This window comes from Wenzhouxiangella sp. AB-CW3, from assembly GCF_014725735.1.
GTDB lineage: Bacteria > Pseudomonadota > Gammaproteobacteria > Xanthomonadales > Wenzhouxiangellaceae > Wenzhouxiangella.
Genome location: NZ_CP061368.1, coordinates 3,769,212 through 3,826,053, shown reverse-complemented (window position 1 = coordinate 3,826,053; position 56,842 = coordinate 3,769,212). Strand labels below are relative to the sequence as shown.

Annotated in this window: 54 protein-coding genes (2 of these 54 only partly in view); 37 read left to right on the top strand and 17 right to left on the bottom strand. The window is 59.0% G+C overall.

Annotated features, from left to right (window positions below; genetic code table 11):
• The 4 genes from IC757_RS16535 to IC757_RS16520 all read left to right on the top strand — a co-directional run.
• Nucleotides 1-517, top strand: the 3' portion of a protein-coding gene (locus tag IC757_RS16535) for a GNAT family N-acetyltransferase (RefSeq protein WP_190975367.1). 35 nt of this gene lie to the left of the window's left edge; only the last 517 of its 552 coding nucleotides appear in the window; its start codon lies beyond the left edge, outside the window; its stop codon occupies nt 515-517.
• A gap of 199 nt (nt 518-716) precedes the next feature.
• The gene (locus IC757_RS16530; RefSeq protein ID WP_190975366.1) at nt 717-1,199 is read left to right on the top strand and encodes a hypothetical protein; all 483 of its coding nucleotides are present in this window, start codon (nt 717-719) and stop codon (nt 1,197-1,199) included.
• Between the two features lie 118 nt (nt 1,200-1,317).
• Entirely contained in the window at nt 1,318-1,929 is a 612-nt protein-coding gene (locus tag IC757_RS16525; RefSeq protein ID WP_190975365.1) for a hypothetical protein, read from the top strand.
• Entirely contained in the window at nt 1,926-3,089 is a 1,164-nt protein-coding gene (locus tag IC757_RS16520) for an HNH endonuclease signature motif containing protein (RefSeq protein ID WP_190975364.1), read from the top strand. Before IC757_RS16525 ends, IC757_RS16520 begins: the two co-directional genes overlap by 4 nt.
• Here the strand turns inward: IC757_RS16520 and dcm are convergent.
• The gene (gene dcm / locus IC757_RS16515) at nt 3,075-4,286 is read right to left on the bottom strand and encodes a DNA (cytosine-5-)-methyltransferase (RefSeq protein ID WP_190975363.1); all 1,212 of its coding nucleotides are present in this window, start codon (nt 4,284-4,286) and stop codon (nt 3,075-3,077) included. The genes IC757_RS16520 and dcm overlap by 15 nt on opposite strands.
• 474 nt (nt 4,287-4,760) lie before the next feature.
• On the opposite strand from dcm, the gene IC757_RS16510 reads away from it, so the two are divergent.
• A complete protein-coding gene (locus IC757_RS16510) occupies nt 4,761-5,372 on the top strand; it encodes a reverse transcriptase domain-containing protein (RefSeq protein ID WP_190975362.1) in 612 nt (203 codons plus the stop codon).
• Here IC757_RS16510 and istB read toward each other — a convergent pair.
• Both istB and istA read right to left on the bottom strand, forming a co-directional pair.
• A complete protein-coding gene (gene istB / locus IC757_RS16505; protein ID WP_190974355.1) occupies nt 5,369-6,109 on the bottom strand; it encodes an IS21-like element helper ATPase IstB in 741 nt (246 codons plus the stop codon). The genes IC757_RS16510 and istB overlap by 4 nt on opposite strands.
• Complete coding sequence (gene istA / locus IC757_RS16500; RefSeq protein WP_190975361.1) at nt 6,096-7,622, bottom strand: IS21 family transposase; 1,527 nt, start codon at nt 7,620-7,622, stop codon at nt 6,096-6,098. Before istA ends, istB begins: the two co-directional genes overlap by 14 nt.
• A 145-nt stretch (nt 7,623-7,767) precedes the next feature.
• Between istA and IC757_RS16495 the strand changes: the two genes are divergently transcribed.
• The 5 genes from IC757_RS16495 (at nt 7,768) to IC757_RS16475 (ending at nt 11,957) form a co-directional block, all read left to right on the top strand.
• Nucleotides 7,768-8,667, top strand: a complete 900-nt coding sequence (locus IC757_RS16495) for a reverse transcriptase domain-containing protein (protein ID WP_263405575.1) — start codon at nt 7,768-7,770, stop codon at nt 8,665-8,667.
• Nucleotides 8,603-10,155, top strand: a protein-coding gene (locus IC757_RS16490) for an IS3 family transposase (protein WP_411913475.1) whose coding sequence is annotated in 2 segments (ribosomal slippage) — nt 8,603-9,077 and nt 9,077-10,155 — 1,554 coding nt in all. Because the reading frame shifts where the segments join, the coding sequence is not laid out codon by codon here. Before IC757_RS16495 ends, IC757_RS16490 begins: the two co-directional genes overlap by 65 nt.
• A 70-nt stretch (nt 10,156-10,225) precedes the next feature.
• A complete protein-coding gene (locus IC757_RS16485; RefSeq protein ID WP_411913462.1) occupies nt 10,226-10,555 on the top strand; it encodes a DUF4160 domain-containing protein in 330 nt (109 codons plus the stop codon).
• Nucleotides 10,536-10,829 (top strand): DUF2442 domain-containing protein, encoded by a 294-nt coding sequence (locus IC757_RS16480; RefSeq protein WP_190975359.1) that lies wholly within the window; start codon nt 10,536-10,538, stop codon nt 10,827-10,829. The genes IC757_RS16485 and IC757_RS16480 overlap by 20 nt, the downstream gene beginning before the upstream one ends.
• Nucleotides 10,830-11,327: 498 nt before the next feature.
• On the top strand, nt 11,328-11,957 hold the full coding sequence (locus IC757_RS16475) for a hypothetical protein (RefSeq protein ID WP_190975358.1): 630 nt from the start codon (nt 11,328-11,330) through the stop codon (nt 11,955-11,957).
• 222 nt (nt 11,958-12,179) lie between these two features.
• On the opposite strand, the gene IC757_RS16470 is transcribed toward IC757_RS16475, so the two are convergent.
• Nucleotides 12,180-13,732 (bottom strand): IS3 family transposase gene (locus IC757_RS16470; RefSeq protein WP_411913483.1). Its coding sequence is split into 2 segments (ribosomal slippage): nt 12,180-13,258 and nt 13,258-13,732, totalling 1,554 coding nucleotides; the frame shifts between segments, so codons are not numbered across the junction.
• A 408-nt stretch (nt 13,733-14,140) separates the two neighbouring features.
• On the opposite strand from IC757_RS16470, the gene ltrA (IC757_RS16465) reads away from it, so the two are divergent.
• Both ltrA (IC757_RS16465) and IC757_RS16460 read left to right on the top strand, forming a co-directional pair.
• Nucleotides 14,141-15,436, top strand: coding sequence for a group II intron reverse transcriptase/maturase (ltrA, locus tag IC757_RS16465; RefSeq protein WP_223846173.1), 1,296 nt, complete (start codon nt 14,141-14,143; stop codon nt 15,434-15,436).
• 97 nt (nt 15,437-15,533) lie between these two features.
• Nucleotides 15,534-15,974: a GNAT family N-acetyltransferase gene (locus IC757_RS16460; RefSeq protein WP_190975356.1), complete on the top strand. Its 441-nt coding sequence runs from the start codon at nt 15,534-15,536 to the stop codon at nt 15,972-15,974.
• Nucleotides 15,975-16,380: 406 nt separating this feature from the next.
• Here IC757_RS16460 and IC757_RS16455 read toward each other — a convergent pair whose 3' ends face one another.
• From IC757_RS16455 to IC757_RS16445, 3 genes are all read right to left on the bottom strand, one after another.
• On the bottom strand, nt 16,381-16,620 hold the full coding sequence (locus IC757_RS16455; protein WP_190975355.1) for an addiction module protein: 240 nt from the start codon (nt 16,618-16,620) through the stop codon (nt 16,381-16,383).
• Between the two features lie 244 nt (nt 16,621-16,864).
• Nucleotides 16,865-18,118, bottom strand: coding sequence for an ISL3 family transposase (locus IC757_RS16450; RefSeq protein WP_190975354.1), 1,254 nt, complete (start codon nt 18,116-18,118; stop codon nt 16,865-16,867).
• Nucleotides 18,119-19,150: 1,032 nt separating this feature from the next.
• Complete coding sequence (locus IC757_RS16445; protein WP_190975343.1) at nt 19,151-20,101, bottom strand: IS5 family transposase; 951 nt, start codon at nt 20,099-20,101, stop codon at nt 19,151-19,153.
• A 607-nt stretch (nt 20,102-20,708) separates the two neighbouring features.
• Here IC757_RS16445 and IC757_RS16815 point away from each other — a divergent pair.
• The 13 genes from IC757_RS16815 to IC757_RS16900 all read left to right on the top strand — a co-directional run bounded on the left by IC757_RS16815 (nt 20,709) and on the right by IC757_RS16900 (nt 34,074).
• A complete protein-coding gene (locus IC757_RS16815; RefSeq protein ID WP_223846172.1) occupies nt 20,709-20,942 on the top strand; it encodes a hypothetical protein in 234 nt (77 codons plus the stop codon).
• Nucleotides 20,939-22,078: a group II intron reverse transcriptase/maturase gene (gene ltrA, locus IC757_RS16440; RefSeq protein WP_263405574.1), complete on the top strand. Its 1,140-nt coding sequence runs from the start codon at nt 20,939-20,941 to the stop codon at nt 22,076-22,078. The genes IC757_RS16815 and ltrA (IC757_RS16440) overlap by 4 nt, the downstream gene beginning before the upstream one ends.
• 328 nt (nt 22,079-22,406) lie before the next feature.
• On the top strand, nt 22,407-23,576 hold the full coding sequence (locus IC757_RS16435; protein WP_190974041.1) for an IS4 family transposase: 1,170 nt from the start codon (nt 22,407-22,409) through the stop codon (nt 23,574-23,576).
• Nucleotides 23,577-24,073: 497 nt separating this feature from the next.
• Complete coding sequence (locus IC757_RS16430) at nt 24,074-24,262, top strand: type II toxin-antitoxin system HicA family toxin (protein WP_190975353.1); 189 nt, start codon at nt 24,074-24,076, stop codon at nt 24,260-24,262.
• Nucleotides 24,263-24,270: 8 nt separating this feature from the next.
• Entirely contained in the window at nt 24,271-24,486 is a 216-nt protein-coding gene (locus IC757_RS16425; RefSeq protein WP_190975352.1) for a type II toxin-antitoxin system HicB family antitoxin, read from the top strand.
• Between the two features lie 536 nt (nt 24,487-25,022).
• Complete coding sequence (gene ltrA, locus IC757_RS16420; protein ID WP_223846171.1) at nt 25,023-26,318, top strand: group II intron reverse transcriptase/maturase; 1,296 nt, start codon at nt 25,023-25,025, stop codon at nt 26,316-26,318.
• Nucleotides 26,319-26,808: 490 nt separating this feature from the next.
• Complete coding sequence (gene blaOXA, locus IC757_RS16415; protein WP_190975350.1) at nt 26,809-27,591, top strand: class D beta-lactamase; 783 nt, start codon at nt 26,809-26,811, stop codon at nt 27,589-27,591.
• 480 nt (nt 27,592-28,071) lie between these two features.
• A complete protein-coding gene (gene ltrA / locus IC757_RS16410; protein WP_190975349.1) occupies nt 28,072-29,409 on the top strand; it encodes a group II intron reverse transcriptase/maturase in 1,338 nt (445 codons plus the stop codon).
• 111 nt (nt 29,410-29,520) lie between these two features.
• Nucleotides 29,521-29,898, top strand: coding sequence for a hypothetical protein (locus tag IC757_RS16405; RefSeq protein WP_190975347.1), 378 nt, complete (start codon nt 29,521-29,523; stop codon nt 29,896-29,898).
• 505 nt (nt 29,899-30,403) lie between these two features.
• On the top strand, nt 30,404-31,741 hold the full coding sequence (ltrA, locus tag IC757_RS16400; RefSeq protein WP_190975348.1) for a group II intron reverse transcriptase/maturase: 1,338 nt from the start codon (nt 30,404-30,406) through the stop codon (nt 31,739-31,741).
• 111 nt (nt 31,742-31,852) lie between these two features.
• A complete protein-coding gene (locus IC757_RS16395; protein ID WP_190975347.1) occupies nt 31,853-32,230 on the top strand; it encodes a hypothetical protein in 378 nt (125 codons plus the stop codon).
• Between the two features lie 571 nt (nt 32,231-32,801).
• Entirely contained in the window at nt 32,802-33,458 is a 657-nt protein-coding gene (locus IC757_RS16810) for a reverse transcriptase domain-containing protein (protein WP_263405573.1), read from the top strand.
• Nucleotides 33,397-34,074, top strand: a complete 678-nt coding sequence (locus tag IC757_RS16900; protein WP_263405572.1) for a group II intron maturase-specific domain-containing protein — start codon at nt 33,397-33,399, stop codon at nt 34,072-34,074. The genes IC757_RS16810 and IC757_RS16900 overlap by 62 nt, the downstream gene beginning before the upstream one ends.
• Before the next feature lie 511 nt (nt 34,075-34,585).
• Here IC757_RS16900 and IC757_RS16385 read toward each other — a convergent pair.
• Nucleotides 34,586-34,900: a hypothetical protein gene (locus IC757_RS16385; protein WP_190975346.1), complete on the bottom strand. Its 315-nt coding sequence runs from the start codon at nt 34,898-34,900 to the stop codon at nt 34,586-34,588.
• Between the two features lie 861 nt (nt 34,901-35,761).
• Here IC757_RS16385 and IC757_RS16380 point away from each other — a divergent pair.
• Both IC757_RS16380 and IC757_RS16375 read left to right on the top strand, forming a co-directional pair.
• Nucleotides 35,762-36,121, top strand: coding sequence for a VOC family protein (locus tag IC757_RS16380; RefSeq protein ID WP_190975345.1), 360 nt, complete (start codon nt 35,762-35,764; stop codon nt 36,119-36,121).
• 153 nt (nt 36,122-36,274) lie between these two features.
• The gene (locus IC757_RS16375; RefSeq protein WP_190975344.1) at nt 36,275-36,739 is read left to right on the top strand and encodes a putative signal transducing protein; all 465 of its coding nucleotides are present in this window, start codon (nt 36,275-36,277) and stop codon (nt 36,737-36,739) included.
• Between the two features lie 372 nt (nt 36,740-37,111).
• Here the strand turns inward: IC757_RS16375 and IC757_RS16370 are convergent, their stop codons facing one another.
• Nucleotides 37,112-38,062 (bottom strand): IS5 family transposase, encoded by a 951-nt coding sequence (locus tag IC757_RS16370; protein WP_190975343.1) that lies wholly within the window; start codon nt 38,060-38,062, stop codon nt 37,112-37,114.
• Nucleotides 38,063-38,908: 846 nt separating this feature from the next.
• On the opposite strand from IC757_RS16370, the gene IC757_RS16365 reads away from it, so the two are divergent.
• The 5 genes from IC757_RS16365 to IC757_RS16345 all read left to right on the top strand — a co-directional run bounded on the left by IC757_RS16365 (nt 38,909) and on the right by IC757_RS16345 (nt 43,704).
• Complete coding sequence (locus IC757_RS16365; RefSeq protein WP_190975342.1) at nt 38,909-39,397, top strand: hypothetical protein; 489 nt, start codon at nt 38,909-38,911, stop codon at nt 39,395-39,397.
• 175 nt (nt 39,398-39,572) lie between these two features.
• Complete coding sequence (locus tag IC757_RS16360) at nt 39,573-40,490, top strand: DMT family transporter (RefSeq protein WP_190975341.1); 918 nt, start codon at nt 39,573-39,575, stop codon at nt 40,488-40,490.
• Nucleotides 40,487-40,792, top strand: coding sequence for a hypothetical protein (locus tag IC757_RS16355; protein WP_190975340.1), 306 nt, complete (start codon nt 40,487-40,489; stop codon nt 40,790-40,792). Before IC757_RS16360 ends, IC757_RS16355 begins: the two co-directional genes overlap by 4 nt.
• A gap of 58 nt (nt 40,793-40,850) precedes the next feature.
• Nucleotides 40,851-42,401: a glutamate synthase-related protein gene (locus IC757_RS16350; protein WP_190975339.1), complete on the top strand. Its 1,551-nt coding sequence runs from the start codon at nt 40,851-40,853 to the stop codon at nt 42,399-42,401.
• Nucleotides 42,402-42,528: 127 nt separating this feature from the next.
• Nucleotides 42,529-43,704 carry an amino acid ABC transporter substrate-binding protein gene (locus tag IC757_RS16345; protein WP_190975338.1) on the top strand — a complete coding sequence of 392 codons (1,176 nt, stop codon included), beginning with the start codon at nt 42,529-42,531 and terminating at the stop codon, nt 43,702-43,704.
• A 17-nt stretch (nt 43,705-43,721) separates the two neighbouring features.
• Here IC757_RS16345 and IC757_RS16340 read toward each other — a convergent pair whose 3' ends face one another.
• Nucleotides 43,722-45,233, bottom strand: coding sequence for an ectonucleotide pyrophosphatase/phosphodiesterase (locus tag IC757_RS16340; RefSeq protein ID WP_190975337.1), 1,512 nt, complete (start codon nt 45,231-45,233; stop codon nt 43,722-43,724).
• 201 nt (nt 45,234-45,434) lie between these two features.
• Between IC757_RS16340 and IC757_RS16335 the strand changes: the two genes are divergently transcribed.
• The 3 genes from IC757_RS16335 (at nt 45,435) to IC757_RS16325 (ending at nt 48,660) form a co-directional block, all read left to right on the top strand.
• On the top strand, nt 45,435-46,052 hold the full coding sequence (locus IC757_RS16335) for a hypothetical protein (RefSeq protein WP_190975336.1): 618 nt from the start codon (nt 45,435-45,437) through the stop codon (nt 46,050-46,052).
• Nucleotides 46,053-46,137: 85 nt separating this feature from the next.
• A complete protein-coding gene (locus IC757_RS16330; protein ID WP_190975335.1) occupies nt 46,138-48,213 on the top strand; it encodes an AsmA family protein in 2,076 nt (691 codons plus the stop codon).
• Between the two features lie 153 nt (nt 48,214-48,366).
• Complete coding sequence (locus IC757_RS16325; RefSeq protein WP_190975334.1) at nt 48,367-48,660, top strand: Lpp/OprI family alanine-zipper lipoprotein; 294 nt, start codon at nt 48,367-48,369, stop codon at nt 48,658-48,660.
• Between the two features lie 58 nt (nt 48,661-48,718).
• Here the strand turns inward: IC757_RS16325 and IC757_RS16320 are convergent, their stop codons facing one another.
• Both IC757_RS16320 and IC757_RS16315 read right to left on the bottom strand, forming a co-directional pair.
• The gene (locus IC757_RS16320) at nt 48,719-49,690 is read right to left on the bottom strand and encodes a L,D-transpeptidase family protein (protein ID WP_190975333.1); all 972 of its coding nucleotides are present in this window, start codon (nt 49,688-49,690) and stop codon (nt 48,719-48,721) included.
• 80 nt (nt 49,691-49,770) lie between these two features.
• Entirely contained in the window at nt 49,771-51,906 is a 2,136-nt protein-coding gene (locus tag IC757_RS16315) for a putative bifunctional diguanylate cyclase/phosphodiesterase (RefSeq protein WP_190975332.1), read from the bottom strand.
• 210 nt (nt 51,907-52,116) lie between these two features.
• Between IC757_RS16315 and IC757_RS16310 the strand changes: the two genes are divergently transcribed.
• Together IC757_RS16310 and IC757_RS16305 are read left to right on the top strand one after the other, a co-directional pair.
• Nucleotides 52,117-53,238 (top strand): pteridine-dependent deoxygenase, encoded by a 1,122-nt coding sequence (locus IC757_RS16310; RefSeq protein ID WP_190975331.1) that lies wholly within the window; start codon nt 52,117-52,119, stop codon nt 53,236-53,238.
• Nucleotides 53,239-53,982, top strand: a complete 744-nt coding sequence (locus tag IC757_RS16305; RefSeq protein ID WP_190975330.1) for a creatininase family protein — start codon at nt 53,239-53,241, stop codon at nt 53,980-53,982. It abuts the gene before it with no gap.
• 54 nt (nt 53,983-54,036) lie between these two features.
• Here IC757_RS16305 and hisIE read toward each other — a convergent pair whose 3' ends face one another.
• From hisIE to hisB, 5 genes are all read right to left on the bottom strand, one after another.
• Nucleotides 54,037-54,654 (bottom strand): bifunctional phosphoribosyl-AMP cyclohydrolase/phosphoribosyl-ATP diphosphatase HisIE, encoded by a 618-nt coding sequence (gene hisIE, locus IC757_RS16300; protein WP_190975329.1) that lies wholly within the window; start codon nt 54,652-54,654, stop codon nt 54,037-54,039.
• A 61-nt stretch (nt 54,655-54,715) separates the two neighbouring features.
• Nucleotides 54,716-55,483 (bottom strand): imidazole glycerol phosphate synthase subunit HisF, encoded by a 768-nt coding sequence (gene hisF, locus IC757_RS16295; RefSeq protein WP_190975328.1) that lies wholly within the window; start codon nt 55,481-55,483, stop codon nt 54,716-54,718.
• Nucleotides 55,471-56,205: a HisA/HisF-related TIM barrel protein gene (locus IC757_RS16290; protein ID WP_190975327.1), complete on the bottom strand. Its 735-nt coding sequence runs from the start codon at nt 56,203-56,205 to the stop codon at nt 55,471-55,473. The genes hisF and IC757_RS16290 overlap by 13 nt, the downstream gene beginning before the upstream one ends.
• Nucleotides 56,202-56,831: an imidazole glycerol phosphate synthase subunit HisH gene (gene hisH, locus IC757_RS16285; RefSeq protein ID WP_190975326.1), complete on the bottom strand. Its 630-nt coding sequence runs from the start codon at nt 56,829-56,831 to the stop codon at nt 56,202-56,204. Before hisH ends, IC757_RS16290 begins: the two co-directional genes overlap by 4 nt.
• On the bottom strand, nt 56,828-56,842 hold the end of the coding sequence (gene hisB / locus IC757_RS16280) for a bifunctional histidinol-phosphatase/imidazoleglycerol-phosphate dehydratase HisB (protein WP_190975325.1). The gene runs 1,053 nt beyond the window's last position; 15 of the gene's 1,068 nt are visible here — the last part of the coding sequence; the start codon falls outside the window, past its right edge; it ends in the stop codon at nt 56,828-56,830. The genes hisH and hisB overlap by 4 nt, the downstream gene beginning before the upstream one ends.

The following is a 56,842-nucleotide window of genomic DNA, read 5'->3' as shown; positions in this document are numbered from 1 at the left end:
GGCGCGCCGCAAAGCCAAGGCGTTGGGCGTCATGACAGTCAACATCATCAACCTTGCTGATCAAATTCATCACGTTGAAGAACTGTCCAGGCTTCATCACAGTGAATGGGGGCACCTTTCACCGCATGTTGACCTGGCTACAAGAACGACTCGGCTGACCGAAGCGTCGGGAAGGTCCGAGATCCCGACTGTCTTTGTTGCCGTTGACGGTTCATTTCTTATTGGATCAGTGGCATTAGTAGATAATGATATGAAAAACCGGCCAGAGTTGTCGCCTTGGCTCGCTGCTGTCTATGTCAAGCCGGAGTGTAGGAGAAGCGGCATTGCTTCCATGCTTATTTCATATGCTGAGGAGGTGGCAATCTCTCTTTGCGTAGAAACGCTCTATCTCTTCACAGAGAGTCAGGAGGAATTCTATACTCGCAAAGGCTGGAAGCTCATTGAGCGTGCGGACTATTTTGGCTTTCCAGTCTCGGTGATGAAAAAACGGCTATTTGCCGGGGATGGTCATGGTTAGAAGCGCGTCAGTCGGTCACCGGCACAAGCCGCCCAACAAAGGGTTCAACCGGACGCCGGTAAGCTCCGGGCCGGCAATGCCGGGCAAGCGCAGTGGCGGCGCCGGTTAACCCAAACGTTATGTTTCACAACCCGACATTATGAAGATTCGAGTTACGAAAACAGAAGCGGCACAGCGCCAAGCGGATACGGCGGTTCGCATGCTTTTTTCTGGAGAAGACCCGGTTTCAATTCATACACTCGCGATGGCAAGCTTTAGGATCCTTCGGGACTTAGCCGAACACCAAGGAGACAATTCATTTTTAATGGACACGAGGTCTCTAATAAGGCCAGGCGAAGAGCGCAGATTCTGGGGAGGGCTTCAGTCTTTTTCAAACTTTCTCAAGCATGCTGATCGCGATCCCGACGCAGTCAAAGAGAATATCGACGAAAAAACAAATGACGCGATATTGCATTTTGTCACTGAGCTATATGCAACACTAGGCAATGATCTAACACCGGAGATGCGAGTTTTGAAGTACTGGTTTATTGGAAAGAATTCCCACTTGCTCAAGGATGACCCTGAGTCCATACAATTTAAGGAGGTTGCAGAGATGTTTTCTCCTGATTTGCGGGGCCTATCCAGAGCTGAAGAACTCGCTAAGGGGGCCGAGTACCTAGCTATGGCCAAGTCTCGCAAATGAAACATAACCAAGGGTTCAACCGGACGCCGGTAAGCTTCACGGCGGCGAAGCCGGGCGAACTCAGTGGCGGCGCCGGTTAACCCAAACGTTGGGTGTAATGAGTAAGGAGTTGCCAGTAATGGACCTGATTCAGAAAGCAATCGAGACGCAGGAAGCGCACCAATCAATGAAGAGGTTTAATATCTCATTCTTTTGGCGGTGTTTGTGGGGCCCTTCAACTAAATTTGGACGAATCAGACATCTAGAGATCAAGCGGCACCAAGAACTAATTCACGTACTCAATGAGTCCTTACATAAAGGCCAAGGCGTTGAGTCAAATCCGAGATATTGGATAGAGCACTGCGACCTGCTTATTCTGAACAATGAGAGTCGCAGTCATTTATTTAATGGCGCAATCGCCGCTTTAGCCCTGCTTACAGCACTAAGCCTTGCTCCGGGTATCCCAAACATGATAGCCATTACCCCCATTTTTACCGTTCCATTCTTCTTCGCCAAGTTCAATCTCGCGGCCTACTCAATGCACCTTAATCAAATTCGCTATTTACTTGAGAAGATCGATAAGAGCGCATATAGAAAAAACTTCACGCCTGATTGCACTTACACCCAACAAAATGCTCAAGCGGACGCGGGGCAACTTTCGGGCCGGCAAAGCCGGGCTAGCTCTGTGGCCGCGCCGCTTAGCATAGACGTTATGTGCCAGGTGCCGAATTGTGATCCAATGACGACATGAGAATAGCACTTAGAACAAGTGGAGGTAGAGGTGAGTACGAGCTCGCAGGCTCGCACGGTGCCATCTCAGTTTCAGATGTCATTGACAATGAAATCGCAATTCAAATTTTCCCAAACATTGTTATTTCCACAGGAAATTTTGTTCGTCGACGCGACGGTAAGCCAAGAATTCGTCTAGGAGATGATGTTGGTTTGCGCCATATCTATCTGGTCTTGGCCGATGTTCTATTGTTGCCGAAACCAAAACGTGAACTTTCAAAAACTCCTGGTGGAAAGGTCCAGCTTACGGATGATAATTACTCTATATCATCGGTTCAGTTTGATGTTGTTAGCATTCGGGATGGCAATGTCACGATTCAGCCAACGAACGTGATGATTTCAAACTCGTCAGCCAATTTGGCAAGGCTAGATGTTTTGGAAAGACTCCGAATCATTTTGGATGTTTGGTCGAGTGCCAGTGGGCGAGGAGACGATCTGAGTCAATATTTGCGTCAACACTCGGAAGCTGTCAAAGCTGGAGATCTTGCAAAAATTAAAGCAACAGCTTCTAGAATTCGAGGAAAGTATGAGAATGGTGACCCATTGCGCGAAGCCCTTAGGGATTTGAGTCTCCTAGATCAATTTACATACTGGGCTGGAATACACGCGGCATCGCTGCATGATGTGTACGACCATGATCCTACTCCACCGGCTACAGCAATTGAGAAAAGAATTCGTGAATGGCGCTTACAAGCAAGTCGTGGTCCTGAAGGAAGGAAGTTTAGTGCACACGTGAAGGAGGCCTATCGCAATACCTGTTTGTTCACTGGAGATTTTTTACCCAAGTCAGACTATGTTTCAAGCCCAGGGGTTGACTCAGCGCATATTCTGCCTTGGGCGCAATTCGACTTAAATTCAGTGAACAACGGCCTTTGCTTAAACAAGCTCTGCCATTGGGCTTTTGATCAAGGAGTTCTTCGTCTTGATTTCATAAAATCGACCCAAGAGTACATGCTATCGCTAGGTAGCCGAGCGTTAGAAGCTGAAAAGGAAGGACTAATTCGTCTTGATGGCTTTAAAGGCTTGGTAGGTGCCCTGCCGGAGAGTCGTTTCCCATTAGACCGGCACCTTTGGCCTGATCCTTCATACCTCGAGCAATATAACGACTCACTGCCAGGCTGATTTCCCCTCTAGATAGTTCCTAATTCTATATGCCAGCCACTCAGCAACCGGGGGAGTAACGGCATTTCCGAGTGCGTGGTATCGGGCTGAATCGAGGTCGTCGCCTTCAAGTCTATGGCTTGGCGGGATGGTCCATCCTCGAGGAAAGGCCATCACACCTTCGCACTCTGAGGGAACCAGCCGGCGTACCATTCCAATCTTCGGGTAACATACATAGTTGCGGCTCCAATCCGTGCCAGTGTGCCGAGCAGATGTAGCGTAAAGGCAATAGGCAATTGACTGAATTACTGGTCCGTCGCCGCAAGGATCTCCAATGACTTCCTGAAATGCGGTTTTAGGTTTCTTCCCATTCTGTCCGCCCTTCGCAGAATCCCTCGGGCTGCGTTGGGGCTCAAAAAGTATTTCTGATGGACCGCACCCGTCTCGATAACATCCGACAATGTAGACTCTTTGACGCGACTGGGGGACTCCGAAGTTTTTGCTGTTAAAAGTACGCCACCCAACAGCATACCCGAGTTCGGCCAACGTGCTGAGCAGGACTGCGAAATCTTCTCCTTTGTGGGAGCTAAGGAGGCCTGCAACGTTTTCGATAACAAGAATTCGGGGCTTACTTTCTCCAACCAATCGAGCAAACTCATGAAAGAGTCCAGACCGACTTCCTTTAAGTCCTGCTCGTTTGCCCATTCGAGCAAGTGATAAGTCTTGGCATGGGAAGCCTCCGACCCAAACAGTTGAAGTTGGTATATCGTTTCCATTTAATTCACGGATGTCCTCAAATTTAGGGGTATCTGGCCAGTGTTTCGTCAAAATTTCACGGCAAAAAGGTTCAATTTCGCACTGCATAGAAGTAGTAAACCCGGCTTTTTCAAAGCCAATCTCGAACCCTCCGATGCCGGAAAAAAAGGAGGCCACTTTGTGGTCAAATGGTCCAGGCTCGCGAATCTCAAGCGCTTCGCTAGTGCCACTTAAGTGGTAGGCTTTGATGCGATAGATGTCTTCTTCTCGGAAATGTCGCCAGTTGTTTTTGTCGCGTGCAACATCCTCGACTTTCCCGCTGAGTAACCAGCGTTTCAGTGTGATGGGCGAAACCCCGATTTCTTGCGCCGCTTTTGTTAGTCTCATGAAGTCATGTTCTAGGTAGCGATCCGTATCGAGCCGTATCATATCCGAAAGACTGGCACATAACAAGTCGCTCAAGTTCGTTCCGGCCTTCGGCCTCCACCGGACGCGGCTAAAGCCGCGCCGCTTAGCTCAGACGTGTGTGCCGGGCATGGCACGAGACTAGAGAGGTGTAAGTCCTCTTACCAGGTATTCGCAGAGCCGAAGGTTAGGAGAAGGGCAAGGGCGTCATCGTGAGGTGGGGTCTGGAGGAAGCCCAATCCAAAGCGGCGGGGCGACGAACAGGAACTGGATATGAGGTGTGACGTAGACGGGGCCAGTGGGCACGTGACCATGAAGCCCTCCATCTGCAATCGGTCTGCGTTTTATAAATCCAGCGTCTACGCCGTGACAGTTTCGTGTCTTACCCCGGGAGGTCTCCCCGGTGCTTCGCTTTGCGAAGCTGAGCGCTGAGCAATTGGCGCTGACCGCCTGGGAGAAGTCAGCCGAGGGCATAGTAGGTGATTGGCGTCACTGAAGGCCCGAACGATGAACGAGGATGATCGACCGAGTATGAGTGACCGGACCGCCTCAGAGAATCGACGCGAGTCGGCCGTGCCTGGAGCACGGGAGGAATCGGTGACTGGGGAAAGGACCGATCTGGCCTCGACATCCACTGTCTCGCTGTGGGAGAAGGTGCTGGAACGCAGCAACCTGCAGCGGGCAGTCAAGCAAGTACGCCAGAACAAGGGCGCGCCGGGCATTGACGGGATGAGCGTTGATGCACTACCGGACTTCCTTCGCCAGAACTGGCCTGCGATCCGCGATCAACTGGAAGCGGGGCAGTATCGCCCGCAACCGGTCCGGCGGGTCCGTATCCCCAAGGCCGACGGACGGGAACGCCTGCTGGGGATCCCGACGGTTCTGGACCGCTTCATCCAGCAAGCCGTTGCGCAGGTGGTATCGGCGCAATGGGACCCCCACTTCCATCCCCGCAGCTATGGCTTCCGGCCGGGCAAGTCGGCGCACCAGGCTCTCAAGCGCCTGCAAGCCGACATTCGGGCGGGCGGCCAGTGGACGGTAGACCTGGACCTGGCGGCGTTCTTCGACCGGGTCAACCTGTCAATGGCCATCTATTTTGACCCACTTTTGGCCATTTATTTTGACCCACCGTGTGTCGTCTAGCTCGTGGTTTTCTGTTTCAAGCGATAGCTCTCTCCTCCCAGCATGAAGATGTGTGAGTGGTGGATGACGCGGTCAATGATCGGTACCGCCACGGCGTCATCGTGGAAGAAGGCTCCCCAGTTGCTGAAGTCCTTGTTGGTGGTCAGGATGATTGAGCGGTACTCATACAGGCTATTGATCAGCTGGAACAGGTTGTAGCGGGCTTGCCGGGTCATGGGCAGGTAGCCCAGCTCATCGATCACCAGCACATCGTACTTACCCAACTGTCTCAGCCGTTTTTTCAGTTCACCTTTCATCTCGGCCAGCTCCAGGTCTTCGACCAGCGCCAGTGCCGTGCGGAACAGCACCTTGTAGCCGGCTTCAATGGCCTTCAGAGCAATGCCGATGGCCAAGTGCGTTTTGCCCACCCCGGGCGGACCGATGAACACCAGGTTTTGGCGCTCATCGATGAAGCCGAAGTCCAGCAGGGCGCTGACCTGACGCTTGGTGATGGTGGTCTGGTGGCGGTAGTCGAACGCTTCTAGCGGCTTGTGCGCCGGCAGCTGTGCCTGTTTCAGGTGCCGATCGATGCGGCGGCGGGTGCGCTCGGCCAGCTCGTGCTCGGCGATCTGCCGGGCAAACTCCAGATAGGACAGCTCGTTGGCTTCGGCTTGGGCCAGCAGCTCACCCAGGTGCCCGGCGGTGGCGCTCAGGCGCAGGCTGCGGTACTGGGACTGGGTCTGTTCAAGCCGACTCATGGGTCACCTCCTGGCCACTGGAGCGGCCAACCTGAGCATAGGCTTGCAGGGCCGAGACAGGCATTCGGTCCTCAGGATCAGGCGTTGTGTTGGTATCGGGGGCTCGCCCGCGGTCTCGAGCTTGCTGCCACGCCTCCAGGTAGCGTTGCACGGTGCTGGCGGTCAACCGGGGCTGCTGAGTCAGTGTCTGCAGCAGTTCGGCGTCGACGGGTCCATGCCGGTTGAGCAGATCACGCAGGCCTGCCAGTTGGTCCTTGTAGATCCTCGGCGAGGTCACCTTGAGCAGGTGGCACAGCGTCTCGCCCTGACCGTCGGGCAGCTGTTGGCAGATGGCCGCTTCCAGATCCGCGATGCGCTGGGCCGGATCCCGGTAGTGGTGGTTGTTCTTGATCGTGCGGCCTTTCTCCAGACACAGAACATGCCCAGCAATGCGCTCGCCGCTCTCCAGGTCGTGGATATGCAGGTGACCCTCCTGTTCACAGACACCCACCTGGGCCCGCTGCCAGCGCAGGGGCACTGAGTACTGGTTGGCTTTCCACGAGATCAGCCCGGTTTTGTCGGCCCGGCGGGTCTCGTGGTCAGGGCGAGCCTGAAGCAGGCTTTGCGCCACAATGTAGGGACGCAGGTGTGCGCGCTCGTCGGCCTCGAAGTGGGCCCGCGGCTGGCGACCGGTGGCGCCGTGCTTGCGAACATTGGCCACGGCCTCCAACCAGCCTTGCAGGTGCTGGCACAGCGCCGTCTCGCTCTCGAAGCACTCCCCGTAAAGGGCGTCCTGCTTGACGTACTTGACCCCGGCCTCCACCTTGCCCTTGCTCTCGGGATCATAGCCCTCGCAGGCATGGATCCGGTAGCCGGCAGTCGTGGCGTACTGGTGAAAGCGTTGATTGAGCGTCAGCTCTCGGTACCGCTCGTGGATCACCACGAGCTTGGTCTGATCGTATACACACTCCTCAGGCACACCACCAAAGTAGCGGAAGGCTTCGTCGTGAAGCTGGATGAACGCCTCGGTGTCCAGAGGCTGGAATCGCACCCCCACGTACATCAGCCGTGAACAGGCCAGAACGAAGACCACGAAGTAGACCACCCGCTCCACCCCTGCGATCATCACTCCGCGCAGCTCGCCGGGGTCAACCTGGCACTGAACGCCGGGTACGGCGTCAACCACCGGCTCGTAATAACGAGTCTGGCCGTTGGCGATTTGCTCCTTGAGCGCTCGCACGTAGCGGCGCAGGCTACGCTCAGAGGCTGGCAACTCGCCCACTTTCTCACGAAGTCGCCGAGCCAGCTTGATGGCGCTCAGCCGGGGATACGTCTTGAGCTGATGGATGAGGAAATCTCGATACTCGTCCAGACGCTTGCTACGCGAGGGATCCTCCTGGGCTTGGCTGATCGCCATCTCGTTCAGTCTCAGGTACTTGCGAACCGTGTTACGGGCAATGCCCAGTTCCCGGCTGATCGCCCGGACCGATAGGCCCCGCCCCTGATCGTGTAATGCTTTGATTTTGTGAATCACAACCCACTCCTTCAATGATCTGTCCCGGCTTATTTGTCTGGCACGGGACGCTACAGTGTTTTGTGGCCAAAGCCACCCGGGGTGGGTCAAAATTGTTGGCCAATAGTGGGTCAGTTTAGTTGGCCATTAACACAACCACGACCGGTTGATGCGCCGGCTCAAGGATCATGTCCCGGATCGTCGTCTGCTGCGACTGATCAACCGTTTTCTGACCGCCGGGGTGATGGATGGAGACCACTGGAGCCCGACGAATGCCGGTGTGCCGCAAGGCGGCCCGCTGTCACCGGTCCTGGCCAACGTGGTGCTGGATGAGCTGGACTGGGAGCTCGAGCGGCGCGGCCACCGCTTCGTCCGATATGCTGACGACTGCCAGATACTGGTGCGGAGTCAACGTGCCGGCGAGCGGGTGATGAACAGCATCAAGCGCTTTGTCGAAGACTCACTCCGGCTCGAAGTGAATACACGCAAAAGCGCGGTCGACCGACCGTGGTACCGCCAGTTTTTGGGGTTTACGGTCACCCGTGGGGATCACCGGCTGAAAGTGTCGCCCAAGGCACTGGCCCGGTTGAAAACCCACTTGCGGGTCCTGACCCGCCGCACGAGAGGCCACCGTTTGGCCGATGTCGTGGCAGACTTGAGAGACTACCTGCTTGGATGGAAAGCGTACTTCGGGATTGCCGAAGTACCGAGCCCACTGCGCGAGATCGACAAATGGCTGCGGCGACGATTACGCTGTTATCTCTGGAAGCAATGGGGCCGCTCGGGCTACCGCCAGCTTCGCCGTCGTGGCGTGAGCGTGCGGGATGCCTGGCAGACATCCAAATCGGCCCACGGGCCGTGGCGGCTGTCGCACACCCCGGCGCTATACCGGGCTCTGCCCGCGAGGTATTTTGCTGACTTGGGACTACCGAGCCTGGCCCCCTCTGTCAGGATAGTTGTCGTCTCCTCTAAAATAGTCTCCAAGAGGGGGCGGACAGGAGCTGACAGTGAAGTATTCAGAAGAACGCAGAAAATCAGTGCTGGCCAAATTGTGCCCACCACATAATCGAACGGTCCGAGAAGTCGCCGCTGAGGAAGGCATTTCTGAGCCGACGGTGTACTTGTGGCGCAAGCAGGCTCGGGAGCGCGGAGAGCTGTACCCCGATGCCGGATCTGACGCCCAGGGCTGGAGTGCTCGGGACAAGTTCGCGGCCGTGATTGAAACGGCTTCGATGAACGAGTCTGAGCGCTCGGAATACTGCCGCAAGCGCGGCCTGTATCCTGAGCAGCTGGCTGCTTGGCGTCGGGCCTGCGAGCAGGCCAACGACTGGGCCGAGGAACGCACCGCCAGCCAAGTGAAGGCTGACCGGGAACAACGCCGGAAGATGCGCGAACTCGAGCGCGATCTGGCACGCAAGGAAAAGGCCCTGGCGGAGACGGCTGCCTTGCTTACCTTGTCAAAAAAAGCCCGGGCGATCTGGGGGGACGGAGAGGACGAATGATCAGCACCCCGGATCGCCAGAAAGCTGTTGAGCTGATCGACGAGGCCAGAACCGCTGGCGCCCGTCTCAGGCCCGCCTGCCAGGTGCTGGGCATCACGGCACGCACTTATCAGCGCTGGACGGCTGATGGCGGCGTGCGCGCCGACAAACGGCCTGAGGCAGTGCGCCCGTTGCCTTCTCACGCGCTCAAGCCTGAAGAACGGCAAGCGATTGTAACGGTCTGCAACGAGCCCGAGCACGCTTCCATGCCGCCGGGCCAGATCGTGCCGAAGTTGGCCGACGAGGGCCGCTACCTGGCCTCTGAGTCGAGCTTTTACCGCGTACTGAATGACGAGGACCAGCAGCACCATCGCGGTCGTGCCCGCAAGCCTGCAGCGGCCCGGCCGCCAGCGACGCACTGTGCCGATGCGCCCAACACCGTTTGGTGTTGGGACATCACCTGGTTGCCGGCCGATATCCGTGGGCGCTTCTTCTTCCTGTACCTGATCATGGATCTGTTCAGCCGCAAGATCGTAGGCTGGGAAGTGCATGATAGCGAGAGTGCCGTGCTGTCCAGTGAGCTGGTGCAGCAGACGGTCTGGCGGGAAGGCTGCGTCGATCAACCGCTGGTCCTCCATGGTGATAACGGCAGCCCGATCAAAGGTCAGACCGTCCAGGTCATGCTCGGCAAGCTGGGTATCACGGCCTCGTTCAGCCGACCGCGGGTCAGTGATGACAATGCCTTCGTCGAATCGTTGTTCCGAACCTGCAAGTATGTGCCGGACTTCCCGAAGACTGGCTTTGCCTCGCTGGAAGCGGCACGCGAGTGGGTCGCGCGCTTTGTCGAGTGGTACAACCATCAGCACAAGCATCGCGGGATCAACTACGTCACCCCGCACCAGCGCCACACTGGACAGGACATTGAGATCCTGGCCAAACGCCATGCCGTCTATCAAGCGGCGCGGGACAAGCATCCACAGCGCTGGAGTGGGGATACCCGCAACTGGTCTCCGGCAGGAGCCGTGTGGTTGAACCCGGAAAAGGAAAAGCAGCCGGAAAGTCAGGCTGCATGAGTATGGAAAAGGCGACTTCTATCTTGACAACCACCGCTGGTGGCGCGGTAGTGGTGTTCATCGAACCGCCGTGGTACGTGATCCGTATGCCCGGTGGTGTGGGAGGAGAGGCATCGTGAGGTGCCTCCCTATCCCGATTAGGTGCACGAATAGGGAGGTTTTGGTGGCAACAGTTCTCAGAGAGGGGCCATATCGGTTTTTTTGGTATAGCCATGCACCAGGCGAACCACCACATGTGCATGTGGATCGCGACAACTGTTCCGCCAAGTTCTGGCTGGAGCCGGTTGGTCTGGCTCGGAATATGGGCTTCCCAGCGCACGAACTACGGAAAATCCGCGGTATTGTAGAATCTAATCAACTGTTACTTCTGGAGGCCTGGAATGGGTACTTTGGCGCTTAACGCCGATGAGCGTGTTGACTCGGTTGAATTTACCGAGGAATTCCTGGTAGTTGGCCTAAAGGATGGCCGTCGAATTTCGGTGCCAATAGAGTGGTATCCGCGGCTTGCCCACGCTTCGGCGGCAGAACTCTCCAATTGGCAAATCTGTGGGGGTGGTTACGGGATCCACTGGCCGGACATCGACGAAGACCTCAGTACGGAAGGCCTCCTTCGAGGCGCACCGGCACCTAACAAAGGGATCAACCGGACGCCGGAAAGCTCCGGGCCGGCATAGCCGGGCGAGTCCGGTGGCGGCGCCGGTTAACCCAAACGTTAGGCGCTAAGGTCAATCATCCAAGACTACTTCAAATAGGCATATGGAATCATTAACCCGCATCATAGGATTATTCGACTACCTGGCAGAGGTTTCAGCAGCTTTCATTGCAATCGCTGGAGTTATCGCTACATACAAAGGATTTAGAGTCCCTGGCTCACTAATTGCTGTTGGCGGAACCCTCTTTCTACTAGGTCGCGTAGTTTTGTTTTTCTTTTCATCACAATCCACACCGCTTACTTTTTTGCTCATAAACTTAATGTTTCCAGGCCTCTTTCTATTTGCTGCAGGTATCTGCATGCTCGTATGGCAATTGCCAAAACATCGAAGTCGCGCCTAACAAAGGGTTCAACCGGACCCCGGTAAGCTTCGCGGCGGCAAAGCCGGGCGAGCCCAGTGGCGGCGCCGGTTAACCCAAACGTTAGGGACTCTATGAATCGCTATCGATGCCGAATTTGTGTGTTTGTTCTTGCACTCTTTGCAATAACATTCCTCTATGTACTGCACTCGTATCGAGCAACTCTCAATACAGAAATTGGGTTCCTTTATCATCCAGATACCAATCGAATATATGAGGTTGAGTTGAGCGCTTGGGTGGGGCATGAAACGCTTGCCCGTAGATTGATGCCATGGTCTAAAGCGCATTATGGGGTGACCGGCATAGGTGATTATCTAGGCCCCCTGAACGAAATTCTTGAACTAATCGAAAAAGACAAATCTTTAAAGCAGACAGATCAAGGGCAATGGGTGGAGCGGCGTGGACAGTCTGCGAATGAATGGCTAGAAAAGGTTGCCACCCAAGGTTTATCCGTATGGGAATTCAGCTATACAGATATCGCATATCTAATCCGGACCGATATAGATCGATCCGATGAACTGATTAACCTGTTGCCAGGTATTGAGAAGTACGATTTTGACCCTTCTGAATACATGCTCACCGTAGATGCTTTTGTCGCGAATCGAAGTTCAGAGTCCAATAGCCACGATATAGAAACACTGTCTCAAGCGCTTCTAATTAGGGGAAGGTCTGCCGCTTATCTGAGATATCTCGGTGTTAATGATCCATATTTCACCAATGTCAGCCCCTAACAAAGCGCTCAAGTTCGTTCCGCGCTTCGCGCTCCACCGGACGCGGCATAGCCGCGCCGCTTAGCTAAATCGTGTGTGCCGGGCATGGCACGAGACTAGAGAGGTGTAAGTCCTCTTACCAGGTATTCGCAGAGCCGAAGGTTAGGAAAAGGGCAAGGGCGTCATCGTGAGGTGGGGTCTGGAGGACGGTGGTTGTCAAGATAGAAGTCGCCTTTTCCATACTCATGCAGCCTGACTTTCCGGCTGCTTTTCCTTTTCCGGGTTCAACCACACGGCTCCTGCCGGAGACCAGTTGCGGGTATCCCCACTCCAGCGCTGTGGATGCTTGTCCCGCGCCGCTTGATAGACGGCATGGCGTTTGGCCAGGATCTCAATGTCCTGTCCAGTGTGGCGCTGGTGCGGGGTGACGTAGTTGATCCCGCGATGCTTGTGCTGATGGTTGTACCACTCGACAAAGCGCGCGACCCACTCGCGTGCCGCTTCCAGCGAGGCAAAGCCAGTCTTCGGGAAGTCCGGCACATACTTGCAGGTTCGGAACAACGATTCGACGAAGGCATTGTCATCACTGACCCGCGGTCGGCTGAACGAGGCCGTGATACCCAGCTTGCCGAGCATGACCTGGACGGTCTGACCTTTGATCGGGCTGCCGTTATCACCATGGAGGACCAGCGGTTGATCGACGCAGCCTTCCCGCCAGACCGTCTGCTGCACCAGCTCACTGGACAGCACGGCACTCTCGCTATCATGCACTTCCCAGCCTACGATCTTGCGGCTGAACAGATCCATGATCAGGTACAGGAAGAAGAAGCGCCCACGGATATCGGCCGGCAACCAGGTGATGTCCCAACACCAAACGGTGTTGGGCGCATCGGCACAGTGCGTCGCTGGCGGCCGGGCCGCTGCAGGCTTGCGGGCACGACCGCGATGGTGCTGCTGGTCCTCGTCATTCAGTACGCGGTAAAAGCTCGACTCAGAGGCCAGGTAGCGGCCCTCGTCGGCCAACTTCGGCACGATCTGGCCCGGCGGCATGGAAGCGTGCTCGGGCTCGTTGCAGACCGTTACAATCGCTTGCCGTTCTTCAGGCTTGAGCGCGTGAGAAGGCAACGGGCGCACTGCCTCAGGCCGTTTGTCGGCGCGCACGCCGCCATCAGCCGTCCAGCGCTGATAAGTGCGTGCCGTGATGCCCAGCACCTGGCAGGCGGGCCTGAGACGGGCGCCAGCGGTTCTGGCCTCGTCGATCAGCTCAACAGCTTTCTGGCGATCCGGGGTGCTGATCATTCGTCCTCTCCGTCCCCCCAGATCGCCCGGGCTTTTTTTGACAAGGTAAGCAAGGCAGCCGTCTCTGCCAGGGCCTTTTCCTTGCGTGCCAGATCGCGCTCGAGTTCGCGCATCTTGCGACGCTGCTCACGATCAGTTTTGACCTGGCTGGCACTGCGCTCCTCGGCCCAGTCGTTGGCCTGTTCGCAGGCCCGGCGCCAGGTGGCCAGCTGCTCCGGATACAGGCCGCGCTTGCGGCAGTATTCCGAGCGCTCAGACTCGTTCATCGAAGCCGTTTCAATCACGGCCGCGAACTTGTCCCGAGCACTCCAGCCCTGGGCGTCAGATCCGGCATCGGGGTACAGCTCTCCGCGCTCCCGAGCCTGCTTGCGCCACAAGTACACCGTCGGCTCAGAAATGCCTTCCTCAGCGGCGACTTCTCGGACCGTTCGATTATGTGGTGGGCACAATTTGGCCAGCACTGATTTTCTGCGTTCTTCTGAATACTTCACTGTCAGCTCCTGTCCGCCCCCTCTTGGAGACTATTTTAGAGGAGACGACAACTATCCTGACAGAGGGGGAGGAAGCCCAATCCAAAGCGGCGGGGCGACGAACAGGAACTGGATATGAGGTGTGACGTAGACGGGGCCAGTGGGCACGTGACCATGAAGCCCTCCATCTGCAATCGGTCTGCGTTTTATAAATCCAGCGTCTACGCCGTGACAGTTTCGTGCCTTACCCCGGGAGGTCTCCCCGGTGCTTCGCTTTGCGAAGCTGAGCGCTGAGCAATTGGCGCTGACCGCCTGGGAGAAGTCAGCCGAGGGCATAGTAGGTGATTGGCGTCACTGAAGGCCCGAACGATGAACGAGGATGATCGACCGAGTATGAGTGACCGGACAGCCTCAGAGAATCGACAGGAGTCGGCCGTGCCCCGTGCACGGGAGGAATCGGTGACTGGGGAAAGGACCGATCCGGCCTCGACATCCACTGTCTCGCTGTGGGAGAAGGTGCTGGAACGCAGCAACCTGCAGCGGGCAGTCAAGCAAGTACGCCAGAACAAGGGCGCGCCGGGCATTGACGGGATGAGCGTTGATGCACTACCGGACTTCCTTCGCCAGAACTGGCCTGCGATCCGCGATCAACTGGAAGCGGGGCAGTATCGCCCGCAACCGGTCCGGCGGGTCCGCATCCCCAAGGCCGACGGACGGGAACGCCTGCTGGGCATCCCGACGGTTCTGGACCGCTTCATCCAGCAAGCCGTTGCGCAGGTGGTATCGGCGCAATGGGACCCCCACTTCCATCCCCGCAGCTATGGCTTCCGGCCGGGCAAGTCGGCGCACCAGGCTCTCAAGCGCCTGCAAGCCGACATTCGGGCGGGCGGCCAGTGGACGGTAGACCTGGACCTGGCGGCGTTCTTCGACCGGGTCAACCACGACCGGTTGATGCGCCGGCTCAAGGATCATGTCCCGGATCGTCGTCTGCTGCGACTGATCAACCGTTTTCTGACCGCCGGGGTGATGGATGGAGACCACTGGAGCCCGACGAATGCCGGTGTGCCGCAAGGCGGCCCGCTGTCACCGGTCCTGGCCAACGTGGTGCTGGATGAGCTGGATTGGGAGCTCGAGCGGCGCGGCCACCGCTTCGTCCGATATGCTGACGACTGCCAGATACTGGTGCGGAGTCAACGTGCCGGCGAGCGGGTGATGAACAGCATCAAGCGCTTTGTCGAAGACTCACTCCGGCTCGAAGTGAATACACGCAAAAGCGCGGTCGACCGACCGTGGTACCGCCAGTTTTTGGGGTTTACGGTCACCCGTGGGGATCACCGGCTGAAAGTGTCGCCCAAGGCACTGGCCCGGTTGAAAACCCACTTGCGGGTCCTGACCCGCCGCACGAGAGGCCACCGTTTGGCCGATGTCGTGGCAGACTTGAGAGACTACCTGCTTGGATGGAAAGCGTACTTCGGGATTGCCGAAGTACCGAGCCCACTGCGCGAGATCGACAAATGGCTGCGGCGACGATTACGCTGTTATCTCTGGAAGCAATGGGGCCGCTCGGGCTACCGCCAGCTTCGCCGTCGTGGCGTGAGCGTGCGGGATGCCTGGCAGACATCCAAATCGGCCCACGGGCCGTGGCGGCTGTCGCACACCCCGGCGCTATACCGGGCTCTGCCCGCGAGGTATTTTGCTGACTTGGGACTACCGAGCCTGGTGGCGCGGTAGTGGTGTTCATCGAACCGCCGTGGTACGTGATCCGTATGCCCGGTGGTGTGGGAGGAGAGGCATCGTGAGGTGCCTCCCTATCCCGATTAGGCGCGCAATGCACGTTTCGCTACGACCCGCGTCCATTGATGACAGCTCGGCCATCGCCGCACTCGTCGGTGAGCTCGGCTATCCGGCGAGCCCGGGCGACATCGAGGCGCGGCTTTCGCAGCTCGTCGGCAGCGATCGCTACTTCGTTGTCGTCGCGGCCGAGTCATCCGGCGGCCTGATCGGGCTCGTCAATGCCGAAAGGCGTCTCACCATCGAGTCCGGCACTTCCTACGAACTTACTGGCCTAGTCGTCTCAGCCAGTGCCCGGCGCGCCGGCGTCGGTTCGGCCCTCGTCGCGGCGGCGGAGGCATGGGCACTGTCTCATGGCGCAAGCTCACTACGTGTGCGCTCCAACGTGGTTCGTCCTGAGGCCCATTCGTTCTATGCTGGCCGCGGCTACGCCCTGCAAAAGACTCAGCACTGTTACGTCAGGCCATTGCGCGCCTAACCAATCGTTCAAGCGGACATTTGGGCCGCACCCAGCATGGTCCCAATGTTGTACCATGCTGGGCGCGGCCCAAATGCCGCTTAACTCCGGTGTTAGGGGCTAGTACGATCTCGCCAATAGCCAGGTTTCCGAGAATGATGAGCAAACGCCACAACGAGCCGTTCATCGCCGCGATCGACGACAACAATATCGTATGGGAAGCGGCGGAGAATGAGGCGTTTTGCTCCTTGGTTGCCAGAGATTCCAGGCATCGGAGAGAGGGGAAGGAAACCATCCTCTATAACATCAAGGCCAGCCTCGATGGCCTCAAAGAACTCGGCCCCAAGGCCCGGGCGTTCTTGCTCATACCAAGCCGCCGCTGCTTCAGCCTCCTCAGCAGCCTGGCGAAGAAGTCGTACTTTCAAGTCTATCGTCGCTCTAGCTTTGCGCGAATCTGTTTCCGAAACTCTGTCCGCTCAACTAGTTCAGCCTGTCCGGCATCGATCTCACCGATTCGCCGGGAAATTTCCCGCTCCCAGGCATCTTCAACTCCATTTTCCCGGGGCGCATCGAGGCTTTGGATAAGGTCATGGGCCAATTCAGCCCGTTCGGCCTCGGAGAGTGCCAGAATTTCAGAACGTAGGCGCTGCAGGGGCTCAGCAGTCATGGGGCCTCCAGAAATAGCTATCATGGAGATTCTACCGCCCCTCGCCGCCCCTAACAATGGGTTCAACCGGACCCCGATAGGCTCTGCGGCGGCAAAGCCGGGCGAGTTCGGTGGTGGCGCCGGTTAACTCAGACGTTATGCATTCCGTTATTGAAAGGATGGAAGAGCGAATCCACCACTGCGAAGCCCTACCTGAGTCCGTCTGTATAGAGAGAGGCGGTGGCTATTTTCGAAATATGGCTCGTCAGCAGAATCTGTGGGTAAATTCTCGCTCAGGTAGAGCACCAAGTGAATGATACAGGGCGATTTCAGCGCCGCGAAAGGTCCTAAAACCGAAGGATTTTCTGGAGGTCAGTTTTGCTTTGGCGTTAAAACCCTCCACAACGCCGCTGGAAAGCTGGCCCTTGGCCCGGAACCAATTGAGCAACAGCGGCCTGTGCCTACGCAACATTTTGGCAACCCGCTTCATCGGCTCGATCTTCGAACGCATGGTCTTGGTACACCATCGATCCAGAAACTGCCCGGCCCAGTACGGCGAGACATAGGTCCAGAACAATTGGAACTCCTCCTTCAGCAGATAAGCCCGAATCGATTTGAGATTGTACTGAAGAAGTTCGGCCAGCCGAGTTTCCTGCTTGTCAGTGAGGTTCTCAGGGCGTTTGAGCAGCAACCAGCGGGTCTTGCTCAGCACCGGCTCGTAGCCTTTGACTTTGAGCGCACGGGCTTCACCGGCACGTACTTCGTCGAGCGCCTTGCCAAAATGGGCCATGATGTGGAAGCGGTCCAGCACATGCACGGCTTTGCCGGCTTTCTTGGCGATGACTTTCAGATACGGTCGCCACATGTCGCTGCAGATGTATTTCAGCCCAGCACTGCGCTCCGGGCCAAGCCAGCGGAAAAAGCCCAACAGGGTCCTGACCTTGCGGTCCCGCCCCACCCACAGCAGGCGCTTGCGGTGCGTATCGATCTGGTAGACCAGCGTCAGGTAGCGGTGCCCGCGCTGGCGCGAGATCTCATCGATCCCAATGGACTCAATGCCCGACAGATCCTGGTGAGCTCGGCCCCATTCAACCGCCATCTCCACCGACCGGAAAACGCTATCCCAGGATGTTCGAAATACCTCGGCCACTTCCTTCCAGGAAAGCCGCCGCGCCCAGCGAGCCAGAAACCAGGCGTAGGCATGGGTCAGGTGGTGCTTGCCCGAGGACCACGGCAGCCACTCGACACGCACTCCACAATCCGGGCAGGCCACCCGTCGCGGAGCGTAAACGAGAAACACCTTGATGCCCCACAGCGGCACGAACTCAAAGCGTCGGCTCGGCAACCGATCATAGCCTGGCCTCGGCTGAGCACAGCCGGAGCAAACAGGCCGACCATTGGCTCGTTCGGTCACCTCGACTTCCAGATCCGGCGACTCGGTATTGCCGGTCCAGCGCGCGTTCGAATACACAAAAGACTTGAATTTCTGGACGCGGTTCAGGATAGTCTTCAGTTGCATCCCGGCCTCCTTCCTCTGAGCGATGGTTGCTTGACACTTCCATCTTCTCAGAGAACGGGCCGGGATGCTCTATCTAGGCGGCTGCAACGCTCTCTGGGTCCGCAGCCCAGGCGAAATCAAGGCACTTCTACCCACGAATTCTGCGGAGGAGCCCGAAATATGGAAAACTGGGTGCTGGTTGTCACGAGATCAGCCACAGAGAAAGATCTCGAGGAGAATCACTATCTGGAGGAAGTAGGCGAAACTATCTGGTGCACTGTGGCCGAAATTTCGCATTGCCCCTATTGCGGTAAATTTCTTGGGGACATTCGGGGCAAGGATCCAGAAACTGTACACTTTGATTTCAGCAGTTGGGAAGCAAAGAAATGTTAGTGCCCAACCCGACCTCCATGCATAACAATGGGTTCAACCGGACCCCGGTAAGCTTCGCGGCGGCAAAGCCGGGCTGGCTCAGTGGCGGGGCCGGTTAACCCGGATGTTAGGCGAAAAGTGCAGACACTCACCAAAATCGTGGTTGCGGTAGTGCTTGCGGCACTCTTGGTCGTGGCCGGGTTCATTGTTACCTGGGAGGTGTTTCTGAAGTATGTCGAGTACCGTACGTTTTCTGGAAGAGCCGGGCTCGCTCTGTCGCAGCTCCCATTTTTTGCAGTGAGATTGGTATTAGGAGTAATTGCTGGAGGGATTCTTGCAATCCTCACCTATCGGGGCCGCCCCTTGGTTTGGGCACTAATTATGTCCGTTTTAGCTACAGTGGTAACGTTTCATTTCAGCACATCCACATATATGTTTCCTCCAACCCTCCTAAAGCGCTTAGTTTACGAAGGTTATCTTCTAATGTTCGTTCCGGGCGCATTGCTTGGCGCACTAGTTGTAAGTTGGCTCATTCGCCTAAGGAAGCTCTGAACAACGCATGATTTTCAGCCAACTTCCTTCGTTTTGTCTATCGGGCATGATTTGGCCCCGTTTGATGTTCGATTTTGATCATTTGTTGACCAATTTCCACCGATCAGGCAGAAATCGGACGGAATAACCCTATGTCGGGATCAATTTCTCTGCGATCAGCAGGTTCGTCAGTCCAGCCATTACCTGGAACCGATTGCGATTCTTATCCTGACCACGGTAGCGCACCTTGTTATAGCCGAACACCTGCTTCATGTATCGAAAGGGATGTTCAACCTTGGCCCGGATCTGACTCTTGAGCTTTTCTGCCTTGGCTTCCCAACTATCCGGATCCATCATCTTTCTTTTTCCTGGACGCTCGGCGATATACCAGTCAACTTCTCTTTCCTGGTGCGCTTCGCGTTTTTCGATACCTCGATATCCGGCATCGCCGAACACCCGTTGCTCCTGGCCGTGTAACAACTTCTCAGCAACTTCGAGGTCATGGGTGTTGGCCGGCGTCGTCTCCAGGCTATGGATCAGACCGATTTCATCGTCCACACCAATATGAACCTTCATCCCGAAATGCCACTGGTTGCCCTTTCTCGTCTGGTGCATTTCCGGATCGCGTTCCTTCTTTTGGTTCTTGGTCGAGCTCGGTGCCGCAACAATACTGGCATCGACAATGCTGCCCTCGCGCAGCATCAACTCATGCTCATTCAGATAGCCGTTGATTTCATCAAACAGCTTTTTGCCCAGTTTGCGCTGCTCCAGAAACCGGCGGAAATTAAGAATGGTGGTCTCGTCCGGCAGGCGATCCGAGAGCCTGAGCCCGGCAAACCGCCGCATGCTCTCGATCTCGTAGAGTGCATCCTCCATCCCAGGATCACTGAGATTATAGAAAAGCTGCATGCAGTGAATCCGCAGCATCGTTTCCAGCGGATACGGTGGACGACCTGTCCGGCCCTTGTGATAGTGCCTTTTGAGCTTCTTGACCAACCGAGGCCACGGAATCAATGAATCAACGCGTTCCAGAAACTTCTCCCGTCGGGTTTTACGCTTCTTGTTCTGGTACTCGGCTTCAGCAAAGCTCATCTGGTCCATTGATGAATTCCGTTTCTGATCAGGTGGCGCTATTATCTCAAAATTCGGGAGTTATTCAGAGTTTCCCTAACAAAAGCTTCAACCGGACGCGGGGTAAGCTCCGGGCCGGCAAAGCCGGGTAAGTTCGGTGGCCGCGCCGGTTAAGCTAGACGTGTGTGCCGGGCATGGCACGAGACTAGAGAGGTGTAAGTCCTCTTACCAGGTATTCGCAGAGCCGAAGGTTAGGAGAAGGGCAAGGGCGTCATCGCGAGGTGGGGTCTGGAGGAAGCCCAATCCAAAGCGGCGGGGCGACGAACAGGAACTGGATATGAGGTGTGACGTAGACGGGGCCAGTGGGCACGTGACCATGAAGCCCTCCATCTGCAATCGGTCTGCGTTTTATAAATCCAGCGTCTACGCCGTGACAGTTTCGTGTCTTACCCCGGGAGGTCTCCCCGGTGCTTCGCTTTGCGAAGCTGAGCGCTGAGCAATTGGCGCTGACCGCCTGGGAGAAGTCAGCCGAGGGCATAGTAGGTGATTGGCGTCACTGAAGGCCCGAACGATGAACGAGGATGATCGACCGAGTATGAGTGACCGGACAGCCTCAGAGAATCGACAGGAGTCGGCCGTGCCCCGTGCACGGGAGGAATCGGTGACTGGGGAAAGGACCGATCTGGCCTCGACATCCACTGTCTTGCTGTGGGAGAAGGTGCTGGAACGCAGCAACCTGCAGCGGGCAGTCAAGCAAGTACGCCAGAACAAGGGCGCGCCGGGCATTGACGGGATGAGCGGACTTGACCGCATCGGGCAGATTGCCCATGCCCGGCAGAGAACAAGGGCGCGCCGGGCATTGACGGGATGAGCGTTGATGCACTACCGGACTTCCTTCGCCAGAACTGGCCTGCGATCCGCGATCAACTGGAAGCGGGGCAGTATCGCCCGCAACCGGTCCGGCGGGTCCGTATCCCCAAGGCCGACGGACGGGAACGCCTGCTGGGCATCCCGACGGTTCTGGACCGCTTCATCCAGCAAGCCGTTGCGCAGGTGGTATCGGCGCAATGGGACCCCCACTTCCATCCCCGCAGCTATGGCTTCCGGCCGGGCAAGTCGGCGCACCAGGCTCTCAAGCGCCTGCAAGCCGACATTCGGGCGGGCGGCCAGTGGACGGTAGACCTGGACCTGGCGGCGTTCTTCGACCGGGTCAACCACGACCGGTTGATGCGCCGGCTCAAGGATCATGTCCCGGATCGTCGTCTGCTGCGATTGATCAACCGTTTTCTGACCGCCGGGGTGATGGATGGTGACCACTGGAGCCCGACGAATGCCGGTGTGCCGCAAGGCGGCCCGCTGTCACCGGTCCTGGCCAACGTGGTGCTGGATGAGCTGGACTGGGAGCTCGAGCGGCGCGGCCACCGCTTCGTCCGATATGCTGACGACTGCCAGATACTGGTGCGGAGTCAACGTGCCGGCGAGCGGGTGATGAACAGCATCAAGCGCTTTGTCGAAGACTCACTCCGGCTCGAAGTGAATACACGCAAAAGCGCGGTCGACCGACCGTGGTACCGCCAGTTTTTGGGGTTTACGGTCACCCGTGGGGATCACCGGCTGAAAGTGTCGCCCAAGGCACTGGCCCGGTTGAAAACCCACTTGCGGGTCCTGACCCGCCGCACGAGAGGCCACCGTTTGGCCGATGTCGTGGCAGACTGGAGAGACTACCTGCTTGGATGGAAAGCGTACTTTGGGATTGCCGAAGTACCGAGCCCACTGCGCGAGATCGACAAATGGCTGCGGCGACGATTACGCTGTTATCTCTGGAAGCAATGGGGCCGCTCGGGCTACCGCCAGCTTCGCCGTCGTGGCGTGAGCGTGCGGGATGCCTGGCAGACATCCAAATCGGCCCACGGGCCGTGGCGGCTGTCGCACACCCCGGCGCTATACCGGGCTCTGCCCGCGAGGTATTTTGCTGACTTGGGACTACCGAGCCTGGTGGCGCGGTAGTGGTGTTCATCGAACCGCCGTGGTACGTGATCCGTATGCCCGGTGGTGTGGGAGGAGAGGCATCGTGAGGTGCCTCCCTATCCCGATTAGTTGCAGAGAAATGAGACTCGACGCGATGAAGAAAGCTCAAGCGTTAAAGATTATTGTAAAGAGTATATCCTTGGTCATTGGGATATTTGGCCTGGTCACTAGTGTCCGGTTAAAAGTGCTCTGAATCCCGAAAATCGCATGTTTTACAGCACATTACAAGCGGAAAAAGGTGTCCCCGATTTGAACGCGGAGTTCGCGGTGTATAACCAAGCCGATACCGTGCCCTCCGGAGTGGCAAATGAACATCGGCAAGACGCTTTTTGCTCAGATTATGGATTTCCTTCCCTGGAAGACTTTCCACCGCACCGTCGACCGATACGACGGCAACCGGCGAGTGCGAACTCTGAGCTGCGCCGAACAGTTCCGCTGTATGGCCTTTGCCCAGCTGACCTACCGCGAGAGCCTGCGGGACATCGAAGCCTGTCTCCAGGTTCAGTCTGCAAAGCTTTACCACATGGGCTTTCGCCAGCCGATTCGTCGAGCAACTCTTGCCGATGCAAACGAGTCGCGAGATTGGAGAATTTACGGCGACTATGCCCAGCATCTGATTGCACAAGCGAGAAGCCTCTATGTCGACGAATCCATAAGCTCGGGTCTTCCCGATACGGTTTACGCACTCGACTCAACCACCATCGACCTATGTCTGTCGATGTTCCCATGGGCACCATTTCGCACGGCAAAAGCGGCAGTCAAACTTCATACCCTGCTGGATCTGCGCGGATCGATTCCCAGCTTCATTCATATCTCCGACGGCAAGCTGCACGACGTCAATGTTCTAGACTTGCTGATTCCGGAGGCAGGTTCGTTTTACGTGATGGATCGGGCCTACCTGGACTATGCTCGACTATTCAATCTGGCCCAGGCCGGCGCCTTCTTTGTAATCCGGGCCAAATCAAACCTGGACTTCCGGCGGGTCTATTCTGCTGCTACAGATCGGCAAGCTGGGCTGATCTGCGACCAAACTATTGCGCTCTGCGGCCAGCGTCCAAGCAAGTACTATCCTCAACACTTGAGACGCATTCGCTTCAAGGACCCGGAAACCGGAAAGACCCTGGTATTTCTCACCAATCAGTTCCAACTCCCGGCTCTTACGATCTGCGCGTTGTACAAAAGCCGGTGGCAGGTCGAGCTGTTCTTCAAGTGGATCAAGCAAAATCTCCGTATCAAGTGCTTCTTCGGCCGATCGGAGAACGCAGTCAAGACACAAATTTGGATTGCTGTGTCGACCTATGTGCTGATCGCCATCATCAAAAAGCGTTTGGACCTCGATATTTCGCTGCACGCAATGCTACAGATTATCTCCATAACTGTATTTGAAAAAACACAGTTGAAACAGGCGGTTACGATCGACCGAAGCGATCTGGATCAGATCAAAGACGGTAACCAATTGAATCTATTCGGCTTTTAAACCGGACACTAGTGTGGCCTGGTAATTATGCTGTTCATGGCTTGGCTTTTCGTTCCGAGCATTAGCAAGGGGGAGTTTGCCGAGAGCCTTCTCCTTTTAGCTTTTGTGGCAGCCCAAGCACTCCTAATCTTGAATGCGGTTTGTGTTCTTAAATACTGGTCTAAGCGATCTATAGGCTTGTTTTCGGCAATTATTGCACTGATATGTAGTTCGATAGTTGCGAACTACGTTTATGAAACAATTGGTAGCGCGGCAGCGAACGAGGAACAACCAGTGTATATCGCTTTGTCGTTTTCATCGATAGCAGTGCTGATAATAGTATTCGTTTCCTTAAAAGCCTATCTTGTAAAGCATACGTTGTCGGAGGGCTTATGCAACTAACAAATAGCTCAAGCGGACGCGGGGTAAGCTCCGGGCCGGCTTCGCCGGGCTTGCTACGTGCCCGCGCCGCTTAGCCTAGACGTTATGCGGCAGGTAGTTTCTACGTCCGAGTCTGAATGAAGGTTAAGGAACTCATCAAGTTGCTGAAACAGGATGGCTGGTACCAGGCCCGTCAGCGGGGAAGTCACCGCCAATTCCGACATCCAGTAAAATCGGGAACTGTAACCGTATCCGGGAAGCCTAACGTAGATATGCCGCCGGGCACGCTCAACAACGCCCTGAAGCAAGCTGGACTCAAGAAGTAGGTGAGATTATGCAGTATGTAGTCATTCTCGAAGAAGGCCCCGAGAGCTGGGGTGCCTACGTTCCGGACCTCCCGGGATGTGTGGCGGCAGGGGAAACTCGCGAGGAAGCCTTGGAGTTGATCCGGGAGGCCATTGAGTTTCATCTGGAAGGAATGAAAGAGGCCGGCGACGCTATTCCAGAGCCTCATTCGCATAGCGATGTGGTCCAGGTAAATGCCGCATAACCATGGGTTCAACCGGACGCCGGTAAGCTCCGCGGCGGCAAAGCCGGGCAAGCACAGTGGCGGCGCCGGTTAACCCAAACGTGTGTGCCGGGCATGGCACGAGACTAGAGAGGTGTAAGTCCTCTTACCAGGTATTCGCAGAGCCGAAGGTTAGGAGAAGGGCAAGGGCGTCATCGTGAGGTGGGGTCTGGAGGAAGCCCAATCCAAAGCGGCGGGGCGACGAACAGGAACTGGATATGAGGTGTGACGTAGACGGGGCCAGTGGGCACGTGACCATGAAGCCCTCCATCTGCAACGGGTCTGCGTTTTATAAATCCAGCGTCTACGCCGTGACAGTTTCGTGTCTTACCCCGGGAGGTCTCCCCGGTGCTTCGCTTTGCGAAGCTGAGCGCTGAGCAATTGGCGCTGACCGCCTGGGAGAAGTCAGCCGAGGGCATAGTAGGTGATTGGCGTCACTGAAGGCCCGAACGATGAACGAGGATGATCGACCGAGTATGAGTGACCGGACAGCCTCAGAGAATCGACAGGAGTCGGCCGTGCCCCGTGCACGGGAGGAATCGGTGACTGGGGAAAGGACCGATCCGGCCTCGACATCCACTGTCTCGCTGTGGGAGAAGGTGCTGGAACGCAGCAATCTGCAGCGGGCAGTCAAGCAAGTACGCCAGAACAAGGGCGCGCCGGGCATTGACGGGATGAGCGTTGATGCACTACCGGACTTCCTTCGCCAGAACTGGCCTGCGATCCGCGATCAACTGGAAGCGGGGCAGTATCGCCCGCAACCGGTCCGGCGGGTCCGTATCCCCAAGGCCGACGGACGGGAACGCCTGCTGGGGATCCCGACGGTTCTGGACCGCTTCATCCAGCAAGCCGTTGCGCAGGTGGTATCGGCGCAATGGGACCCCCACTTCCATCCCCGCAGCTATGGCTTCCGGCCGGGCAAGTCGGCGCACCAGGCTCTCAAGCGCCTGCAAGCCGACATTCGGGCGGGCGGCCAGTGGACGGTAGACCTGGACCTGGCGGCGTTCTTCGACCGGGTCAACCACGACCGGTTGATGCGCCGGCTCAAGGATCATGTCCCGGATCGTCGTCTGCTGCGATTGATCAACCGTTTTCTGACCGCCGGGGTGATGGATGGAGACCACTGGAGCCCGACGAATGCCGGTGTGCCGCAAGGCGGTCCGCTGTCACCGGTCCTGGCCAACGTGGTGCTGGATGAGCTGGACTGGGAGCTCGAGCGGCGCGGCCACCGCTTCGTCCGATATGCTGACGACTGCCAGATACTGGTGCGGAGTCAACGTGCCGGCGAGCGGGTGATGAACAGCATCAAGCGCTTTGTCGAAGACTCACTCCGGCTCGAAGTGAATACACGCAAAAGCGCGGTCGACCGACCGTGGTACCGCCAGTTTTTGGGGTTTACGGTCACCCGTGGGGATCACCGGCTGAAAGTGTCGCCCAAGGCACTGGCCCGGTTGAAAACCCACTTGCGGGTCCTGACCCGCCGCACGAGAGGCCACCGTTTGGCCGATGTCGTGGCAGACTGGAGAGACTACCTGCTTGGATGGAAAGCGTACTTTGGGATTGCCGAAGTACCGAGCCCACTGCGCGAGATCGACAAATGGCTGCGGCGACGATTACGCTGTTATCTCTGGAAGCAATGGGGCCGCTCGGGCTACCGCCAGCTTCGCCGTCGTGGCGTGAGCGTGCGGGATGCCTGGCAGACATCCAAATCGGCCCACGGGCCGTGGCGGCTGTCGCACACCCCGGCGCTATACCGGGCTCTGCCCGCGAGGTATTTTGCTGACTTGGGACTACCGAGCCTGGTGGCGCGGTAGTGGTGTTCATCGAACCGCCGTGGTACGTGATCCGTATGCCCGGTGGTGTGGGAGGAGAGGCATCGTGAGGTGCCTCCCTATCCCGATTATGTTGATGCCCATACTACGGATTGAAACCTATGGACTGTGAAAGGTGCGGGGCTGAAGGTGCCACGAGAGGGAATGTTCTGTTCTTTGCAAGACTAGCCCCGTTGCTCCTGTTTCGTCCGCCGATCATGGAGCGAGACCTGTGCCATGATTGCGCGGGCCTTGCAAATGTAATCGGCATTTTCTTTCTGGGGGCAACCCTTGTTGTGTTGCTTGTAGTCCTGGTCGTCGTAATCCTGTAGGGCGCGAAAGTGGAAAACACCCTTCTTCAGACTTTGTGGCAAACTGAGGGCACTATCAACATAACAATGGGTTCAACCGGACGTGGGGTAAGCTCCGGGCCGGCTTCGCCGGGTTGGCACAGTGGCCGCGCCGGTTAACCCAAACGTTAGGCTCAATAACTATGAAGCCTCTACTCGCCGCACTAATCTTCTCCATTGGACTTTCTGGCTGTTCCTCCAGCTGGAAGGAAAGCACGGAGATTGAAGGCTTGTTCCGAGACGCCGAAGTCACGGGTACCTTTGTCCTACTTGACGCAGCTACCGGCAGTTTCTCGGGCTATAACCAGTCAAGAGCCAAAACACGCTTTGTGCCTGCCTCCACTTTCAAGATTCCCAACAGTCTTATCGGGCTTTCCGTCGGAGCCGTTGAAAGTGTGGACGAAGTGCTACCATACGGCGGCCAGCCACAGGTCATCAAGGCGTGGGAAAAGGACATGGGGCTGAGGGAGGCCATCACCGCTTCCAATGTCCCCGTGTATCAGGAGCTGGCCCGGCGCATCGGCACCGAGTCAATGCGCAAGAATCTCGCCAGTCTGGATTTCGGCAACAACGATATTGGCGCTAGTGTCGATAGGTTCTGGCTAGATGGCCCCCTTGAGATCAGTGCCATCGAACAAACCGAGTTTCTGCTGCGATTGGCGCGGAATCAGCTCCCAATCTCCGCAAAGCTTCAGTCTGCCGTCCGAGAAATCGTGCTCCTTGAGCAGGGGGAGGGCTGGAAGCTCTATGGCAAGACGGGCTGGGAAAACGCGCCGGAACCTGGCATCGGGTGGTGGGTTGGCTGGGTCGAGAAAGAGGATAGCTTGTTCACCTTTGCGATGAACATGGATATTCATCAACCATCTGATGCTGGTAAACGTGTCCAACTAGGCATGGCAAGTCTGAAGGCACTGGGCGTGCTGTGAGTACCTTCGAGCCTAACAGATCCATCAACTCGGACGCCCGCTTCGCGGGCGCCGGTTATGTCCAGCGTGTGTGCCGGGCATGGCACGAGACTAGAGAGGTGTAAGTCCTCTTACCAGGTATTCGCAGAGCCGAAGGTTAGGAGAAGGGCAAGGGCGTCATCGTGAGGTGGGGTCTGGAGGAAGCCCAATCCAAAGCGGCGGGGCGACGAACAGGAACTGGATATGAGGTGTGACGTAGACGGGGCCAGTGGGCACGTGACCATGAAGCCCTCCATCTGCAATCGGTCTGCGTTTTATAAATCCAGCGTCTACGCCGTGACAGTTTCGTGTCTTACCCCGGGAGGTCTCCCCGGTGCTTCGCTTTGCGAAGCTGAGCGCTGAGCAATTGGCGCTGACCGCCTGGGAGAAGTCAGCCGAGGGCATAGTAGGTGATTGGCGTCACTGAAGGCCCGAACGATGAACGAGGATGATCGACCGAGTATGAGTGACCGGACCGCCTCAGAGAATCGACGCGAGTCGGCCGTGCCCCGTGCACGGGAGGAATCGGTGACTGGGGAAAGGACCGATCCGGCCTCGACATCCACTGTCTTGCTGTGGGAGAAGGTGCTGGAACGCAGCAACCTGCAGCGGGCAGTCAAGCAAGTACGCCAGAACAAGGGCGCGCCGGGCATTGACGGGATGAGCGTTGATGCACTACCGGACTTCCTTCGCCAGAACTGGCCTGCGATCCGCGATCAACTGGAAGCGGGGCAGTATCGCCCGCAACCGGTCCGGCGGGTCCGTATCCCCAAGGCCGACGGACGGGAACGCCTGCTGGGCATCCCGACGGTTCTGGACCGCTTCATCCAGCAAGCCGTTGCGCAGGTGGTATCGGCGCAATGGGACCCCCACTTCCATCCCCGCAGCTATGGCTTCCGGCCGGGCAAGTCGGCGCACCAGGCTCTCAAGCGCCTGCAAGCCGACATTCGGGCGGGCGGCCAGTGGACGGTAGACCTGGACCTGGCGGCGTTCTTCGACCGGGTCAACCACGACCGGTTGATGCGCCGGCTCAAGGATCATGTCCCGGATCGTCGTCTGCTGCGATTGATCAACCGTTTTCTGACCGCCGGGGTGATGGATGGAGACCACTGGAGCCCGACGAATGCCGGTGTGCCGCAAGGCGGCCCGCTGTCACCGGTCCTGGCCAACGTGGTGCTGGATGAGCTGGATTGGGAGCTCGAGCGGCGCGGCCACCGCTTCGTCCGATATGCTGACGACTGCCAGATACTGGTGCGGAGTCAACGTGCCGGCGAGCGGGTGATGAACAGCATCAAGCGCTTTGTCGAAGACTCACTCCGGCTCGAAGTGAATACACGCAAAAGCGCGGTCGACCGACCGTGGTACCGCCAGTTTTTGGGGTTTACGGTCACCCGTGGGGATCACCGGCTGAAAGTGTCGCCCAAGGCGCTGGACCGGCTGAAAACCCGCTTGCGGGTCCTGACCCGCCGCACGAGAGGCCACCGTTTGGCCGATGTCGTGGCAGACTGGAGAGACTACCTGCTTGGATGGAAAGCGTACTTCGGGATTGCCGAAGTACCGAGCCCACTGCGCGAGATCGACAAATGGCTGCGGCGACGATTACGCTGTTATCTCTGGAAGCAATGGGGCCGCTCGGGCTACCGCCAGCTTCGCCGTCGTGGCGTGAGCGTGCGGGATGCCTGGCAGACATCCAAATCGGCCCACGGGCCGTGGCGGCTGTCGCACACCCCGGCGCTATACCGGGCTCTGCCCGCGAGGTATTTTGCTGACTTGGGACTACCGAGCCTGGTGGCGCGGTAGTGATGTTCATCGAACCGCCGTGGTACGTGATCCGTATGCCCGGTGGTGTGGGAGGAGAGGCATCGTGAGGTGCCTCCCTATCCCGATTATGCATTACCAGAGTTAATTCGCATGAACAAATACTGTATCGGTATCACCGTAGCAGTTCTATTGAGTGGAACGCTGTTGGCGGATGAGCTTTCATTAGAGGAGCTTCGTGAGCGAAGCCGAGATTGTGCGCTCTTTGACGACGAAGGCTCCTATTCTGGAGATGCCCTGGGTATATTGTGGGGTGACTTCGACATCGTGTTTGACTGTGCTCCGCCCGGGCGTAGTGAGAAGCAGAGATTCTCAATCTATGTTGTAATTAATGAAAATGGCGAAGTTTCACAGGCTACGGTCGTTCCAGAATCTGAGGCTGCACAGTGCATTGAGGAAAAGGCACGTAGTCGTGTATTCCCCAAGCCACCATTCGCTGATTATGTTTTGGGAGTTAGCGTAAATCTCTGAGCATCCGCAAAATGCATAACAAAACGCTCAAGTTCGTTCCGCACTTCGCGCTCCACCGGACGCGGCTAACGCCGCGCCGCTTAGCTTAGGCGTGTGTGCCGGGCATGGCACGAGACTAGAGAGGTGTAAGTCCTCTTACCAGGTATTCGCAGAGCCGAAGGTTAGGAGAAGGGCAAGGGCGTCATCGTGAGGTGGGGTCTGGAGGAAGCCCAATCCAAAGCGGCGGGGCGACGAACAGGAACTGGATATGAGGTGTGACGTAGACGGGGCCAGTGGGCACGTGACCATGAAGCCCTCCATCTGCAATCGGTCTGCGTTTTATAAATCCAGCGTCTACGCCGTGACAGTTTCGTGTCTTACCCCGGGAGGTCTCCCCGGTGCTTCGCTTTGCGAAGCTGAGCGCTGAGCAATTGGCGCTGACCGCCTGGGAGAAGTCAGCCGAGGGCATAGTAGGTGATTGGCGTCACTGAAGGCCCGAACGATGAACGAGGATGATCGACCGAGTATGAGTGACCGGACCGCCTCAGAGAATCGACGCGAGTCGGCCGTGCCCCGTGCACGGGAGGAATCGGTGACTGGGGAAAGGACCGATCCGGCCTCGACATCCACTGTCTTGCTGTGGGAGAAGGTGCTGGAACGCAGCAACCTGCAGCGGGCAGTCAAGCAAGTACGCCAGAACAAGGGCGCGCCGGGCATTGACGGGATGAGCGTTGATGCACTACCGGACTTCCTTCGCCAGAACTGGCCTGCGATCCGCGATCAACTGGAAGCGGGGCAGTATCGCCCGCAACCGGTCCGGCGGGTCCGTATCCCCAAGGCCGACGGACGGGAACGCCTGCTGGGCATCCCGACGGTTCTGGACCGCTTCATCCAGCAAGCCGTTGCGCAGGTGGTATCGGCGCAATGGGACCCCCACTTCCATCCCCGCAGCTATGGCTTCCGGCCGGGCAAGTCGGCGCACCAGGCTCTCAAGCGCCTGCAAGCCGACATTCGGGCGGGCGGCCAGTGGACGGTAGACCTGGACCTGGCGGCGTTCTTCGACCGGGTCAACCACGACCGGTTGATGCGCCGGCTCAAGGATCATGTCCCGGATCGTCGTCTGCTGCGATTGATCAACCGTTTTCTGACCGCCGGGGTGATGGATGGAGACCACTGGAGCCCGACGAATGCCGGTGTGCCGCAAAGCGGCCCGCTGTCACCGGTCCTGGCCAACGTGGTGCTGGATGAGCTGGATTGGGAGCTCGAGCGGCGCGGCCACCGCTTCGTCCGATATGCTGACGACTGCCAGATACTGGTGCGGAGTCAACGTGCCGGCGAGCGGGTGATGAACAGCATCAAGCGCTTTGTCGAAGACTCACTCCGGCTCGAAGTGAATACACGCAAAAGCGCGGTCGACCGACCGTGGTACCGCCAGTTTTTGGGGTTTACGGTCACCCGTGGGGATCACCGGCTGAAAGTGTCGCCCAAGGCGCTGGACCGGCTGAAAACCCGCTTGCGGGTCCTGACCCGCCGCACGAGAGGCCACCGTTTGGCCGATGTCGTGGCAGACTGGAGAGACTACCTGCTTGGATGGAAAGCGTACTTCGGGATTGCCGAAGTACCGAGCCCACTGCGCGAGATCGACAAATGGCTGCGGCGACGATTACGCTGTTATCTCTGGAAGCAATGGGGCCGCTCGGGCTACCGCCAGCTTCGCCGTCGTGGCGTGAGCGTGCGGGATGCCTGGCAGACATCCAAATCGGCCCACGGGCCGTGGCGGCTGTCGCACACCCCGGCGCTATACCGGGCTCTGCCCGCGAGGTATTTTGCTGACTTGGGACTACCGAGCCTGGTGGCGCGGTAGTGATGTTCATCGAACCGCCGTGGTACGTGATCCGTATGCCCGGTGGTGTGGGAGGAGAGGCATCGTGAGGTGCCTCCCTATCCCGATTATGCATTACCAGAGTTAATTCGCATGAACAAATACTGTATCGGTATCACCGTAGCAGTTCTATTGAGTGGAACGCTGTTGGCGGATGAGCTTTCATTAGAGGAGCTTCGTGAGCGAAGCCGAGATTGTGCGCTCTTTGACGACGAAGGCTCCTATTCTGGAGATGCCCTGGGTATATTGTGGGGTGACTTCGACATCGTGTTTGACTGTGCTCCGCCCGGGCGTAGTGAGAAGCAGAGATTCTCAATCTATGTTGTAATTAATGAAAATGGCGAAGTTTCACAGGCTACGGTCGTTCCAGAATCTGAGGCTGCACAGTGCATTGAGGAAAAGGCACGTAGTCGTGTATTCCCCAAGCCACCATTCGCTGATTATGTTTTGGGAGTTAGCGTAAATCTCTGAGCATCCGCAAAATGCATAACAAAACGCTCAAGTTCGTTCCGCACTTCGCGCTCCACCGGACGCGGCTAACGCCGCGCCGCTTAGCTTAGGCGTGTGTGCCGGGCATGGCACGAGACTAGAGAGGTGTAAGTCCTCTTACCAGGTATTCGCAGAGCCGAAGGTTAGGAGAAGGGCAAGGGCGTCATCGTGAGGTGGGGTCTGGAGGAAGCCCAATCCAAAGCGGCGGGGCGACGAACAGGAACTGGATATGAGGTGTGACGTAGACGGGGCCAGTGGGCACGTGACCATGAAGCCCTCCATCTGCAATCGGTCTGCGTTTTATAAATCCAGCGTCTACGCCGTGACAGTTTCGTGTCTTACCCCGGGAGGTCTCCCCGGTGCTTCGCTTTGCGAAGCTGAGCGCTGAGCAATTGGCGCTGACCGCCTGGGAGAAGTCAGCCGAGGGCATAGTAGGTGATTGGCGTCACTGAAGGCCCGAACGATGAACGAGGATGATCGACCGAGTATGAGTGACCGGACCGCCTCAGAGAATCGACGCGAGTCGGCCGTGCCCCGTGCACGGGAGGAATCGGTGACTGGGGAAAGGACCGATCCGGCCTCGACATCCACTGTCTTGCTGTGGGAGAAGGTGCTGGAACGCAGCAACCTGCAGCGGGCAGTCAAGCAAGTACGCCAGAACAAGGGCGCGCCGGGCATTGACGGGATGAGCGTTGATGCACTACCGGACTTCCTTCGCCAGAACTGGCCTGCGATCCGCGATCAACTGGAAGCGGGGCAGTATCGCCCGCAACCGGTCCGGCGGGTCCGTATCCCCAAGGCCGACGGACGGGAACGCCTGCTGGGCATCCCGACGGTTCTGGACCGCTTCATCCAGCAAGCCGTTGCGCAGGTGGTATCGGCGCAATGGGACCCCCACTTCCATCCCCGCAGCTATGGCTTCCGGCCGGGCAAGTCGGCGCACCAGGCTCTCAAGCGCCTGCAAGCCGACATTCGGGCGGGCGGCCAGTGGACGGTAGACCTGGACCTGGCGGCGTTCTTCGACCGGGTCAACCACGACCGGTTGATGCGCCGGCTCAAGGATCATGTCCCGGATCGTCGTCTGCTGCGATTGATCAACCGTTTTCTGACCGCCGGGGTGATGGATGGAGACCACTGGAGCCCGACGAATGCCGGTGTGCCGCAAAGGCGGCCCGCTGTCACCGGTCCTGGCCAACGTGGTGCTGGATGAGCTGGATTGGGAGCTCGAGCGGCGCGGCCACCGCTTCGTCCGATATGCTGACGACTGCCAGATACTGGTGCGGAGTCAACGTGCCGGCGAGCGGGTGATGAACAGCATCAAGCGCTTTGTCGAAGACTCACTCCGGCTCGAAGTGAATACACGCAAAAGCGCGGTCGACCGACCGTGGTACCGCCAGTTTTTGGGGTTTACGGTCACCCGTGGGGATCACCGGCTGAAAGTGTCGCCCAAGGCGCTGGACCGGCTGAAAACCCGCTTGCGGGTCCTGACCCGCCGCACGAGAGGCCACCGTTTGGCCGATGTCGTGGCAGACTGGAGAGACTACCTGCTTGGATGGAAAGCGTACTTCGGGATTGCCGAAGTACCGAGCCCACTGCGCGAGATCGACAAATGGCTGCGGCGACGATTACGCTGTTATCTCTGGAAGCAATGGGGCCGCTCGGGCTACCGCCAGCTTCGCCGTCGTGGCGTGAGCGTGCGGGATGCCTGGCAGACATCCAAATCGGCCCACGGGCCGTGGCGGCTGTCGCACACCCCGGCGCTATACCGGGCTCTGCCCGCGAGGTATTTTGCTGACTTGGGACTACCGAGCCTGGTGGCGCGGTAGTGATGTTCATCGAACCGCCGTGGTACGTGATCCGTATGCCCGGTGGTGTGGGAGGAGAGGCATCGTGAGGTGCCTCCCTATCCCGATTATCGCACTTGTGCTTTCCAGTAGCCGGTTGGTTGCCAAACGTCGAGAAGTCGGTCCGTCTGGCTCCCTATGGGCAGCAAGTCAGTAGCAGCTTCAAACGGCAAGATTCGGTGCCTTTTCAAACCACACGGCAGGGGCGGGCTGCTTTGGCTTCTTGTTCACCGGCTTCGAATGGAAAGTTGGTTGCCAAACTGGCAAAATCGGGGCATGAGGATCGGTGGCGCTTCAGGTTGTGGTGGTTTCAGTGAGCTGCACTTTCGGCAAACCTCGTCCAGGGCTTCGCTCCGGCCAGTGCCTTCGCTCCAGTCCGGCCCCTTCGGCCGGCCTCCGGGAATATTGCGTTCCCAGAGGCTTCGGCCTCAAAACAACGGCAATAGTCAGGTGCCCTGGAATCCATCGAAATTCACCAACCCCCGTGCCATAACTAAGGGTTCAACCGGACGCGGGGTAAGCTCCTGGCCGGCTTCGCCGGGTTGGCTCGGCCGTGGGTGACGCAGTGGATCTCGCGCGGCCAGTACATCAACCAGATCGACCAGGGCCCGACCGGAATGTCGCGACAGTAGCGGGGCTCAGGTCGCTGTCGGACAATCGTGCCGCGCCGGCCACAATCCGGACACCGACAGCCGTTCTTGAACGGCTTGACCAGCACATCAAGGCGATTACCGCGTCGAAAAGCCAGGCCGACACAGCGAAACCCTTTGAACTTGAGCAGCTTTCCGATAAGCTTGGACGTGGTCATGGGGCGAACCTCCTGTGTTGTTTGTTCGCAAAAACAAAACTTTACAGGACGCCCCATGACCTCTCAAATCAGGCGGGCAATGTCAGGAATTTCGTTGCGAGATTCGGATAGACCCAGAATTTTGTGGCCCAGGAGGGGGCGGCTGCACGAGAGAGCCTCGAGGTCACTTGAGTACTCCGATCTATGGCGATCCTCAGTACGAGGTGCTTTCGCAAAACCAAGTTCGCATCTTCTACGCGGATGCATATGCGCCGGTATATGTTAGGTGCACGACGGAAACACATCCGAGACTTGCCTACTCAGCGGCTTCCGAAGCCAAAGCTCGGGAGGACCTAGCACTTGGGATCTTGATTCATCTTGCGTATGTAATTCTCGGTACTTCAGTGTATTTGGCTGTACGCAACCGTTTGCCACTCCTTAGAGTCAGGCGGGGATTATTCATTCCCACCGGCCTGCTTGCATTGATCTTTGCGCCAGGTCCGTTCTGGAGCTTCCCATTTATTGCTCCCTCTTTTGCTCTCCTGGCGCTGGTCGTACAAATCGGGTTTGCCTTGCCTGCCGGCTCCTGGATATTCGCGACGCCACAGTTTGTTCTATCGGCTTCCTCAATCCTGATTTCCTGGAGCGTCCTGGTTCTTGCAATCCTGTTGGTTCGAGGGGTCTTCTCGAGGCGAAAACCAGCCTGATTACGCTGCGCACTGCGGTGCAGAGCAGGGGTCAAAGATTAGTAAGATAGAGAGATCGAGAACTTGAGCTCTAACGAAGGGTTCAGCCGGAGCCCCGAAAACTCCGGGTCGGCAAAGCCGGGCGGCCCAGTGACGGCGCTGGTTAGCCCAAACATTATGCATACAGGAGAACTTCATGAAGGAGACCGGAAAAATCAACTATGTCGAAATGCCTTCAACGAATATTGAAGCAACGAAGGCGTTCTTTGCTTCGGCTTTTGGATGGTCGTTCATCGACTATGGCCCCAAGTATGTGGCTATCGAGGATGCCGGTATAGATGGCGGTTTTTACAAATCTGACAAAATATGCTCACCTGAGGGTGGTAGTGTGCTGGTGGTTCTTTATAGCTCGGATCTTGAGAACACACTCAAGAAAGTCAGATTGTCAGGTGGCAAGGTAGTTCAGGATATTTTCGATTTTCCAGGTGGCCGTAGGTTTCACTTCACTGATCCAAATGGAAATGAGTATGCTGTATGGTCTGAGCTTGATGCATAACCAAGCGATCAAATACGGGCACTATGGCCGTTGAACCTCGTTTCACTCGGCGGTTTATGGCAGGTGTTATGCGATTGGAGAACTAGGGAACCGTGAATTCCTCTGCGCCGCTGCGCAGAGGAATTCAGAGGATCCTTTGACCTTAGAAGAACGATGATCACGATCGCGCACCCAACAGACGATATGGAGTTGCTCTTTATCCGTATGGCACTTGAGGCGGAGGGAATCCCATACTTGGTTGTTGGTGATGGATTTGGCAGCCTGTATCCTGGAGTCCAGCTTCCCATCTTCAATGAACGGCCGGTTCGAGTGTATGCTTCAGATGTTAAGCGGGCAGTAGAAGTAATCGAAGAGGTTCGAAAGGATTTTGATCCGGCTTCATCGAATCTTTCTGGAAGCTCAAAGCTTCGGATAGTTCTGGAAACAATTTTCTTCGGTTGGTTTGTGCCAGGCGGCAAGCGTCGGAGTTCTTCTAAAAGCAGCTTTAACCCGGACGCTAGCAAAGCCCGTAGTGGACGAGTCGAATGTTATACGCTACAGCCGGTGAGAATCAGGATGCCTTCGCGTATGGAGGCTTCAAATAGTTTTCACCATGTCAGTTACGCGGCAATTCATTAGGAGGGATAGTTCGTGAAACTTACGGTCGCCTGGAAAGGTCTCATCGCGAGTATTAGCGAATGCCGCGCTGTTTGTCCGACTCATATAGGCGAGATAAGTTCACTTCGCAATGTACGCAGTTGCCTCTCCAGCAGTAATGGAGAGATCGTCTTCATTTTAGCCAAGCATTAGCTATTCTACTCAGCCATGGAATTTACGAATGAGCAAGCAATCGCAATGACGGCTCCTTTAGGGAAGCTCTGAACAACGCATGATTTTCAGCCAACTTCCTTCGTTTTGTCTATCGGGCATGATTTGGCCCCGTTTGATGTTCGATTTTGATCATTTGTTGACCAATTTCCACCGATCAGGCAGAAATCGGACGGAATAACCCTATGTCGGGATCAATTTCTCTGCGATCAGCAGGTTCGTCAGTCCAGCCATTACCTGGAACCGATTGCGATTCTTATCCTGACCACGGTAGCGCACCTTGTTATAGCCGAACACCTGCTTCATGTATCGAAAGGGATGTTCAACCTTGGCCCGGATCTGACTCTTGAGCTTTTCTGCCTTGGCTTCCCAACTATCCGGATCCATCATCTTTCTTTTTCCTGGACGCTCGGCGATATACCAGTCAACTTCTCTTTCCTGGTGCGCTTCGCGTTTTTCGATACCTCGATATCCGGCATCGCCGAACACCCGTTGCTCCTGGCCGTGTAACAACTTCTCAGCAACTTCGAGGTCATGGGTGTTGGCCGGCGTCGTCTCCAGGCTATGGATCAGACCGATTTCATCGTCCACACCAATATGAACCTTCATCCCGAAATGCCACTGGTTGCCCTTTCTCGTCTGGTGCATTTCCGGATCGCGTTCCTTCTTTTGGTTCTTGGTCGAGCTCGGTGCCGCAACAATACTGGCATCGACAATGCTGCCCTCGCGCAGCATCAACTCATGCTCATTCAGATAGCCGTTGATTTCATCAAACAGCTTTTTGCCCAGTTTGCGCTGCTCCAGAAACCGGCGGAAATTAAGAATGGTGGTCTCGTCCGGCAGGCGATCCGAGAGCCTGAGCCCGGCAAACCGCCGCATGCTCTCGATCTCGTAGAGTGCATCCTCCATCCCAGGATCACTGAGATTATAGAAAAGCTGCATGCAGTGAATCCGCAGCATCGTTTCCAGCGGATACGGTGGACGACCTGTCCGGCCCTTGTGATAGTGCCTTTTGAGCTTCTTGACCAACCGAGGCCACGGAATCAATGAATCAACGCGTTCCAGAAACTTCTCCCGTCGGGTTTTACGCTTCTTGTTCTGGTACTCGGCTTCAGCAAAGCTCATCTGGTCCATTGATGAATTCCGTTTCTGATCAGGTGGCGCTATTATCTCAAAATTCGGGAGTTATTCAGAGTTTCCTTAGGCCTAACGATACTGGCGATGAGCTTGGCAAACTACAAGGCACTATCCGTAGTTAGAATCGGCAGTAGGCAAACATGGCCGTATCAAATTCTTTCAGGGCTGCTTGGATTCATATGGCTTGTAGCCGCATTTGGAGGGCTTGAACATGTTGTTGACGGGTTTCATGAGGTATCCGGCATGTATGTCTTTTCGTGCATTTTCCTCCAGCAATGGATCTTCAGAGTCACTCGTGAACCGGTTCATCCAGAGAAGGTCAAGAAGGCTTGAGTTGTCGATCATTATGTTCGGTGCTTGCTAACTGCTAAACACCCCAGTCCTGCGCCAACTCGCGATCCTACCGTAGGTTCTTAACATGAAGGCCATTTGCCCGATCTGCAACTCAGCGTTTGATTCACAGAAGCCGAGAGTCAATTTGGAACCGCAACAAGCTTCGTGGTACAAGTGGCAACAGTCAAAGATATTCTGTCCTGAATGTGAACATCCACTTGAGCTGAGTATGCAGGCAAGATGGATAACGGCGATTGCGTTTATCGTCGCACTAGCAGGTGCCATTGTGGGTGCTACGATCTTTTCATTCGGGAACACATTGGTTGGGGTGTTCGTTACTGCTGCCAGTATCACGGTTCCGTTTTCGTTGGCCAAGATCCTGTTTGGACGAATCCCCTATCTGCCGGCTGATGCGTCGAAAGATGGGTTCAACCGGGAATCAGAAGGCAACGGGCCGACAAGGTCCGCTAATTCTCGCGGAGACGCGACTTACAACAGGCGATTAGACTCATGACGAATAAGCGCCTCTACAATAATGTGCGCTGGACTGCTGACATTCTGTTTGTTCTCGTTTTGCTCCCGCTTATTATCCTGTTGGTTGAGCGTGCCCTTGCGGGTGCTTGGACGACGGCGTTGATCGTTGTTGCAGTTGCTGCAGGCACCGCAATTGCACGAATTTTGAATGGTCCGTTTGTGGGCCCTGCTCTTGTGGAAGTGACAAACACTGAACCGGTTTGGAAGTCTTTCTTTTACATTCCAACAAAAACCCAAAGGAAGCAGCTCAGTTCGATCAAGGAAATACGAATTGCGGGACCTAAAGGAGACCGACGCTTCAGAACTATCCATAAGGACGGCTCAGAGGAAGAGTTCAGGCCCTTTTATGGGCGCAGGCTTGAATCGAGAGTCATAGACTTCTTGAGGCAGTCTCTGCCGGAGCGAATTGCCATTTCAGAGGCAGAGCCTCCCACTCTCATGGCCCTGCTCCGAGACGACTTTTAGCCGTTGCCCTCTCAACGGGTTCAGTCAGCTATTTCGATAAAGAAGGCCGGAGATCTTGCAGCCGAGTCGCTTAGCCCGGCTGTTGCATAGATCTCCGCTGTCGTGCTGCACTCTGAACGCGTGACCCGTCCGGTTGTCATGACATTCAATGGTGCAACTCGTTGCAACAAGCAGGATGCGGGCCTTCAGCCTCTTATTTGTCGTGCTGGCGGCATTCTGCTGGGGCTTGTCCGGGGGCATTGGCGGTGTGCTCACGGGCGATGGCTGGGATCCGGTCATGGTGTCGTTTTACCGGGGAGCTGTCGGCTGGGTGTTGGTGCTGGCCTGGCTTGTTCTGCAGCCGAGCGGCAGCGGTCTGGGCAGCCCAAGGCTGTGGTTCTGGTCGATCATTGCCGGCCTGGGTGTGTCCGGAAACTTTGCGTTCTATTTCATCAGTATTGCCGAGGGCAGTGTGGCCGTTGCCGCGACGCTGATGTATTGCGCACCCGTTTTCATTTACCTGGTTTCCTTTGCTCTGAGAGTGGAATATCCGACCCCCTTCAAGTGGGTGTCGATTATTCTGGTCATGGGCGGTGTGGTGCTGCTGACCGGCGTTTACGATATCGATGCCAGCGACATCAGCTTATTGGCCATTAGTGCAGGCCTGGCTTCCGGGATGTCTTATGCGTTGTTCATCTTCGGTTTCAAGTATGCCGCACCGCATGGCAGTCCGCAGGCCATCCTGGTCATTGCCTTCGCCGTTCTGGCGTTGATTCTTGTGCTGTTGGCTGACCGGGAGCAGGCCGTGGCGGTGCTGAGCACGTCAAGTTGGCCGCTGTTCCTGGTGCTTGGTGTGATCGGTGCCGGCCTGTCATTCATTCTCTATATCCTGGGCTTGCGATATGCTGCCCCGGCCATGGCTTCCATCGCGGCCATGGTAGAGCCGGTGACGGCTTCGTTGTTCGGTGTGGTCTGGTTGGATGAGCGTATGAGCGCCTTGCAGCTTGTGGGCATGGGGCTGATCCTGGCCACGGTGACGGCGTTGACCTTACAATCGAAAATTCGTGTCACCCGTGTGCTGAGACTTCGCAGCAGAAGGAGAGAAAGACAATGAGTACCCGTCGTTACCCGGGCTGGGCGGTTTATCTTGCCGGCTTCGGGGCTCTGGTGTTCCTCGTTTCGCTGCTTGCCCTGGCGCTGGTCCCTTCCTCGGATCCGGTCTCGTTGCTTGAGCAGGCGCTGTGGGGCGCGCTGGTTGTGGCATTCTTCGCTCTGCTTCCCCTGTTCTTTATGCGTTTGAAGGCCATGGTGCTGCGTCTGGCCGCGTCGCAGCCGGATGAACACGCGCCCCCGCCGCGCCATCGACCCGACAGTATCGGCGACCAGGCCAGAAGGGGCCGTGACGAGAACGGCTGATACAGTCCGTACCGCTGGCGCTGCATGCGTCACTTCTTGCAAGAACCGGAGATACTCGATGAGCCAACCCGTAATTGCCGACAATAAGCCGGTCAAGGTCACACTTGAGAAGGGCAAGGAGTATGCCTTCTGCCGCTGCGGGCGGTCGAAGGATCAGCCGTTTTGCGATGGTTCGCATTCCGGTACCGGCATTGAGCCGAAGATGTTTACCGCAAATGAAGACGGTGATGCCGTGCTCTGTCAGTGCAAGCAGACGGCCGATACGCCCTACTGCGACGGCACGCACAACAAGTTCGATCGAGAGGATGTCGGCAAGGAGGCGCCGGAAGGCTCGGGTCGTGACGATAATGGCAACAAGCCGCCGAAGCCGAAGGCGACCCGGGAAGAGCCTACGGTCGAGATCATTCATCGCATGGCCGAGGAAGGCCCGGAGAAGATCGGCGAACACGGGCCGATGGTGGCCATGGGCGTACCCCGAAACGAGCTGCCACACTGGGACCAGATTCAGCTCATGGTTGCCCAGATGGCGACCAAGCCGCTGATGGAGGATGCTGAGGTCGACACCCGGTTGGTAATCGGGCCGGAGGCGAAGAAACCGCTCGTGCTCGATATTCCGCTGTTTGTCTCCGACATGAGCTTCGGCGCGCTGTCGCCGGAGGCCAAGGTCGCCATGGCTCGCGGCGCGGAGCTTGCCGGCACCGGGATTTGCTCGGGCGAGGGCGGCATGCTGCCCGAGGAGAAGGACGCCAACAGTCGCTACTTCTTCGAGCTGGCCAGCGCCCGGTTCGGTTACTCCGAAGATTTGCTGGCCGATATTCAGGCATTTCACTTCAAGGGCGGGCAGGGTGCCAAGACCGGCACCGGCGGCCACCTTCCGGGTAGCAAGAACACGAAGAAGATTTCCGAGGTGCGTGGCATCCCCGAGGGCGAGCCGGCGATTTCGCCACCGACCTTCGAGGATCTTTCCAGCGTGGCCGACTTTCGCAAGTTTGCCGACCGCGTGCGCGAGATCAGCGGTGGCGTGCCGGTGGGTTTCAAGTTGAGCGCCAACCACGTCGAGCGCGATATCCAGTTCGCGCTGGATGCCGGTGCCGACTACATCATTCTCGACGGGCGCGGCGGTGGCACCGGCTCGGCACCGGAGATCTTTCGCAATCACATCAGTGTGCCGACCATTCCTGCGCTGGCCCGAGCACGACGCTACCTGGATGAGCAGAATGCCAGCGGCCGGGTGACGCTGATCATTACCGGCGGTTTGCGCATGCCGATTGATTTCGTCAAGGCCATGGCGCTGGGCGCCGACGGCATTGCCCTGGCCAACAGCGCCATGCAGGCCATCGGTTGCGTCGGCGCGCGCATCTGCAACAGCAACAACTGCCCGGCCGGCATTGCCACCCAGCGCGAGGACCTGCGCGAGCGGCTGGACGTGGACCATGCCGCCGGCCGTCTGAAAAACTTCTTCGATACCTCCGTTGGGCTGATGCTAGTCATGGCACGGGCCTGCGGGCATTCCGCGCTGGCCGAGTTCAATCGCGACGATCTCGCTACCTGGCATCGGGATATGGCGCGCTTGTCCGGCGTGGCCTATGCCGGTGTCGGTGAGCCGTAAGTCGCATTGGCAATCTGCATTCCGGCAGAGGCCAGGCCCCACTTTTGAGCAGCCCGCGGTGTGCAGCCAGCGGGCTGCTTCGCTTATGCTGGTTGCCTGTTGAATGTCGCAACCCGGGAGTCAGTCCATGAAAAGCCGATTTACCATGCCTGTCACGCTGTCGCTTGTTCTTGCCATGGGTCTGTCCGTGGCCGGACAGCACGAGGAGCCCATCCGCATCGGCGCGACCATGTCCGAGACCGGGGCCTACGCCACCCAGGGCGTACCGGCCCGCGACGGATATCTTCTGTGCGCGAAGGATGTCAATGCCGCCGGCGGTCTGCTCGGGCGCGATATCGAGTTTGTCATTCGCGATGACCAGTCGGATACCGATACCGCGATTGCCCATTACGAGGAGATGCTGGCAGACGGCCTGGTCGATGCGGTGATGGGACCGTATGGATCGACGCTGACCGAAGCGGTCGCCCCGGTGACTGAGCGCCACGACATGGTGCAGATTTCGCCGTTGGCCGCGACCACCTCGATCTGGGAGCAGGGCCGCGAGTACCTGTTCATGGTGCTGCCGCCGGCTGAGCTGTTTCTGGCCGGCCTGATCGACATGGCCGATGGGCATGGCCTCGAGCGCGTGGCGGTGATTGCCGAGGATCAGTTGTTTCCGCGCGCCGCGGCTGACGGTGCGGCTGAACTGGCCGACCAGCGCGGCATGACCGTCGTCTTCCACGAGACCTATCCCTCCGGCATCGAGGATTTCTCGACACTGATTCAGGCCGTGGACGAGGGAGATGTGCAGGTGCTGGCCATGGCCGCGTCGGCGCTGGACAACTTCATCGATGTGACCGGCCAGATGAAGGCAATGAACGTCAATGTGAAGATGTTCGGCACCTCGGGTGCGGTCACGGAGTATCAGCAGGCGCTGGGTGAAGACGCCGAATACGTGTACGGCTTGTCGGCCTGGGAGCCGGGCCTGCCCAACCCCGGCAGCGATGAGTTTGTCGCCGCCTACGAGCAGTCCTACGGCCGGGCTCCGAGTTTTCACGCCGCCGGCGCCTATGGCAGTTGCCAGTTGTTTGTCGAAGCCGTGACTCGGGCCGGCAGCCTGGATCAGGACGCCATTCGAGAGGAATTGCTGAGCCTGGAAACCGAGACCGTGTTCGGTCCGTTCGCGGTTGACGAGCGCGGTTACCAGACCGCCAACCAGGGCCTGTTCGTTCAGTGGCAGGATGGCGAGAAGGTCGTGGTCTGGCCGGATGAACTGGCCACCGCCGAGCCGCGCTATCCCACGCCAAGCTGGGACGAACGTTGAAGCCTTGACCCGGACACTCAGCGGATGGTCTGGCAGGTGCCCAGATCCTGGCTGTCGACCTGCCCGCCCGCGTGTTTGCCTTCGGTCCAGAATGTCAGGTCCACTTCGCTGAACTCCCGCCTACCGGATCCGGGCTCGGAAACCCGGTCGAGCACGTGAATGTAGCCCGAGACATGCAAGGACATGTGCGCGGGTCCGATGCGGGCCTCGACGACTGCTTCATCGCAGTCGAAGCGCAGAATGTCCAGGCCGGGTTCCGACCCACTGGCCAAATAGGGTTCGAAAGGGGCAATCGAGCCTTCGTGGTCGGCCGCTTCGAGATTGAGCAACCGGGTCAGCAGGGCGTAGAGGTCGATGCTGCGCAGGGCGGGGCTGCGCGTGCCAGGCGCGAAGGCCGGACCATGGGCCAGAAAAATACCATGTTGCTCGCCGTGGGCCGGGTCCCAGCCGTGCATGCCGCGTGGCGGCGAGCGCTGGGCCAGGAAGGGTGTGGAGGAAATCATCCAGCCGGGATCGGCTTCGGCCAGGACGTCGGGCACCCGGTGGTGACGGCCGAATCGGTACCGTTCGGGAATGTCGGAACGTGCCCAGACACGGAGCTTGGGGTGAGCGCCAGCCAGTGCCGAGACGATGTCTTCGACATCCATGTCCCTGGCCCAGATCTGCGCCGCCGGGCCCCAGTCGGACACCCGCACCCTGGACAGGTCGAGGAAATCGTCAAGACGAATGTAGCGCTCGATGTCGATTGCGCTCATGCCGTGATCGGATACCACGATGATGTTCGTTTTCTCGAGTTGATCCAGCGCTTCCAGCCCGTTGAGAAGCCGGCCGAGTTCGTCATCGAGCGCTTCGGCTGCCCGCAGCACGGCGGGCGCGGCGGGTCCGTGTGAGTGGCCCAGCGAGTCGACCCGGCTGAAGTAGAGTGTCATCAGGTCGGGACGTTCGGCCTCGGGCATGGCGGCCCATTCCAGCACCTGCTCGATACGCTCGTCGTGGGGTACCCGGCCATCGTAGGGACGCCAGTGGGTGGGGCGTACACGATGAATCTTCGCCTCCGAGCCGGGCCAGAAAAAGGTGGCCGAGGTCAGGCCCTGGCTTTCGGCCGTCACCCAGATCGGCTCGCCGTCGCGGTACCAGTAGCCATCGCCGACGGTGGTGCGGTCGCGTAGAGAGAAGCGTGCATGGCGCCGGGGATCCCACATGCTGTTGGCGACCACGCCATGGGTGCCGGGGTAGCGTCCGGTCACCAGCGTGTAGTGGGTCGGAAAGGTCTTGGTGGGAAAGACGTGGTGCAGGCTGTCGGCAAACAGACCCTGATCGATCAAACGGTCCAGATTCGGGCTGTCGATCAGATCGAAGTAATCGTGACGGAACCCGTCGATCGAGATCAACAGCAGCGGTGCTGGCTGCTCGCCCACGTCCTCGGCCCGGGGCTGGCAGGCGGCCGACAAGAGGAGGCCGCCCAGTAGTGCAGCGGCAAAGCCAGCGCTTCGGAGTTTCTCAAGGGCAAGGGGGTTACTGGGAAGCATGGCGAGATTGCATCCTGCGTGGCCAACGGATATCCGTTCCAGATTCTGCCTGAACTCGCCATCGGAATGGCAGAATCCGGGCCCGTTTTTCGTACTGAATATCGCGACCGTGCTTTTGCGGTCATAGAATGCTGGGCCGGTCCGACGGCCGCAAGCGGCAAAAACCGCGCCCTGTTTACGAGAATGTGCAAGGAGCCTCGAATGCCCAAGATACTGGTTGGATGCCTGGTGGTGGTCGTGTTGCTGATCGGTGGTGGCGGCATTGCCGGTTACTTCTTCGTGATCAAGCCGGCCTATGATTTTGTGACCGATGTCGAGCAGTTCGTCAGTGAGTACGCCGAGCTCAACGAACAGATCGACCGCACCACGCGGTTCGAGCCGCCGGGTGACGGTTCGGTTTCCGGAGAGCAGTTCCAGCGCTTCCTGGTCGCCCAGCGTGATATGCGCGAGGCCATGGAAGGACGCATGGGAGAGCTCAAGGACAAGTTCGAATCGATGCAGGAGCAGATTGACAGCGATGATCGAGACGCCAGCCTGGGCGAGATCGTGACCGCCTACCGTGGTCTCGGCGATCTGCTGCTGGAGGCCAAGCGCGCGCAGGTCGATTCGCTCAACCGTTACAACTTCTCGCTGCAGGAGTACCTGTACGTACGCAATCAGACCTTCCGGGCCCTGGGGCAGGAAGTGGCGGTGGCTGCCTATGGCGACTCCGCCATGCAGGAGCAGACCTGGGAAGTGCCCGATGAGACGGTGGAAATGGTCCAGCCGCATCGCGAGGAGTTGCTTGAAGGCTACGCCTTTGCATGGTTTGGCCTGTGAAACAACGACTTTACCAACTGCCAACAGGAAACAAATGATCGTCTGATAAGCTTGCAGCTCTGGAGGCATTGCGGAGAGCACACAGATGCTGCGTCGAATCATTCTGGTTCTGGTTGTCCTGATCCTGGTGATTGTTGTGGCCGCCCTGGCCGCGGTCGTGTTGATCGACCCGGACGATTATCGAGAACAGATCGCCGAGCGCGCCTCCGACCAGATCGGACGCGAGGTGCGTCTGGACGGCTCGATTCAATTGCGCCTGTTTCCTTGGCTGGCGTTCGAGATCCGCGATGCCTCGGTTGGCAATCCGCCGGGCTTCGCGGAAGCGCCACCATTGGCGGAAATTGGCGTGGCCCGCGCGGCCGTGCGGGTCTGGCCCCTGATCCGGGGCGAGTTGGAGATTGGGGCCATCGATTTCGAGCAGGCCACTTTCAACCTGGTCACTGATCGCCAGGGTGCCAGCAACCTGGAAGGCCTGTTCGCCGAGGATCCCGACCCTGCCGCGGCGGACGCGCCGCGAGAGCCCGATTTGTCCGGTTTGCAGACCGGGGCGGTGGGGTTGCGCTCGGTCTCGGTGGTGCTTCTGGATCTGGCCGAAGACACCCGGCGCGAGATTGCGGTCGAATCGTTCGACATGGCCGGCTTCGCGGCCGACTCGGATATCGATTTCACGCTGCGCGGTCGTTTCCTGGACGGTGCTGATGTCGTGATCGAGGGGCTGGAGGTTTCCGGCACGCTGCGCCTGGCGGCCAATCTGTCGGCCGTCGAGCTTGATCGGTGGCGGGCCGATTTCAATCTGCCGGCGGCGCAGGCTCGGGTCCGGGCCGAGGGGGATACGCGGGTTGATCTTTCCGCCGATCCGATGTCGCTCGTTGTGCCGCGATTTGAAGTACAACTGGACCTGCCCGACCTGCAGGCGGGGCTGGCGCTCACCGAACCTCTTGCGCTGACGCTTGACGACCCGGTGCGCCTGGCCGTGCCCGGCGCCGAGCTTCGCCTGGATGGACAGCGTCTGGACCTGGATGCCGAGCTGGTACTGGCCGATCCGCTGCGCGGGCGTATGGCGCTGCGCGGCGAGCGCCTGGACCTGCGCACGCTGGCCGCCCTGGATGGCGATGATCCATCCCCGGCTCCGGACAATGGCGAGGCAACGGACTTCTCCCCGCTGACCGCGGTTGATCTGCGCGTCGATCTGAACCTGGATGAGCTGGTGCTGGCCGAAGGGCTGGAATTGAGTCAGGTCCGGGCCGGCAGCCACCTGGTTGACGGCATGCTGCGGCTTGATCCGCTCGAGGCCCGTTTGTTCGGTGGAGGATTCGAGGGCCGTGTCGAGGTCGATTTCAACCAGGACCCGCCGGCCGTTCATCTTCAGCCGCGTCTGTCCGGTGTGCTGATTGAACAGATGGCAGGATTGTTCAGCGATCACGCGCCAGTGGCGGGCAGCGGCGATCTGTCGCTGGATCTGAGCTTCCGCGGCCTTGAACTTCGCGACATTCTCGCCTCGATTGACGGCAGCGGCCAGTTCCAGTTGACTGATGGCGCCGTGCACGGCATCGATCTGAACCAGTTGATCGAGCAGGAGCTGACCGTCGCCAGCCTGGGTAACGTGCGTCAGGCCTTCAGCGGGCAGACACCGTTTCGCTCGTTGAGCGGCAGTCTGCGTGCCGAGGATGGCGTCATCAATCTGCCCGACCTGGACCTGGCTGCGTCCGGATTCGGTGCCCGCGGCAGCGGCCGGATCGATTTCACGGCTGATCAGGTCGACTACCGCATCGAGCTCGACCTGGGCGAAAGCCTCCTGGAACAACTGCCCTCGCGGCTGCGCTCGGCCACCGGCGGCAGCATTCCCCTGGCCATTGTCGGCCCGGTGACTGCGCCGGTTGTCAGTGTGGACGTGGCCGGCATTGCCGAGCGCGCGGTGCGTGACGAGCTTGGCCGCCGGCTGCTCGATCGGATCGACCGGCCGCGCGAAGACGACGAAGATACGGAGCGCGAGGACAGTGATGCCCAGCAGGGTCGACGCGAGCGCGAGGAGGCCGGTCGCCAGTTGTTGCGTGGGCTGCTTGATACGCGCCGAGATCGCTCTGCCGACGATGAAACCGACGAGGACGAGGACAGCGACGAGAAAAATGACGAGGATCGCGTTGAGCGGGCACTTTTGTGAAAAGTGCTGTAAGATACAGTACCAAGCGGTCTTATGCCCGTGCCGAGGCCGCGAGACAAAATCAGGCCGGTCCCGGGCCACTCGGTCATGTTGGTGATGGGGGGTTCGATGGCCGGAAGCAGTAACAACAATCGTGTTTCGATGGAGTGAATTATGGTGAGCAAGAGCATGTTTTCTTCGTTCAGGCTTTTCCTGGTCGCCGCTGTGATCGCGTTCGTGGCTGGCTGCGCCAGCACCGCTGCGGTTGAGCGTGCCCAGCAGCAGGCCGAGCAGGCCAACCAGACGGCCGAGCAGGCCCAGCAGGCTGCACAGGATGCCGCAAACGCTGCACGTGAAGCCATGGAAGCTGCCCGTGCTGCCCAGCAGGCCGCCGACGGCGCCCAGCGTTGCTGTGACGAGGCCCATGACAAGCTGGATCGTGCGCTTGAGCGCATGCAGGAAAAGTAAGACTGTCTCTATAACATTCAGAGACGCTGAACGGCGGCCCTTGGGCCGCCGTTCTTGTTTACGGGCTGGTCGCTGGTCCGGCCGATGCTGATTCGCCGTTGCCTGTGGCCGTGATCTCGCGCGGCACGCCGTCGGCCTCGCGCCAGGCGGTTTCGACGCGCTCCCAGTCCACGCTTCGATTCAGACGCTTGCGGTTGCGCTCCACGGCAGCCTCCACCACGTCGCGAACCTGATCCAGCGGCGGCACGCTGTCGTCGTGGCCCGGATGGATTTCCAGGTACAGGCCCCCTTCTCGAAAGCCGGCCTTGACGGGCTGGTCGATCAGGCTGACCGGTGTGCCGATGGGCACGTCGAAGACCAGCCGTTCGATGTCTTCCGGATATAGCCGGATACAGCCCTGGCTGACCCGCATTCCCACGCCGTCGGGTCGGTGGGTGCCGTGAATGAGATAACCATCCATATCGAGCATCAGGGCAAAGCGACCCAGCGGGTTGTCCGGCCCGGGCGGAATGACACGCGGCAGTTCGATGCCACGGGCGCGATAGTCGGCACGCACGCCGGCGGTGGGGTACCAGGCCGGATTCTCCAGGCGCTGGGTCACGCTGGCTTCGCCGACCGGGGTTTCGCGTCCGGCCTTGCCGATGCCGATGGGATAGGTGGTGACCTGCGTGGCCCCGTTGTCGGGATTGGTGTTGAAGAAATAAAGACGTTTTTCGGCTCGATTGACCACCAGCCCTTCGCGAGGTGCGTCGGGCAGCACGAACTTCGAGGGAATCAGCACCCGGGTGCCCTCGCCGGGAATCCACAGATCCACTTCCGGATTGGCCCGCCTGATCTCGCGGTATCCCATGCTCAGCCAGCGTGCGATATCCATCAGCGTGTCGCTGCGCCGCGCATGTTCGTAATGAATCTCGCCGACGACTTCTTCGTTGTCGTGGTCTACCGGCCATGTAGTGGCGCTTGCGCTGGCGGTGGCCAGAAGCGCCGTCAGCAGAGCGGTCAGCATCAGTGTGGGTCTGGGGAATGTCATTGCACGATCATGGGGTCTATCGGTCTCCGGTCAATCGACCGCTGCATGCCGGAATGGTTCGGTGGCCGACAGCACAGGCATCAGCACGAACCCGAACGGGCCGGCCGCTGTGGGGTCATGCCGGTGGGCACCAGCCAGGGCGATGGCCGATGCAACAGGAAACCCTGGGCATACTCCACGCCGATGGCGTTGAGTTGATCGAGCACCTCCGGGGTTTCGACATGCTCGGCGATCAGTGGAATGTGCAGGGCACGTGCCACGTCGTGAATGGCGCGCACGATGGCATGACTGAAATCTGATCGGCCCAGGTCGTGGATCAGCGAACCATCGAGCTTGATGAAGTCGATGGGCAGGGTCTTGAGGTAGGCGAAAGAAGACAGGCCGCTGCCAAAGTCGTCCAGCATGACCCGGCAACCCATGGCCCGGACCGTGTTGAAAAACCGCACGGCATGGCGATGATGGGTAATGGCAGCGCTTTCGGTGATCTCGAAACAGATGCGTGTCGGGTCGACCTTGTGGCGTTTCACCGCCTCGCAGACGAAGTCCCCAAAACCGGTGTCGCCCACCGTGATGCCGGAAAGGTTGATCGAAAACCAGGGCGCACCGGCCGAGGTGGTGCCAGCGCTGTGATCCTGTTCGCCAATCCGTTGCAGGGCGTGTTCGACCACCCAGCGGTCCAGTTCGTTCATGCGACCGTAGCGTTCGGCACCCAGGATGAACTCTCCGGGTGGAATCAGTTCGCCGCGCCGGTCGCGCATGCGCAGCAGGATTTCGTAGCCGTGGCTTGAACGGTCATCGAGCAGGTCGACGATGCGCTGGGCATGCAGCTCGAACCGCTTCTCCGCGATGGCGGCGCCGACATCGGCCACGGCAGCGAGTTCGGCGCTGCGCTGGCGCAGCAGACGATCCTGCTCGTGGTAGATGTGGAAGCGGTTGCGCCCCTGATCCTTGGCCGCGTAGCAGGCCTGGTCCGCGGCCTTGAGCAGATCGATGAAATCCAGTGATCCGTCCAGTGCCACCAGGCCGATGCTGATACCGATGGTGAAGCGATGCTCCTGCCAGTTAAAGCGGAAGGAGTTGACGGCCGCGATGATCTTTTCGGCAGTGCGGGCGCCCTGCTCGGTGTCGGTATCGACGAGCAAAAGCCCGAACTCGTCACCACCCAGGCGTGCGAGCAGGTCTTCGGGACGCACCAGTTCGTCGATCCGGTCGCTGATCTGGCGCAGCAGTTCGTCGCCGGCATTGTGGCCACAGGTGTCGTTGACGACCTTGAACTGGTCCAGGTCCATATACAGCAGTGTGTGTTCTCGACCTGTATCGGTGGCGATCCGACCGAGTTGATTGACGGCTTCCTCGAAGCGAAACCGATTGGCCAGGCCGGTCAGGGCATCGTGCGTGGCCTGGTAGGCGATGGCTTCTTCCTGGGCCTTGCGCTGGGTGATGTCGGTCAGCGTGCCGATCAGGCGTGTAGGCTGGCCCGGCTCGTCATGCAGATAGGCACCACGGTCTTCGACGTGGATGTATTCGTCGCCCAGCCGTCGCAATCGGTACTCGACATGGAAGGGCTCGCCGCTGCGTTCGGTCTGTTCCATGAGGTGCACACAGCGCTTGCGGTCTTCGGGGTGCAGGCGCTCTGCCCAGCGGTCGATATTGAATCGTCGAGTCCCGCTGCGCGACAGTCCCAGCACGGAACGCACGGCTCCGGACCAGTCGATGATGCCGGTTTCCAGGTCGTAGTCGTAGACGAGCTGGCCGGTGTGCTCGGTGACCAGCTGAAACAGTTCCTCGGAATGACGCAGCGCATGCAGTGCCTTGACTCGATCGCTGATGTCGCGATAGATGGCGTAAATGCCGACCTGCCGCTCGTCGATCATGACCGGCGTGCCGAAGATTTCGACATAGATGGCGGTGCCGTCGCTGCGCAGGCGGCGGGCTTCCTGCTGCACAACTTCGGCATTCAGCGCCCGACGCGAAAGGTCCTTGGCCGCATGGCTGTTGCCCGGGTCCACGATCAGTTCGTTGATCGGCCGGCCCAGCACTTCGTCGATGGCATAGCCAAACAGTTGGAGAAAGGCGGGGTTGGCCTTGAGGATGCGGTCGTCGTTGTCGAGCAGGACTATGCCGTCGGGAGAAATGCTGAAGAACTTCCGAAACAGGGCAGAAGCAGCTTCATCCTTCGAGTCAGGGCTGTTCGATGTGGGCGGGGCCGGGGTCATGGGCGCTGCTGGTTAATTCCCTTTCGACGTTTCTGGTGGGTGCACAGCGACAACTGGAGCAGCCAGGGCTGCCACATCCCGCTATCCCTCGAGATGGCTGGTTCATGCAGGCACCGCACTTGCATCGCTCCGCGATCCGGATCCACGCAACCGGGGCGGCTGTCGGCTTTACAGGTTTTTTCTTTTCTTCAAGCATACACGGATTTGGCCATGATCGCTTCGGCCAACCCGGCAGCCGTTGGCTGCATGGAGCCGGTAGAATGCCGTTGCATGGGCCTATCGACCTCTTCACTGCCAGGCAGCGCGACCTATCCACGTCTCAGTGTCCGGGCCGATCGTGGTCCGGCGGGGCAGGACCTCCTGGCTTTCGAGCTGGCGGCATCGGGCTGGGGCCGGGCGGCGCTGGGTACCGGCCTGGTCTGGCTGGGCGGTGATCTGGCCGGGGAGCACTGGCAGGTGCCTTCGCTGCTGGAAACGGGCGCTCTCGATGGCGGCTGGTGGGCGCGGGACAGGGACCTGATGGCCGTGGTCCTGACCGAGGCTGATGGCATCGAGCAGGATCCGGATCCGCTGGCCTGTCGTCTTTACAAGCAATTGCTCGATCACTTGCGATCGGCCGGCTATCCCGAGCTGTTGCGAAGCTGGAACTACATGCCCGGAATCAATCATGGTTCTGGCGATGACGAGCGCTACCGGCGCTTCTGCACCGGGCGCGGTCGCGCCCTGACCGAGGCCGGGCTGGATGATGCCGAGATGTGCGCGGCCACGGCGATCGGCAGTCAGGAACCCCGTTTTCGGCTGATTGTCCTGGCCGGACGGCGTCCCGGAGTGGCCCTGGAGAACCCACGCCAGGTTTCGGCCTGGGATTATCCGCGCCGCTATGGTCCGCGCAGCCCTGCCTTTGCCCGCGCCACGGCCTTGCCCCTGGCCGATGACGGCATCGCCGTTCTGGTCTCCGGCACGGCCAGCGTGGTCGGTCATGCCACGGCGCACCCCGGTGATGTGCTGGCCCAGACCGATGAGGCCGCAACCAATGTCGAGGTATTGCTCAACACCGCGGCCGAGCGCTTTGCCCGTCCGGGCGCCGGGCAGCCCGATGGCGGCAGCCGGGTCAGGGTGTACGTGCGTCAGGCAGCCGACTGGTCGTTGGTCGAACAGCGTCTGCGACAGCGCTGGCCGGGCGCGCGGCTGGCCGGATTGCGAGGTGATATCTGTCGTCGTGACCTGCTGGTCGAGATCGAGGCCTGGCATGTGCTGGGCCCGTCTGGATCCGCCGGAGCCTTTACCCGGTTCGGCCAGCCCGATTCCCATTCGAATTCAAGGAGCAAGTAAATGTATCTGCAGTTGTCGACCTGGCCCGATATCGAGGCCTACCTCAAGCATTCCAGCGGTGTGGTTATTCCGATCGGCTCGACCGAACAGCACGGCCCCACCGGACTGATCGGAACCGATGCGATCTGCCCGGAAACCATCGCCGGCGGCATGGCCGAGCAGGACATTCTGGTTGCCCCCACCCTGAGTATCGGCGTGGCCCAGCATCATCTGGCCTTTCCGGGCTCGATGACCCTGCGGCCCACGACACTGATTGCGGTGATTCGCGATGTGGTCGCCTCACTGGCCTCGCAGGGGTTCACCCATTTCTATTTTCTCAACGGCCATGGCGGCAACATCGCACCGGTTCACACCGCCTTTGCCGAGATCTGGTCGGAGGCCAGCCTGTCGTCCGAGCCTTCGAATCTGCACCTGAAACTGGGCAACTGGTTTGCCGGGCCACGCGTCAACCGCCTGTCGCAGGAACTGTTCGGCGATGCCGACGGCAAGCATGCGACCGCCTCGGAGGTGTCGCTGACCTGGCACGCTTATCCCGAGCAGCAGCGCGATGCCGAACTGGAACCCAGGCGTGCGCCAGACGGGGCGATCCGGGATGCCGCCGGCTACCGGGCGAATTTCCCGGATGGCCGCATCGCTTCGGAGCCGCAGCTCGCCACCCGCGAACATGGCCGGCGCTTCTACGAGGCCGGTCTGGCCGATGCACTGGAGGAATATCGTCGTTTCGTGAGTCCGGCCGAGGGTTGACCACCGGATCGGTCCCGGCACCGTATGCACGGTGCCGGGGGACGGGCCATCCTTTCAGGAGTTGCTGTGCCGGTCGATCAGCACCCTGAGCACGTGTTCCAGCCGGCTGTCGGCCGAGTGCAGGCAGACCAGCAAGTGGTAGAGCAGATCGGCGGCTTCCTCGTCGAGTGCCTCGCGTTTTTCACCCACCGCGGCCAGGGCGGTTTCCACCCCTTCTTCGCCCACTTTCTGGGCGCAGCGCGCCGGGCCTTCGGCCAGCAGTCGAGCGGTATAGCTTGATTCCGGCGGGGCTGAGCGCCGCTCGGCGACGATGCGATCCAGGCGCGCCAGAAAGCCCGCGGGCGGCCAGGCGGTGTCGCCGAAACAGGTCTGGGTGCCGGTGTGGCAGACCGGGCCGGCCGGTCGAGCCTGGACAAGCAGGGTGTCGCGATCGCAGTCGACCGCCAGGTCGATCAGCGACAGGGTGTTGCCCGAGGTTTCGCCCTTGACCCACAGGCGCTGCTTGCTGCGCGAATAGAACGTGATCCGACCGGTCTTCAGGGTCTGCTCGACGGCTTCGGCATTCATGTAGCCGAGCATCAGTACGCGCCCGTCATCGGCGTCCTGCACGATGGCGGGAACGAGTTCGTCGCATTTTTTCCAGTCGATGTCCGGTATCGTTTGATCGTTCATTTGTTCGTCTGCCGGGTGATGTCGGTTTGAGTACGAGGTCGCGTGGTCGTGATCGGGAGAGTCATTCCCGCACGATCACGTCATGGCACGCCAGCCAGGTCTTGAGTTCGGGGATGTCGATCTGGCCGGAGTGAAACACGGTGGCGGCCAGGGCGCCATCGACATCGGCCTGGCGAAACACGTCCAGAAAATGCTCTTGGCAGCCCGCGCCCCCCGAGGCAATCAGCGGCACCTGGCAACGCGGGCGAATCATGGCCAGTTGCTCGATGTCATAGCCGCTGCGCACGCCATCGGCATCCATGCAGTTGAGCACGATCTCGCCGGCACCCAGGCGCTGGACTTTCTCGACCCAGCTGACGGTATCGCGGCGCGGATCGACCATGTTGTCCGGGTCGCCGGTGTACTGGCGCACGCGCAATTGCTGCTTCTCGCGCAGCGAGTCGATGCCGACCACCACGCACTGCGATCCGACGGCATCGGCCAACTCGGCGATGAGTTCGGGCCGCTCCAGTGCCGGGGAATTGACCGAGACCTTGTCGGCCCCGGCATGCAGCACCTGGCGGGCGGTGGCGACATCGCGAATGCCGCCGGCCACGCAGAACGGAATGTCGATGGCCGCGGCCACGCGTTCCACCCAGTCGATGTCGACGCTGCGCTGCTGCGGGCTGGCGGTGATGTCGTAGAACACCAGCTCGTCGGCGCCGGCATCGCGATAGCGTTCGGCCAAGGCGACGATATCGCCCATGTCGCGATGGTCGCGAAAACGCACGCCCTTGACCACGCGCCCGTCGCGCACGTCCAGGCAGGGGATCAGTCTTACCGCGACCATCGGGTCACCTCGCTCATGGCCACGCGGCCTTCCAGCAAAGCACGCCCGACGATACAGGCGCTGACGCCGGTGGTGGCCACCGCGTCCAGGTCGGCGGCCGAACCCACGCCCCCGGAAGCCTGCACGGCTAGATTCGGGAAACGGTCGGCTATGGCCTGGTAGAGCGCCAGTGATGGCCCGGAAAACATGCCGTCGCGCTCGATGTCGGTGCACAGTACTTCGTTCAAACCGGCCGTTACCAGTGTGTCGAGCAAGGTCAACAGATCGGTTTCGCCGCTCTCGGTCCAGCCGGCCGCCCGGGGCATCCAGCGGCCCTGGTCATCGGCGCTGACATCCAGCCCGGCGACGATGCGTTTGCCCTCGGGCCGGCCCAGCCAGTCCGAAATCTGCTCAGGCTTGCGGACGCACAGGCTGCCGATCACCACCTGGCTGGCCCCGATATCCAAACGCTGTTTGAGGTCATCGAGGGAGCGCACTCCGCCGCCGGTCTGGATTGCCACGTCCAGCTCCCGGCACAGCCTGGCGATGATGTCGAGGTTGGCCCGGCCACCATCGCGCGCGCTGTCGAGGTCGACGACGTGAATGCGGCGCGCGCCGGCCTCGGCGTAGCGTTGCGCCAGTAGCAGAGGATCGTCGTCGTAGCGCGTCTCGCGCCCGTAGTCGCCCTGCTCAAGCCGAACCACGCGCCCGTCGCGCAGGTCGATGGCCGGAAGAATCTTCATGCGGTACTCCGAGTCGGTTCTGTTTGCAGAAAGTTTTCCAGCAGGCGGCGCCCGGCGCCCGCCGATTTTTCGGGGTGAAACTGGCAGGCCACGAAATTGTCGCGCCGGACGATGGCCGCGAAAGGCTGACCATGCTGGCTGATGGCCACGGCTGAAGCGGCCGGTGCGGCGTAACCATGCACGAAGTAGAACCATTCGCTGCCGTCAAAGCCGCGTGCCAGCGGGTCGTCGTGCTGCCAGACGAGCTGGTTCCAGCCCATGTGCGGGAGTCTCAGGCCGGGCCCGCCCGGCAGCGCCTTGACCCGGCCGGACATCAGGCCCAGGCAGGCCACGTCGCCCTCGGCCGAGGATTCGAACATCAGTTGCAGGCCCAGGCAGATGCCCAGTACGGGTTGTTTCAGCGTGCCGATCAAGTCCACCAGGCCGGACTCGTGCAGATGGTTCATGGCCCAGGCCGCCGCGCCCACGCCGGGCATGATCACGTGTGAGGCCGAGCGGATCTCGTCGGCATCGCGGCTGACCCGAACGCGGGTCTCAAGACGCTCCAGGGCGTATCGAACCGAACCGAGGTTGGCCCCGCCGGTGTCGATGATGACGACATCGGCGCGGTCGGACCGGCCGCTCACAACACCCCCTT

What these genes read in the sequence shown, in the direction of transcription:
- IC757_RS16425 (WP_190975352.1), top strand. Translation starts at nt 24,271, where the DNA reads ATGCAGTATGTAGTCATTCTCGAAGAAGGCCCCGAGAGCTGGGGTGCC.
- IC757_RS16450 (WP_190975354.1), bottom strand. Translation starts at nt 18,118, where the DNA reads ATGCAACTGAAGACTATCCTGAACCGCGTCCAGAAATTCAAGTCTTTT.
- IC757_RS16385 (WP_190975346.1), bottom strand. Translation starts at nt 34,900, where the DNA reads ATGACCACGTCCAAGCTTATCGGAAAGCTGCTCAAGTTCAAAGGGTTT.
- ltrA (WP_190975349.1), top strand. Translation starts at nt 28,072, where the DNA reads ATGAGTGACCGGACCGCCTCAGAGAATCGACGCGAGTCGGCCGTGCCC.
- IC757_RS16310 (WP_190975331.1), top strand. Translation starts at nt 52,117, where the DNA reads ATGATCGCTTCGGCCAACCCGGCAGCCGTTGGCTGCATGGAGCCGGTA.
- IC757_RS16345 (WP_190975338.1), top strand. Translation starts at nt 42,529, where the DNA reads ATGAAAAGCCGATTTACCATGCCTGTCACGCTGTCGCTTGTTCTTGCC.
- IC757_RS16335 (WP_190975336.1), top strand. Translation starts at nt 45,435, where the DNA reads ATGCCCAAGATACTGGTTGGATGCCTGGTGGTGGTCGTGTTGCTGATC.
- ltrA (WP_190975348.1), top strand. Translation starts at nt 30,404, where the DNA reads ATGAGTGACCGGACCGCCTCAGAGAATCGACGCGAGTCGGCCGTGCCC.
- IC757_RS16435 (WP_190974041.1), top strand. Translation starts at nt 22,407, where the DNA reads ATGAACATCGGCAAGACGCTTTTTGCTCAGATTATGGATTTCCTTCCC.
- blaOXA (WP_190975350.1), top strand. Translation starts at nt 26,809, where the DNA reads ATGAAGCCTCTACTCGCCGCACTAATCTTCTCCATTGGACTTTCTGGC.
- IC757_RS16365 (WP_190975342.1), top strand. Translation starts at nt 38,909, where the DNA reads ATGACGAATAAGCGCCTCTACAATAATGTGCGCTGGACTGCTGACATT.
- IC757_RS16430 (WP_190975353.1), top strand. Translation starts at nt 24,074, where the DNA reads ATGAAGGTTAAGGAACTCATCAAGTTGCTGAAACAGGATGGCTGGTAC.
- IC757_RS16380 (WP_190975345.1), top strand. Translation starts at nt 35,762, where the DNA reads ATGAAGGAGACCGGAAAAATCAACTATGTCGAAATGCCTTCAACGAAT.
- IC757_RS16340 (WP_190975337.1), bottom strand. Translation starts at nt 45,233, where the DNA reads ATGCTTCCCAGTAACCCCCTTGCCCTTGAGAAACTCCGAAGCGCTGGC.
- IC757_RS16455 (WP_190975355.1), bottom strand. Translation starts at nt 16,620, where the DNA reads ATGACTGCTGAGCCCCTGCAGCGCCTACGTTCTGAAATTCTGGCACTC.
- IC757_RS16525 (WP_190975365.1), top strand. Translation starts at nt 1,318, where the DNA reads ATGGACCTGATTCAGAAAGCAATCGAGACGCAGGAAGCGCACCAATCA.
- IC757_RS16375 (WP_190975344.1), top strand. Translation starts at nt 36,275, where the DNA reads ATGATCACGATCGCGCACCCAACAGACGATATGGAGTTGCTCTTTATC.
- IC757_RS16290 (WP_190975327.1), bottom strand. Translation starts at nt 56,205, where the DNA reads ATGAAGATTCTTCCGGCCATCGACCTGCGCGACGGGCGCGTGGTTCGG.
- IC757_RS16355 (WP_190975340.1), top strand. Translation starts at nt 40,487, where the DNA reads ATGAGTACCCGTCGTTACCCGGGCTGGGCGGTTTATCTTGCCGGCTTC.
- IC757_RS16325 (WP_190975334.1), top strand. Translation starts at nt 48,367, where the DNA reads ATGGTGAGCAAGAGCATGTTTTCTTCGTTCAGGCTTTTCCTGGTCGCC.
- IC757_RS16460 (WP_190975356.1), top strand. Translation starts at nt 15,534, where the DNA reads ATGCACGTTTCGCTACGACCCGCGTCCATTGATGACAGCTCGGCCATC.
- IC757_RS16350 (WP_190975339.1), top strand. Translation starts at nt 40,851, where the DNA reads ATGAGCCAACCCGTAATTGCCGACAATAAGCCGGTCAAGGTCACACTT.
- IC757_RS16530 (WP_190975366.1), top strand. Translation starts at nt 717, where the DNA reads ATGCTTTTTTCTGGAGAAGACCCGGTTTCAATTCATACACTCGCGATG.
- hisIE (WP_190975329.1), bottom strand. Translation starts at nt 54,654, where the DNA reads ATGAACGATCAAACGATACCGGACATCGACTGGAAAAAATGCGACGAA.
- IC757_RS16445 (WP_190975343.1), bottom strand. Translation starts at nt 20,101, where the DNA reads ATGGACCAGATGAGCTTTGCTGAAGCCGAGTACCAGAACAAGAAGCGT.
- ltrA (WP_263405574.1), top strand. Translation starts at nt 20,939, where the DNA reads ATGAGCGTTGATGCACTACCGGACTTCCTTCGCCAGAACTGGCCTGCG.
- istB (WP_190974355.1), bottom strand. Translation starts at nt 6,109, where the DNA reads ATGAGTCGGCTTGAACAGACCCAGTCCCAGTACCGCAGCCTGCGCCTG.
- IC757_RS16320 (WP_190975333.1), bottom strand. Translation starts at nt 49,690, where the DNA reads ATGACATTCCCCAGACCCACACTGATGCTGACCGCTCTGCTGACGGCG.
- IC757_RS16405 (WP_190975347.1), top strand. Translation starts at nt 29,521, where the DNA reads ATGAACAAATACTGTATCGGTATCACCGTAGCAGTTCTATTGAGTGGA.
- IC757_RS16395 (WP_190975347.1), top strand. Translation starts at nt 31,853, where the DNA reads ATGAACAAATACTGTATCGGTATCACCGTAGCAGTTCTATTGAGTGGA.
- IC757_RS16360 (WP_190975341.1), top strand. Translation starts at nt 39,573, where the DNA reads ATGCGGGCCTTCAGCCTCTTATTTGTCGTGCTGGCGGCATTCTGCTGG.
- IC757_RS16900 (WP_263405572.1), top strand. Translation starts at nt 33,397, where the DNA reads ATGCCGGTGTGCCGCAAAGGCGGCCCGCTGTCACCGGTCCTGGCCAAC.
- IC757_RS16510 (WP_190975362.1), top strand. Translation starts at nt 4,761, where the DNA reads ATGAGTGACCGGACCGCCTCAGAGAATCGACGCGAGTCGGCCGTGCCT.
- IC757_RS16480 (WP_190975359.1), top strand. Translation starts at nt 10,536, where the DNA reads ATGGGTACTTTGGCGCTTAACGCCGATGAGCGTGTTGACTCGGTTGAA.
- IC757_RS16520 (WP_190975364.1), top strand. Translation starts at nt 1,926, where the DNA reads ATGAGAATAGCACTTAGAACAAGTGGAGGTAGAGGTGAGTACGAGCTC.
- hisF (WP_190975328.1), bottom strand. Translation starts at nt 55,483, where the DNA reads ATGGTCGCGGTAAGACTGATCCCCTGCCTGGACGTGCGCGACGGGCGC.
- IC757_RS16305 (WP_190975330.1), top strand. Translation starts at nt 53,239, where the DNA reads ATGTATCTGCAGTTGTCGACCTGGCCCGATATCGAGGCCTACCTCAAG.
- IC757_RS16315 (WP_190975332.1), bottom strand. Translation starts at nt 51,906, where the DNA reads ATGACCCCGGCCCCGCCCACATCGAACAGCCCTGACTCGAAGGATGAA.
- IC757_RS16370 (WP_190975343.1), bottom strand. Translation starts at nt 38,062, where the DNA reads ATGGACCAGATGAGCTTTGCTGAAGCCGAGTACCAGAACAAGAAGCGT.
- IC757_RS16330 (WP_190975335.1), top strand. Translation starts at nt 46,138, where the DNA reads ATGCTGCGTCGAATCATTCTGGTTCTGGTTGTCCTGATCCTGGTGATT.